Below are 57,671 nucleotides of genomic sequence, written 5' to 3'. Positions count from 1 at the left end.
CGGGCATTGGGTCTGTAGCGGCTGGTGTGGGTACGCAGGCATCGGGTGAAGGCGCGGTAGTAGTGGGGGCTGGTGCTATGGGCAGTGGAAAAGGCTCCGTGGCGATGGGTCGTAATGCGAGTGCCAGTGCTGATGGCAGCGTGGTGTTGGGTACTGGTGCGAAGGATGGCGGGCGTGGCGCGGAGAATTACATCGGGAAATATTCAGGTGTAGAGAACAAGACGGTGGGAACCGTTTCGCTGGGTGATGCTACCAAGGGGGAAACTCGCACGATCAGCAATGTCGCTGATGCTAAGGAAGCGACGGATGCGGTGAACTTGCGTCAGCTGGATTACGTGGCCCAGCAGGTCAATCATTACACGGATGACAAGATGCAAGGTCTCAGTGATATTCAGAATGTCTTTAAGATCAACAACAGCAAAAGTTCAAGTTCTAAAGGGATTGCGCTCAATGCAATGGCAATTGGCACCGATGCCACAGCTTCGGGTGTCGATGGTGTTGCGATGGGTAACAATGCCAACGTGTCTGCTAACAATGCGGTTGCAATTGGTGCCAATTCAGTGGCTGACCGTCCAAACACTGTTTCGATGGGATCGGCGGGTTCTCAGAGGCAGGTGACAAATGTGGCTCCGGCAACTACTGAAACTGATGCAGTCAATCTGGGCCAACTCAATCAGGGGGTCATCACCGCCAAACAGTACACTGATGGAATGGTGGGGAATCTTCGTAGGGATGGTAATGGGGGCGTGGCGGCAGCGATTGCGACGGCAAACCTCCCGCAGGCTTATGTTCCGGGACGAGGCATGGCTTCTCTGGGCGTTAGTAGTTACCAGGGACAGTCGGCCATTGCGGTGGGTGTTTCAGCGGTTTCTGATAGCGGGCATTGGGTGTTCAAGTTCAGTGGTACCACGAATACCCGTAGTCAAGCGGGCGTAGGTGCGGGGGTGGGTTATCAGTGGTGAGTGTAGCTCCTTGGGGTGTGGGGAGCGGTTCCCTCTACTACCTGTGGCCGTGCATACGGGAGTTTTAATCAATTGTATAGCACTGTGGTTTGGTGATATGGCCGCATCAATGCGATTGTTTAGGTTGCGCAATGTTTGCATCTTGGCAACTGGGTTTTTAGATGTGCACGAGGTCATTGCTAAGTAAGGGCAACAAAAGCCGAGATTTCATTAAGGAGGAATCTCGGCTTGTTACTCGGTGATTCGCTGTGCGATCAGGTTATTTGCCTAGGTATGGATCGATGCTTGTGTGTACCCGGGGAGTGGGTAACACAAGGCATTAAGGTGGTGTAGACGGTTAAATTTATTTTTTTAAATCTATCAATTTAATTTAATTAATTGATTTGATGAATCATTAAAGGATGCTTAAGCTACACGTCCTTCTGAGTTCTATGGCTTCCGCTTAGCAAGAGGAAACATTAAATGTCTGTTCTTAACACTGAAATACTTTCATTCAAGTCGACTGCTTACAAAAATGGCCAGTTCATTGAAGTCTCAGATGCTATCCTCAAGGGCAAGTGGTCTGTGCTTGTGTTTTATCCTGCGGACTTTACTTTTGTCTGTCCGACTGAACTGGAAGATTTGGCTGATCATTACGAGGAATTCCAGAAGCAGGGTGTTGAGATCTATTCGGTTTCGACAGATACCCATTTCTCGCATAAGGCTTGGCACGATATTTCGCCGGCGATTGGTAAGATCAAGTATCCGATGATTGGCGATCCGACGCATGAAATCAGCCGGAATTTTAATGTGTTGCGTCCAAGTGGTTTGGCTGACCGTGGTACCTTTATCATTGATCCGCAGGGCGTGATTCAGTCAGTGGAGATTACCGCTGAGGGTATCGGCCGTGATGCAAAGGAACTTTTGCGCAAGGTCAAAGCCGCGATCTATGTCGCCAACCATCCGGGTGAAGTCTGCCCAGCCAAGTGGCAAGAAGGCGAAAAAACCCTAGCGCCGTCGCTAGATCTGGTCGGTAAGATCTGAACCGATAGGCATCCTCGGCCCATAATCAGGCCGGGGGTGAATTAAAAAAGTTACTCCTGCTTGCTTGTTTCGTCACAGTCTTACGTCCAGGTACGTATTGGCTATTGCATTCCTTTTTTTACGCCGCTCGGCGATGTGCAGCGCAGCGATGCTGTTCGCTTTTAATCCTCCTCACCAGGAGATAGTTATGTTTGATGAAAGTTTAAAGACCCAGCTTAAAGCCTATTTGGATCGGGTGATTCGTCCCATCCATATTCATGCCTCTGTTGACGAGAGCCAGAAGTCACGTGAGATGCTCGAGCTACTCGAAAATATTGTACTGCTCTCGGACAAGGTCGTTTTGGAGGTGCAGCGTGACGATGATCAACGTAAGCCCTCCTTTGCGTTGGGTACGCCAGGTGAGGACATTTCGATGCGCTTTGCTGGTTTACCGATGGGGCACGAGTTTGCTTCATTGGTGCTTGGATTGCTGCAGGTTGGTGGGCATCCTCCTAAAGTCACGGACGATCTAATCGAGCGGGTGCGCAGCCTGGATGGTCATTATTGCTTTGAGACCTATTTTTCAGTGTCTTGTCAGAGTTGTCCGGATGTGGTGCAGGCACTGAATATGGCTGCGGTATTGAACCCGCGGATCGAGCATGTAGCTATTGACGGCGCACTGTTCCAGGACGAGGTCGAGGCACGCCAGATTATGTCGGTGCCAACGGTGTACTTGAATGGTGAGCTGTTTGATCAGGGGCGTATGACATTGGAACAGATTGTCGCCAAGCTTGATATTGGTGCGGCCAAGCGCGAAGCCGAGACTATCCAAGCTAAGGCTGCCTTCGACGTACTGGTGGTTGGTGGCGGCCCGGCTGGTGCGGCAGCGGCGGTGTATGCTGCGCGTAAGGGAATCCGGACTGGTTTGGTTGCTGAGCGCTTTGGTGGACAAGTGCTGGATACCATGACGATCGAGAACTTCATATCTGTGCCGGAAACCGATGGCCCGAGAATGGCCGTGGCCTTGGAGCAGCACGTGCGCCAGTATGAGGTCGATATCATGAACTTGCAGCATGCCGAGACATTGGTGCCGGCTGGAGAAAACGGCCTTATTGAGGTTGGATTGGCCAGTGGTGTTTCGCTGAGCAGCCGCACCGTGATTCTTTGCACGGGTGCACGCTGGCGGCAGATGAACGTGCCTGGTGAGGATGAATACCGCAACAAGGGAGTGGCTTATTGTCCGCATTGCGATGGACCGTTGTTTAAGGGTAAGCGAGTCGCGGTGATTGGTGGTGGTAATTCGGGAGTGGAGGCGGCGATCGATTTGGCTGGGATTGCCGCCTATGTCACGTTGCTTGAGTTCGATACCAAGCTGCGTGCCGACGAAGTATTGCAACGTAAGTTACGCAGCATGTCGAATGTGGAAATTATTACGGGTGCCCAGACCACCGCGGTGTCTGGTGATGGAAAGAAGGTCACTGGCTTGGTCTACGTTGATCGCAGCACTGGTGGGAGCTTTACATTGACATTGGAAGGCGTGTTTGTGCAGATCGGTTTGTTACCGAATACCGAGTGGTTGAAGGGTGCGGTGGAGTTGTCTCTCCGTGGCGAAATCGTGATTGATGAACGTGGTCAGACCAGCATGCCGGGTGTATTCGCTGCTGGTGACGCTACTACGGTGCCGTATAAGCAGATTGTCATTGCGATGGGCGAGGGATCCAAAGCCGCGTTGAGTGCTTTCGATTATCTGATCCGTACCAATGTGGTTGGGACTACGGGGATTGCTCAGGCAGCTTGAGCCAATGCAGTACAGCGGCTTAACTTTATTTTGCGTAGTCTTAAGTGTTGTTGAAATACCAAGTGTGGACTTAAATTCGCTCCCTTGCCGCGAGGTTTGGCTTTATGAACCTGCGTGACTTGAAATATCTGATTGCTCTGGCCGATTACAAGCACTTTGGCCGTGCTGCAACTGCATGTTTTGTCAGTCAGCCGACGTTATCTACCCAAATCAAGAAGTTGGAGGACGAGCTCGGCGTGTCGTTAGTCGAGCGTGCGCCACGTAAGGTCATGATGACTCCGGCTGGGCATGAAGCGGCGATCCGTGCGCGTAATATTGTTGCTGAGGTAGAGGAGATGAAGGAAGCGGCGCGGCGCAGCCGTGATCCGGAGGCCGGTGCTGTGCGTTTGGGTATTTTCCCAACGCTCGGTCCGTATTTGTTGCCACATGTAGTGCCGAGTATCAGGTATCGTTTTCCACAATTGGAACTGTTGCTGATCGAGGAGAAAAGTGACGAGTTGCTGATACGGTTGCGTGAGGGTAAGTTGGATGCAGCATTGCTAGCACTGCCGTTAAATGATGAGCAATTGCACACCGAGTTTTTGTTTGAGGAACCATTCGTGTTGGCAGTCCCGGAGGGGCATCCGCTGGCTACGCGTCGCTTGATGACCCTGGATGAGTTAGCCGATGAACGGTTGCTGCTGCTGCAAGATGGCCACTGTCTGCGTGAGCAGGCGTTAGATGTGTGCAATATGACTGGTGCATCGGAGAAGTCGGAGTTCCAGGCTACCAGCTTGGAGACTTTGCGACAGATGGTAGTTGCTAATGTTGGCATCACGCTGCTGCCATTGCTCTCAGTCAAACCACCTGTAGTATGTTCTGACAGTATGCGTCTGATTAATTTCCCCTTGGACAAACAGCCGAGCCGGCGAATCGCGATGGTGTGGCGACGTAGCTCGGCGATGACTACATTTTTGGAGAGGTTCGCGAGCATGTTCAAGGAGTTGCCGAAGGAGTTGTTTGATTTGCCTGAGACTGTAGTGCTGTATAAGGGGGGGTAACTTTTCTAGTTGTGCGGGTGGGGGAGCTAAAGAGTTGACTGTGGGAGAAGGCTAGCTGCCATTGCTGTGTGTGGGCGGCGGCGGCAGTCGTTACATCACCAGTTCCAGTGAATGATGACATTGTTGGGTTCGACTTGGGGGAGGGTGGTTCACTACTTAAAGTTAAAACAAGCCACTGATTGGAGTTTTTGACTTCTTGTGCTGTTCTGCTTTTAGACCCTGGGATACTTGGACGTTGATGTTAAGCTTACATGATTAGTTAAGGTGTCGTGTTTCTCATGAAGCTGCTTGCCTTCGAAACGTCCACTGAGGCATGTTCGGTGGCCGTGCAGGTTGATGGGTGTGTTCTGGAGCGCTTTGAGGTTGCACCTCGCCGCCACTCTGAACTCGTGTTGCCATGGGCTGAGCAACTCTTAGCTGAGGCGGGCATCAGCCGCCGACAGCTTGATGCGATTGCACTTGGATGTGGTCCCGGTGCCTTCACTGGGGTGCGTCTGGCAATCAGTCTGGCCCAGGGAATAGCGTTGGCTTTGGATCGTCCGTTATTGCCGGTCTCTACTCTGCAAGTGCTTGCCATGCGTGCCGCACCTGAGGCGCCGCGTGTGCTGGCGAGCATTGATGCTCGCATGGGTGAAGTGTATTCCGCAATTTTCGTGCGATGTGACGGCATATTAGTGCCGAGTGGTCCAGAGAGTGTTTGCGCACCGGATAGCATCGTATTGTTGGGGAACGATCATGATTGGCATGCAGTCGGCACTGGCCTTGGTGCTAGCCATGGCTTGCTAAAGCAGCGGCTGGCGTCGCGGTTGGCAGCTGCCGATGCGCTTGCTATGCCACACGCGGTTGATATCTTGGACTTGGCCATACCTGCGTTGATACGTGGCGAGGGTCTTGCTCCAGAAGCAGTGGAGCCAGTCTATTTGCGTAACAACGTTGCTCTTACCCTGAATCAGCAGCGTGCTACGCAGGTGTCTGGCTGAGTGAGACATAAACAATTTGGGGAAGGATGTCCGTATTGTCACAGCAGTGGCCTCTCCTCTCGTTGTTGATGATTACAGTAGTATTCCCGTTCAGTGTGTTCGGAGTCTGCTACTTCATGAAACAAATTGCTGTTCAAGCTGAGATTTTTAGCTGCAACTTTATCGTTCTTCCGCCTGTGTTTTCGTGATATCAGACTCTGTGACCAAACATAGGAAAACACGCGGATGAGTTAAGAATGCTTCACTTGGCTCGTGGTAGTGGCTTAACTATTTTCCGTGGGTGTGCTGTAGCAACGGAATTGGAACTATATGAGCTGATTGATTGCAGATGTTTGCTGCTTACCAAAACCACGGGGGTATTCTGTTGGTAGCTGTTTGTGGGGGGGGGGGCGTCTGTATTACGCTTCATCAGGTTGAGCGCATGGGGCGAGATCAGAAACTGCGTAATCGTGTTCAACCTCAGCGCGTTAAAGCCGTATTGGCCATATGGTGTGTTGCACTGTGAGGTACCACAGTGGCGAGTTGCGAGTACTGAGATTTGAAACCTCTTACTTTGTTCCTAAAACATAGTTAATAATTAAGGTGTTATCGTCAGCGCAAAGCTTCTCGCTGCTGCAAGTAGCGCTACTCTTACTTGCATTTCTGATGTTTGCATGCCTACACTTCCAAGCTTGTTCAGCAGCTCTATACGGTGTGAGCTATGAAGCCCGACATCCATCCAATTTATCGTGAAGTCGTCTTTCATGATGTGACTTCCAATTTCAAGTTTCTCACCCGTTCCACCATGAATACTAAGGAAACTATTTTGTGGGAAGACGGGCGGGAATACCCGTTGATCAAGGTTGAAATATCTTCGGCCTCGCATCCGTTTTATACAGGTAAGCATAAAATTGTCGATACAAGTGGTCGTATCGATAAGTTTAAAAAGCGTTACGCACGTTGAGTTAACCAGTTTTGGTCATGTCGTTTTTCGATTGTGCAGGTTGCGTAAACGTTTTAAGGATAAGCCAAGACGCAGATCTATAAGCGCTCAACTACTAAGGTGCTGTGTTTGCATCAATCTCCTTGATGGATGTTTCTCATAGCTCCAGTGAACTATTCTTGAATATCTAACAACCGCCCGTACGGTTTGCCGTGTGGGCGTCTTTCCATTGTAAGGAGCCCACTCTGTGTCCGATCTTGATAAGGTCACCCTCAATGCTGGTGAGACTTCTCTCGTTTTGCCGGTGTTGAAACCCACGTTAGGTAATGGTTGCGTCGATATTGCGAAGTTAACAAAGGAAACAGGACTGTTCACTTACGACTCCGGTTTTACAGCAACGGCAAGCTGTAAATCGGCCATCACTTACATCGATGGTGACAAAGGTGTGCTGTTGTACCGTGGTTATCCGATTGAGCAGTTGGCCGAGTACTCCGACTTTTTGGAGGTAGCCTATTTGCTGATGAACGGTGAGTTGCCGAGCAAAGACGAATTTGCCAAGTTTGACCATGAAATCACGCATCACACAATGATGCACGAGTCGTTGAAGAACTTTCTTGGCGGTTTTCATTATGATGCGCATCCAATGGCTATGTTGGCTGCTTCGGTTGCTTCGCTGTCGGCGTTCTACCACGATACCCTTGATTTGAACGATCTTGAGCAACGTCGCCAAGCTGCAGTTCGTCTGATCGCCAAAGTGCCAACCCTCGCAGCAGCAGCCCACCGCTACTCGATCGGCTGGCCGATCCGTTATCCACGAAACAATCTTGGTTATGTCGAGCGCTTTTTACATATGATGTTCGAAGTGCCGAGTGAACCGCTGCAGCTGAATCCAGTCGTGGCCAAAGCTCTGGAGTTGCTGTTCATTTTGCATGCCGACCATGAGCAGAACGCTTCGACATCAACGGTCCGCTTAGTGGGTTCGACTGGTGCTAATCCTTATGCCTCGGTTGCTGCGGGTATCGCCGCACTCTGGGGTCCAGCACACGGTGGTGCTAACGAGGCCGTGTTAAAGATGTTAGAGGAGATTGGAAATGCCAAGAACGTTGATTCTATTGTTGCCAAAGCAAAAACCAAGGACAAGAACTCTCCGTTCCGTTTGATGGGTTTCGGCCATCGTGTCTACAAACATTTTGATCCGCGTGCAAAAATCATTCGTGAGATGACTCACAAGGTCCTTAGTGAGCTGGGTGTTCACGATCCACTACTGGAAGTAGCATTGAAGTTGGAAGAGGCTGTGCTGAAAGACGATTACTTCGTGGAACGCAAGCTGTACCCCAACGTTGATTTTTATTCGGGCATCATCTACAAAGCTCTCAACATTCCGTTGGAAATGTTTACAGTGATGTTTGCCATTGCACGTACCGCAGGCTGGGTTTCGCATTGGCTAGAGCAGCAGGTTGACCCGGAGATGAAAATCAGCCGCCCACGCCAAATATATACAGGTTATGGGGAGCGTAACTACAAAGATCCCAGTCAAAGAAGTTCTTCAGCTGTGCTTCTCAGATGATAGAGGTTAAAACTAAGTCGCCTCAAAAGGCACCTCAAATAAGGTGAGGTGCCGCTTTTATTCTTCACCTGAATAAGCGTTGCAGAAAACAGAGAGCCGTTCAGATCGACTGTGGCGATGGCATCAACGCTTAGAAAACTGCGTGGCGCGGCGGGCTTTGTGGAGACCGACTTTCTTGCGTTCGACTTCACGGGCATCACGAGTCATGAAGCCAGCCTTGCGTAACTCAGGTTTTAGAGACGCATCATACTCGACTAATGCACGTGCAATACCAAGACGAATCGCACCTGCTTGGCCAGTGGTACCTCCCCCAGTGGCAGTGATTAAAATATCGAAGTTTCCGGTATTTTTGGTTAACTCAAGCGGCTGGCGGACTATCATGCGTGCGGTTTCCCGCCCGAAGAACTCATCCAGAGAACGACCATTGACGCTGATGCGCCCGGACCCTTTGCGTAGAAACACGCGTGCAGAGGAGGATTTACGGCGACCAGTACCGTAGCTTTGCGTGATAGGCATTATTTATATGTCCAGAACTTGCGGCTGCTGTGCGGCGTGTGGATGCTCCGAACCTGCGTAGACTTTAAGCTTGCGGTACATAGCGCGGCCCAGCGGTCCCTTCGGAAGCATACCTTTGACGGCAATCTCAATCACTCGCTCCGGATGGCGTTGAAGCGCCTGACCGAGGCTCTCACTTTTAAGATTGCCTATATAGCCAGTGAAACGGTGGTAATGCTTATCGGTGAGTTTCTTACCGGTAACAACGATTTTCTCGGCATTAATCACAACCAAGTAATCCCCAGTATCAACATGAGGAGTGTAGACAGGTTTGTTCTTGCCCAGTAGGCGGCGGGCCAATTGTGTCGCAAGACGCCCGAGCGTCTTGCCTTCGGCATCAACGAGATACCAGTCCCGCTGGATAGTCTCGTTCTTGGCAGTGAACGTAATCATTGAGAAAACTTTTTATTGGTTGTCGAGCGCATTCCATCTGATGGACTTGAGGGAACTCTGCCACGCGTTGTTAAAATTAGTGCACGAATCCTACTTGAGTCTTGGTGTATGTGCAAGTGCCTTTAACCGTGTTGGCAAGACAATAGTGATGCTGTGACAATGTTGGCCATGGACACTAATCTTTCGACACGCTGCCACATCCATCTGGACTCGTTGTTGATAGAGACTCAGCGTGTGTTGGAGGTTGTCTTCGGTCATCCGGTTGCGCAGCGTCCCAGTCCTGCCAATGCTCTCCCTAATCCGTTACTGTCCCCCAAGGATCGTCGACATGCTGCTGGACTAATGCGAATCAACCATGTCGGCGAGGTCTGTGCCCAGGGGCTGTACTTTGGTCAGGTTGCGGTGGCACGCAAGGAGGAATTGCGTCAGCACTTGCTGAAAGCGGCTCAGGAGGAAACGGATCATTTGGCTTGGTGCTCAGATCGATTGCAGGAATTGGAAAGCAGACCAAGCTTGTTCAATCCACTCTGGTACGCTGGCAGCTATGTGTTGGGTGTTTTTGCTGGATTGGTTGGTGATCCGTGGAGTTTGGGCTTTGTGGTCGAGACAGAGCGTCAAGTCGAGGCGCATTTGGATAAGCACTTGCAGACTTTCCCAGATGTCGATACTCGTAGTCGTGAGATCCTCCGGGTAATGAAGGCTGATGAGGCTCGCCATGCTGAACAAGCTGAACAAGCCGGTGCACGCTTGTTGCCGTCACCGATTCCAGTGGCAATGGCGTGGGCCGCACATTTTATGAGAATCGTCGCTTACCGAATTTGAGTTTGGATCGTGACTGGTATGCACATTAGTCTTTTTCCGCTTGATCATATATTGGTTAAAGCTCTTTCAGCTTAATGAAGCGACTTAATCTTGTTCCCCCTTATGTTCGATAGGTCTCGTAGATGGACGTAGGAGGGTACCGATGCGCTTCGCATTGACTCGATGATTTACCTCTTCCACAGGTTAAAAGCTTCTTTGTATAGCTTATATGCCGAGTAAGTTTCGTCACGGTTGTCACGAAGTCTTCAAACACTTATTCGACTAAATTGCGTCCGTGAAATAGTTCCTCAATCTCACGTTTGAGCAATGCTTCGATTTTCATGCGTTCCTTGAATGAAAGATTTCTGGCCTTTTCTTCAAACAGATATTGATCCAGATCGAAGTCTTTCAAATGCATTTTCGTGTGAAAGATATTCTCCTGGTAGACGTTCACATCGAACATTTCGTAGCGTGACTTGATGTTTTTGGAAAGAAAGTTTTGGATCGAATTGATCTTGTGGTCAATGAAATGCTTCTTTCCCTTCACGTCACGCGTGAAGCCACGCACACGGTAATCCATGATCACGATGTCCGATTCCAAGCTTTCGATCAAGTAGTTGAGGGCTTTGAGTGGGGAGATGACCCCGCAGGTTGCTACGTCGATATCCGCACGAAAAGTCGCGATTCCCTCCTGTGGATGGGTCTCGGGATAGGTATGAACCGTGATATGACTCTTATCCATGTGTGCGACCACTGCATCGGAGATCAACTCTTTGCCGGCTTGCTTTTTATCGATCACAGGCTCTTCGGAGATCAGAATGGTCACTGAGGCTCCCTGGGGGTCGTAGTCTTGTCGGGCGATATTGAGGATATTAGCCCCGATAATCTCGGCCACGTCGGTTAAGATCTGAGTCAGACGGTCAGCGTCATAGCGTTCGTCAATATAATCGATGTAACGCTGGCGCTCCTCTTCAGTGCGTGCATAGCACACGTCGTAGATGTTGAAGCTCAGCGCCTTGGTGAGGTTGTTGAATCCTTGCAACCTCAGACGAGGCAATGGCTTGACCACGGTGGTCTATCCCAGATGAGAGACTAGAGAATGAAGAAATTATGCGGCAAAGTTCTCAGCAGCGAAATGCCATTGCCAGCGATGGTTTACGCATGGCAAGAAAGACCGCTAAGCTTATCCGGATTGGAATGCGGACCTAATATGACTATAGGGAACACTACGAGTGTGACAACGGTACGTAACGCTACTCCGCCTTTAGCTCTCGACAATGCGGCGATCGAGCGCTTCTTGGCTCACAGTCATCGACGCCGCTACCCCAACCGAACGGATGTGTTCCGCCCGGGTGACCCTGCTGGAACGCTTTACTACGTCATCAGTGGGTCGATCAGTATCATTGCGGAGGAAGACAATCATCGAGAGTTGGTCCTTGGCTATTTCGGAGCAGGCGAGTTTGTGGGTGAGATGGGTTTGTTCATTGAATCGGATGCTCGTGAAGTCATCTTGCGTACCCGGACTCAGTGTGAATTGGCTGAGGTGAGTTATGAGCGTTTGCACCAACTGTTGCAGGGAAGCCTAGTGAGTGATGCGCCGCGGATTTTGTATGCGATAGGCATGCAATTGTCCAAGCGTTTATTGCTTACTACTCGCAAGGCCAGTCGTCTGGCCTTCTTGGATGTGGGCGATCGGATCTTGCGCACCTTACATGATCTGGCTCGCGATCCGGAGGCAATGAGTCATCCTCAGGGGACTCAGTTGCGGGTATCACGCCAGGAACTGGCGCGTCTGGTTGGGTGCTCGCGTGAGATGGCTGGACGTGTGCTGAAGAAGTTGCAAGCGGATGGGCTGTTGCATGCGCGTGGCAAAACCGTCGTTCTGTACGGAACGCGCTGACTCAAATCCCATTGTGTGCACAGTGCTGGGCGACACTCAGCACCGTGCAGGCAACCTATAGATGGTTCCCATTGATCGATCGGCCAACTTATCTGTCAGTAGTTGTATATGACTTCATCGATAAAAATCAGTCGGAATATACATTGAACTTTGTAGCGGGGATCAAGAACCATGCTTTTGCAACGGCAGGTAATAACCCTATGGCCTTTTCCAGCATTACTGTCTGTATCTTTAATCTTATTTTGCCGATCCCACTTATTTTGACTTAATTGCTTCAGTTAATGTCTTGCAACACGTACATGTGATGCTCAGATCGAGCATCATCCAAACGTATGGCTATCTCAGTAGCACATATAAATTGTGCGCATCGGCATTTGAGGACTGACTCATCCTTCTGTGGGGTTATTATGCTGCGCCGTTTGAACGTAGCTATTCCCTTGCCTTACAGGGGGATGCTTTACGTGACATAGATCCTCCTAGTACAAATCACTTGGCCAGTCGCTGCAGAAATTGGAATCATGCTGTTTTTATATCCAATAAACTGCATTTTTGGATGGATACGATAGGGGCATGGTCGTTTGTGAATGCTACAGCGCTTATCGAAGTGACCCAAAGGGAGAGCGGGATCATCAGATACAGACACCTTGGGGTTATTCTGACGCTGACTTTTATGGCGAAAATCGGATCATGAATGCGATGTCGTATTAGATGATGGCAAGAAGGCAGATGATTCCCGATGGGGGAAGTGGCAATATATATTTTGAAATTCGACACGAAAATTAATTGATATTTGTCACATAATTGACGCAAAGAGCTGATATTAATAAGTCTCTTGAAGAAGGAACTGCATTCAGCCAATGACTGCAGCATTGTGAGGAAACAAGAAGCCGGTGGTTGGATATCTCGGCCCTCGCACACGGGGGGTGTGCATTTCAATGTTTAAGGAGTGGAGAAATGAGAGAGTTAACGTTTGAAGAAGCTGTAGAAGTGGATGGTCAGGGCTGGACTTCGGCCTTCTTGACCGGTGCCTCAGCTGGTGGGTATGCCGGTGGTCTTATTGGCAATGTACCAGGCGCTGTTGTAGGTACAGTGGTTGGTGGCATCACCGGTGTTATTCTGAATTTGTTCTAATTTATCAGCTTACTGCTATTAATATTAAGGAGTTAAGTAATCCAATGCGTGAACTTGAAATCCACGAAATCGAATCTGTCGACGGTGCCGACATGGAGTTTGTTGAAAATGTTGCTGTTGGCGTTACTGCGGGTGCGACCGTTGGCTATATACTCTTTGGCCCGCTGGGTGCGGCTGTAGGTACGGCAAGTGCTCTTATGGGCAGCGCCTGGGTTGCGCTATTCAGATCGTAATTGTGCAATTCCTCAAAGGAGTCCAGCATGAATCCTGGGCTCCTTTATATTTCTGGATGCAAAGTAAAATGTTCATCAAGTTTCACCGTTTGGATGGCAAGGTGTACATCTGCTGCTACATGGCAGACTTGGTAAATATAAGTTTTCGCGTGCATTCTGAACTTGGATTTCAATCGCTTTGTGTAGTGCAGGCCAAATTAAAGTGTGAGTGAGAAAGGAACCACCAACCTTGGTCAGACCTTTGGTTTGCATAGTATGTTGCGTGTGGATGTATTGAGTGATTTGTATTGAAATGGGTATTGAAGTTGATCTGGCGGCCAAGCTTAAGCCGCAATAATGCCTTGCATTTCAGCGTTGCTTTCCAAAGAAGTTAGGACTGTCGGTAGTGCTGTAGTGCTGCCGACCTTTTTCGTTCTTGAGTTTTAGTGAGTCGATATCGGCTCATTGCAATGCGGTCGTGTTGCTGGCGGTGTATTTTGGCTTGATTGCACTTGTGTTTTGTTACCGATCCATCCAGAGAGCTTTTGAATCAAGGATAAATAAAGAGCTTGTATCTCTTGTTCTTACAGATCTCCGCATCCCATCCAGATGTGTCAAATCTAAGTGGCTCATTACCTATCAAAGTGGGGCATATTCAGGTGCTGGTTAACATTTGATCACTACTTATTTTGATCAGATTTTGTTCTCATCGTATTGTCATTTGGCAATGATTTGGAAGAACTGCAGTAGCAATATGAACCTGTATTCATTGAGGTATTGGTTGCGCCACTTGTTGTTGAAGTTTTCAATAACACCGTTTTTCCTGAGGCCCTGTGATTCATCGACGCATGCATGTTGTATTGAGGCAATGAAAGATTCGGCGTGTGAAGCCTGAGTTTTTATCGGGATGACCTGCTCTGTGATGAACTGATTGTGTTTTATGTTCGTCTTCATACATGGAGAGATTGAAGTTTTCGCTGGTGTGCCTCAGTAAATGTAGCGCAATGCATGGTTGTTTTCTTTTGTGGAGTGAGGTTGTATCACTCTTTAGTAGGCAATAATCTCCAAGAACCTGATGACTAAACTGAGTGGAATGTTTTGGCTACAGCCCGCATGTGAGCCTTGTTCAGCTTACGCATTTATTTTCTTTAGCTTGAGCAACATCTCAATTGCTTTGCCGGTTGCAGCGAAGGCAAATGCACCAGTGACGTGAGTCGCTGCGCCCAAGCTGGCGTTGCAGTCTAATTTCAGTGCTGCGTTGGCCCTTAATGGCGGACGCACTCCGCATACACTACCGTCAGCTTGCGGATACTTCACATTCTCCAGCGAATATACTGCAGGCACACCAAAATATCGTTTCGGATTCCTAGGGAAATTGAACTCACTACGCAACTTCTTGCGGATCAAAGCGAGCATCGTGTCGTGTTCCGTTCGAGAAATGTCGCGTACCCGCACTAAAGTCGGTTCAGTACGTCCTCCGGCGGCGCCAATGGTGATCAACGGTCGTTTATGGTGCCGACACCAAGCGATGGCCTCAACTTTGATCCGAAAGCTGTCGGAAGCATCAATAATCAGATTGAAATCTTGCCCTAGCAGTGTTTCCATGTTGGCCACTGTCAAAAATACCTCCGTTGCTGACACGTTGATCATTGGATTAATTGCACGGCAACGTTCAGCCATCGCATGCGCTTTGTTTCGGCCGTACTGGCCTATCAGTGCCGGTAGCTGGCGATTGGTATTGGAGATACAGATATCGTCCGCATCAATCAAATTCATGTGGCCAACAGCCGAGCGTGCGAGTGCCTCGACGATCCACGAACCGACTCCACCCATGCCGATTACTGCTACACGACACTTCGACAGCCTTGCAACCGTGCCAAGGCCATATAGCCGATCAATACCGGAGAAGCGCTCACCCCAGTGTTTATCCATTGCATCATTTATTTCCCTGTCCTGTATATCTACCACTCGGTTCCCCCTCTAAAGGGTGTTATGAATCCTGATATTAAATTTTTGCAAACCAACCCGTTAAATGTTTTTAATACATGTCTATTGAGATATTTCCTCATTTCAACGTTTTTTTATGACTTGCTTATTTGATCCCAGCGGGCGACATAGTATCGTTCGATACCGCTTTCCATGTTGGCTTTAGGTTTTTTTGGAGCTGAGCAATCTGGCCAGTTCAGTTGTTGGCATGAAGCGTCTTTGGAACTGCACAGGTCCTTTATTGCGGCAGCAGCACTCCATCCCTAAGTGGGTGCCTGTCACGACTTAGTGCTGAATGGAGAACTTTTATTCCGAGGTTGCTTGTGTTCGATCAGTGTCTTGAACAACATAGGACTCACATGTTGTATCCCAACGCCGTTGCTACAAAGCTTCACATCTCGGCGAATGTGTACAGAGCAATCCCAATTGCAGCCAATGTGTGCCGTTCACTTCATCTCTTGTTCGTTTGAAGTGTCCTGTATTGATGGCTCTGGCATGTGTCACCGCCTACGGATCAAGCGTTGGGGATAAATGGCGTACCTGCTTACCGGAGTGCGCTTTTGGTGATTACATATATTTGAATGATTTGATAGTCCTGTGAAATCCGAGCACTGCTCATCATGTCTCAGGACAGACAGCGTCCCGCAGCATATCCTGCTCACCGGACTGATGGTTCGTTAGCATGTGCTGAGCCACCAATTCGGTGTTTCTGACCTTGGATGTGCATACAGTCTCGCCACTGAGATTGGCATGGTAGTTGTTAAGGTGTCTGGCTGGTCTCCGCTCCACCAAGAGCTACACCCTCTGCGGAGCAGTCTCAATCGATTCCGCTACTCTGGAGAACATCTGTGTGTTCGGATATTGGTTTTAGCGGCCAATCTATCGATTCACCGCATGAGCTTGCTGCTTAATCCTGCAAAGACTGCTTGCTATATCTTCCTGCTCCATATTTCTGGAGAGATGACTATCTATGCGAAAAAAAGGTATTGAGGGTGTGCTGTATGGGACTAAAGAATGTTGTACCCGATGTAATCATACCGATATCACGTTCTGTTTCGCGTGTGGTGCTGGGCCAGTTATACTCGTTACACTACTGCTGATACAGGTAATGCACGAATCGCACGCTGCTTGACTGAACCGACCCACCGTGACAAATACACGTGCTCGAGATGCTTGCGCCACTTCACCTAACCGTCACCATCCACATTTGTTCTGATTTACATTCCGTTCATCTTTCTGTGGGGAGGATCGTTGGGCGGTTAGGCCGTTTTATTTGATATGGAGAACTGACAATGAACATACGTGTCCTGACCTTTGCTCTGATTGCCACTGTTACGGTGACTGGCTGCAGCACCGCTGGCTTTGGCTACGGCACTGGGTATCGCGGCGGCTACAACCAACAGCGTTGCAATGATTGTGGTGTTGTCACCCGAATCAGTGTGGTGCAGTCGAACCGCACTGCTCCGACGGGTATCGGTGCCATGATCGGTGGCGTTGTCGGCGCAGTAGCTGGGCGCCAGATTTCCAAGAAGACTGGGGGAAGTAAGGGCAACCAAAATCTGTCCACATTGGGCGGGGCTGCTGCCGGCGCCTTAGCGGGCAACACGATCCAGAACAACGTCACCGGAGACAGCTATGATATCCAAGTGCGCATGGACGATGGCCGCGTGATCGTGATCAACCAAGCCGATCTGGGTGGTGTCACTGAGAAGTCTTACGTGCGTGTATTCAACGGTCGCGTGGTGTTGCGTTAATGCACAAAGACTGCTCAGGCTCCTTCTTTCGCATGATTTATGGTGATGCTTGCAGATTGGGATCCCGGTGTTAAAACAATTCAAGGAAAGCCCTCTGCAGAGGGCTTTCTTTTTGGTGGAGTGAACGTACTTAAGGGAGCAGTTTTTAGGCCATGTATATAAATAGTGGATCATGGATGCCAGCATGTAGGCTGTTTGCATTTGGTTACGGCTTTGATTTTCTGGTAATTGGTGATCTAGATCATTTTAGATTAGTTCATTGTGCTATCTGATTTTCTTGAAAAAAGTGCTCATAAAAAATAATTAATTTCCATGAGTGTTATCGTTCACCAAATAAAGTCTGAAATAGATGGTTGATACATTTGGATATGGAATGTTTTAATGGGTTTTAGCTGTTGATGGCCTTGGTTATACCCATCGGGTATACGCATTACTGGACTGGGAAGTTTGTGTTCGAACAGATCTGAATATGCCAAAGCTGGCAGAGAAGCAGTCCCGAACGACGCACTGCTCAGTGGATAACATAGCACCGGAATCCCGAAGCCCGCAGAGTCTCTGGCTGGACAAGGAGGCCCGCATGGTTTACCGGGCGGTGGCAGCAAGCGTGCCCGGTCACCACTGCATAGCGATGGCAATCCAGTGTTGTCTTTACGCTACAGTGTTTATTTCGCCTGCCACGACATCGGAGCATTGGGTTGGCAGACAGTCTGTCGAGATTGCCAAGCGAGGATTGGCCGGCACCCGATTTCAACACGATCATGTGGTGACAAAAGCACTTGCAGCTTGCTATACCCTAGGTCGCAGGGCTGAAGGTCATTTCTTAGAGGATGTTGATGCAATGATTTGTTACTCTCACCGAAAATGTAACTAAAGTCCTAGGTATCACTGGATTACCCCACAGTTCAGGATTTGCGGAGTACAGAAGACATTTCAAATGACTTCCAGCTAAAACATTTAAAAGGATTAAACGTTGATGGAAGCTGATTGCAATGAAATCGAAGATGGACCCAATCATGGATCTACTACATCAGGTTGGACGATCCACGATGCTTTACCAAGCACAGCAATTTCAACGTGCTTAAAAAATCTGCCAATTAATAATCAGCGTATTACTGAGTAGCTATGAATCCACGTTTATTTAATTTTTGTGTGTCAATGTAATAGAGTTTACTGAGTAAATTTTCTGAGGCGTACAGTGCGTTTGTTTGAATATGAATATAAAACAGTTTTTTGAAATCTTGGTAGTGCTTCTTAAGTTAAGTTGTTTAAACTAGTAATCTCCTTTAATGATTGCGCTTTTTTTCTGAGGAACGCGAGTCGTTATCGGACTGTTGGAAATGCTGTCCAGTCATGGCGTGCATTTATTTTTTCGGGTACTGATTATTGCTTTACGGTGCCTGAGCAATTCGTATTTACTATCAGAGTAGCCGGGCAGATATTCTATTCATTAACACATTTCTTTTTTTAGTTCTTTTCTATCCTTCATAGCCATCTTGGGAATCTCTGTTGCGTTGCTTGTCATGGATGGTAAGTGTGATTGCTGCCGAGCTGAAATAGTATCCAGTGATAGCAGGGTGGCCATTGTTAGTAGCACTGAGAATGCTTGATTGTTGCAGTGCGCTGTAGTGCGTCAGTCGGATGGAGTGATTACTGATAAACAGCGGTTTGTTGTCTGAATTTAGTAACAGGAAAGGTCGCCCCACGCGTGCGCTGTCTTCAATGATCAGGGGCTCTTTAGCTATCTCGTTGCATGGCAGCTATCCCCGAGCACTAACAATCCATGACGTTTGTGCTTGCTCGTTCCCGTACAATTCCGTTGCCCAAATACCCGTCCAGCTCTGCTGAATGCAGTCAGTAGATCTCATTCTTGCTGAGCAGAGATGGCTATTTTTTGTTCGTGCAGTCCCAGCATTGCGTCTTAGTGGATCTATTGAGCGATCACTATTAATTTATATTTCTTCAGCTTCGCTCCGAAGGATGCGCTCCATCCTTACAGCTTAGGAGTATCGGAGGCTATGGGACACAGATGCACAGGGGTTAGATAAAAACAAAAAGGCATCGCTCGGGAGTCTGTAGAGCGATGCCTGATGAGGAGATACTTGGGGGAGATCAGTTTGCTTTATGGATTGCGCGTTTGCTGACCGCCATGGCCGCGTCGTGAATTGCTTCCGATAAGGTTGGATGGGCGTGGCAGATGCGGGCTAGATCGTCAGCCGAGCCGCTGAATTCCATAGTCAACACCCCTTCGTGTACTAATTCGGAGACGTTAACACCGATCAGATGTAAACCCAGCACGCGGTCGGTTTCAGCATGTGCCAGGACTTTCACAAAACCGGACGGTTCTCCCATTGCGACGGCTCGTCCGACCGCTGCGAACGGGAACGAGCCAGTTTTGTACGGAATGTTGTCTGCTTTGAGTTGCTGTTCAGTTTTACCGACCCAGGCAATTTCTGGTTCGGTATAGATCACCCATGGGATGGTCTCAAAGTTTACATGGCCTGGCAGGCCGGCGATCAATTCGGCGACTGCGATACCCTCATCGAAGCTCTTGTGAGCCAACATCGGGCCGCGTACGCAGTCGCCAATGGCCCAGATACCGTCAATACCGGTGTGACAGTGTTCGTCCACCACGATCTGGCCACGCTCGTTGAGCTGTATACCCGTGCCATCTGCAAGCAAGCCTTTGGTGGCGGCCTTGCGGCCTACAGCCACTAACAGTTTGTCTACAGTGAGTGTCTGCTCGCCGGAGGTATCGGTGTAGGTAACGATGACTTCCTTTTTGTTGTTTTTACTTGTGACTTCGGTTCGGGAGACCTTGGCGCCGAGCTTGATGTCCAACCCCTGTTGCTTGAATTCTTTGGCGGCGGTTTTGGCAACCTCGGCGTCAGCGGCGGCTAGAAAATTTGGCAGTGCTTCAAGAATGGTGACTTCTGCACCGAGGCGCTTCCATACGCTACCTAATTCCAGGCCGATCACACCGGCACCGATCACTGCCAAGCGCCTTGGGACTTTGGTGAAGTCCAGTGCACCGCTATTGTCCACAATCGTTTCACCGTCGAACTTTGCAAATGGCAGCTCAATTGAATCTGAGCCGGCTGCCAGGATCACGTTGGCGCCTTTCAGTTCGACTTCATGACCCTCATGTTGTTTCACTTTGACCAAGTTGCCAGGTTGCAATTGGGCAAATCCATAGTAGGGAGTGATCTTATTTGCTTTGAATAGCATTGCGATACCGCCCGTGAACTGTTTCACGATTTTGTCTTTGCGAGCAATCATCGTTGCGACATCGATTTTGGCATCTTTGAAACTGATGCCATGTTCGTTGAACAGATGTCCCATGTTCCAGTATTGGCGGGAGGAGTCGAGCAGTGCTTTGGACGGGATACATCCCACACGCAGACAGGTGCCGCCTAGGGCGGGTTTACCGTCCTTGCCGAGTGCTGCATCGACGCAAGCGACCTTCATACCCAGTTGGGCTGCGCGGATTGCAGCATGATAGCCAGCCGGACCGGCTCCGATAACGATGACGTCGTAGTGTTCACTCATTGGTTTTTTCCTGTTCTTGTGTGATCGCAACGTCAATGAGTAGACAGCTTTGACCGCTCTCTATGTTGTCTGCGTACTCTTTGCATTTTTTTCTACTCATTCGCGGATAAATGCCACATTGATCCTCTGCATCCTGGCGATAAAGAGATTTCTTTCTATCAGTCTCATTAGGATGGAGCCGCTTGAAATATATGTCTTCTAGCTGATGGTAGCCGGCACATTGACGCAGTGAGTACATCAGATTCTTTCACAGACATTCGTTTTCGGTCTTGAGTCGATCAAGGTCGTCTCTCAATTTTTCCTTTGCTTCGCTTTCACGTGAGACTTTGATTTGACCAAAGGTATTGATGAGTGCGGCGACGACGGTTGCTATTGCGATGACTGTAGTACTAATGAGTGCGATCGATGTTCCATCCATGTTTTAGTGCCTTCCTTATAAGTCGAATAGCATCCGTCCGGGTGTTTCCAACTGATTTTTGATGTCTACTAAGAACTGAACCGAATCCTTGCCATCAATGATGCGGTGGTCATATGACAGCGCCACATACATCATCGGTGCAATCACAATTTGGCCGTTTTCAGCGATTGGGCGCTCCTTGATCGCATGCATCCCCAAAATCGCGCTTTGTGGCGGGTTAACGATGGGGGTCGAGAGCAGCGAGCCGAAGGTGCCACCGTTGGTCACAGTGAAGGTGCCACCCTGCAATTCTTCTAGGCTTAGTTTGCCGTCGCGGGCTTTCTTGGCGTAATCAGCGATGCGATGCTCAATGTCGGCGAAAGACATCCGTTCGACGTTGCGCAGTACCGGCGTGACTAAGCCCTTGTCAGTGGATACCGCGATCGAAATATCGCTGTAGCCGTGGTAGATGATGTCTGTACCATCGATCGAGGCGTTGACCAACGGGAAGCGTTGCAGTGCATTGGCGGCCGCTTTCACGAAGAAGCTCATGAAGCCCAATTTGATACCGTGAGCTTTCTGGAATTCATCTTGCAACTCTTTGCGGGTGGCGGAGACCTTGGCTAGGTTGATTTCGTTGAATGTCGTCAACATTGCAGTGGAGTGCTTCGACTGCATGAGGCGTTCGGCGATGCGTTGCCGGATACGGGTCATTGGGACGCGCTCTTCTACACGTGTACCACTCGTGCGGGCGACTCCACTTTGCTTAGCAAAATTGATGATGTCTTCTTTGGTGACTGCACCACGGCGTCCACTCCCTTCGATCTGTGTTGGATCGATCCCTTCGGTCATTGCTGAGAAACGAGCGCCTGGAGGGAGACTGGTAACGCTGGATTGAGCCGCCGGAGCGGATGGGGTCACCGGTTTCTGATCGAGCATCGCAGGTGGTGCGGCAACGGTGTGACCTTCTTCAATGATGGCCAGAATCTGATTGCTGGTGACAGTGCTGCCGGTGTCGAACTTGATTTCCTTCAGCACGCCGTCGACGGGTGAAGGGACTTCCAGTACAACTTTGTCGGTTTCCAGATCGACTATATTCTCATCGCGTTTGACCATCTCACCGGCTTTCTTGTGCCAGCTGGCAATGGTGGCGTCTGAAACGGATTCAGGTAATACCGGGACTTTAACTTCGATGGTCATTCGGGATGTGTCCTAAGGATTCTTGTTCTCGGAAGAATGGTTATTCAGTGACGTGATCGTTTAATGGATTCAACAGTGCATCGGCCACCAGGTTTTGTTGTTCGAGCATATGTTCGGCCATGTGCCCGGCGGCTGGAGATGGGGAACGAGGACGACCGGCATAGTGCAGCGCCTGGCCATCAGCCAGTACGGCTTGCAGGTGATGCTTGATCTGATACCACGCGCCCTGGTTTTGCGGTTCTTCCTGGCACCACACTACGTCGGTAGCCTTGTTGAAGCGTTTCAGTTCGTTGGCCAGCAACACACGCGGGAACGGATACAACTGCTCGATACGTACGATCGCTACGTCGTTTTGGCTTCGTTTTTGCTGGTTTTCTAATAGGTCGTAATAGACCTTGCCGGCACATACGACGATGCGCTTGACGTGCTTGGGGTCAGCCGCATGGTCTGGGATCATGTGTTGGAACTCACCGTGAGCCAGCTCGTCCAAAGTGGATACCGCGAGCTTGTGGCGTAGCAGTGATTTAGGTGTCATGACAACCAACGGTTTCCGCGTGGACATGCGCATTTGCCGACGGATCATGTGAAATGCCTGTGCTGGAGTGGTGGGTACGCAGACCAGCATATTTTCCAGTGCACACAATTGTAGGAAACGTTCTAAACGTGCGGAACTGTGCTCCGGACCTTGGCCTTCATAACCGTGTGGTAAGAATAGCGACAGGCCGCTGATGCGCCCCCATTTGGCCTCACCGGCAGCAATGAATTGGTCAATGACGACTTGGGCACCGTTGGCGAAATCGCCGAACTGGGCTTCCCAGATACACAGCGCGTTGGGATCGGTGGTCGAGTAACCATACTCGAACCCCATGACGGCTTCTTCGCTGAGCAACGAGTCGATCACCGTGGCGTCGTCGGGGTTGTCGACTAATTGGCGCAGTGGCAGATAATAGCTGTCGGTTTTTTGATCGTGCAGGATTGCATGGCGGTGGAAGAAGGTGCCGCGCCCAGCGTCTTGGCCGACCAAGCGTAGCTTGTGGCCTTCAACCAGCAACGTGGCATAGGCCAAGTTTTCGGCGAAGCCCCAGTCGCACGGCTGCTCACCAACAGCCATTTTCATGCGGTCTTCATAGATCTTGGCGACCCGCGGGTGCAATTCCACATCGGTTGGGATGGTATTGATGAGCGCGGCTAACTGGTTCAGCGTCTGACGCTTGACATTTGTCTTGACGGTGTCGTCCAGCTTGCCGGACAAGTACTTGGACCAGTCGATCACGAATTCATCAGTGTGTTTGCTGGCAAGTTCAGTGGTGAATTCCCCTGAGTCCAGTTTGGCGCGGTAGTTGTCTACCATTGCCTTGGCCTCGTCTGCTGAAATGACTCCTTCGCTCTCCAGTTTGGTTGCGTAAAGCTCGCGGGTGGTTTGGTGCTTCCGGATGGCCTGGTACATCACTGGTTGCGTTGCGGCCGGCTCGTCTGCTTCATTGTGTCCCCAACGGCGGTAGCAAACTAGGTCAATGACGACGTCTTTCTTGAATTGCTGGCGGAACTCATAGGCTAATTGCGCGACGAAAACGACGGCGTCTGGATCGTCACCGTTGACGTGGAATACCGGCGCACCAATCATTTTGGCGACATCGGTGCAGTACAGGGTGGAGCGGGCATCATCGCGCGCACTGGTCGTGAAGCCGATTTGATTATTGATCACCACATGCAGAGTGCCGCCGACGGCGAAGCCACGTGCCTGCGACATCTGGAATAGTTCCATGACCACACCTTGGCCGGCGAATGCAGCGTCGCCATGGATCAAGATCGGTAGCACACTTTTGCGTTCGGTGTCGCCGAAGCGCTCCTGGCGCGAACGTACCGAACCGGCGACGACCGGATCAACGATTTCAAGGTGCGATGGATTGAAGGCGAGCGCCAAATGTATCTGCTTGCCATCGCCGACGGCGATGTCGGCCGAGAAGCCCATGTGGTATTTCACGTCCCCGGTGTGAGCGCGGTTGTCATGGACGTGCTCGAACTTGCCCTCAAATTCGTCGAACAGTTTGCGTGGATTCTTGCCTAAAGTATTGACCAGCACGTTCAACCGGCCGCGGTGGGCCATACCGATCACGATGTCTTTGACATCATTATGCCCAGCTTGACGTACGACCGCGTCCAGCAGCGGAATCAATGCATCGCCGCCTTCGAGTGAGAAGCGTTTCTGGCCGACATACTTAGTGTGCAGATAACGTTCCAGGCCCTCTGCGGCAGTCAGACGTTCTAGGGTACGTTTGCGGCTGGCTGCGTTACCAGCAATCTTGCCACCGAGATTTTCCAGGCGCCGATAGATCCACTGGCGCTGCTCGAATTCAGGGATATGCATGAATTCTGTGCCGATGGTGTCGGTGTAGGTTGCTTTTAAGTGTGCGAGCAGATCCCGCAGCTTCATCCGTGGTTGGCCACCGATGCCGCCAGTGCTGAATTCACTGTTGAGATCGGCTTGTGACAGATCATGAAATGGTAGATCCAGATCAGGCGGGTTGATTGGCAGAGTCAGAGCCAGTGGATCGATTCGAGCACCCAGATGGCCACGTGAGCGATAAGCGGTGATGAGACGACCGATGTTACGTTCACGCTCGTCATCCGGGCCCTGGCTGGTCCCGGTTTTGACAGCTTGCTTGGCTGTGTCGGCGATGTGAGCGATGACCGCTGAGTGTGGGATGTCACCAGCATCGCGCCCTTTGAAGCCGTCAAAGTAAGTTTTCCACTTGGGATCGACGCTATTGGGCGAGACGAGGTATTGCTCGTAAAGATCTTCAATGTAGGCGGCATTGCCGCCGGCGAGAGGGGAAGATTGGGTAAACTGCTTGATTAGATTGTCCACGATGGTCAGTCGGGTCGATGGGGTTGGCTACGTCCGCGATGCACGGATATGTCTGGGCGATGCCCTTGAGTCATTGTCGAAATTATAACCCTATGAATCCTTAAGGAGGTGTACTTACACGTTCCGCCAAGGCATTTTGTTCCTGACTTAATTTCTCAGGACACGTTCAACGTGTACGTACTCGGGTTTGTTGGGATATTTAGGTGTGATGAGCGGCAGTGCGTGACATTTTCGATACGATTGTGCCGTCTCTAGCGATGTTTTGGACAAAGTCCCTGTGTAGCAGTACGACGCTGCATGTGTGGCTGACTCATTGCTCAACAACAAATGGTTGTGGCGGCCTTTGGCACCGTATGCGTGCGGATTCCAACGCTGTTGCTGACACTATTTAAATGCGTTTCAGGTGCACATAGGCTTTGCTTCCCTGTCGTTAATGCTGTGTGTCAGCCGCTTATAGAGCAGCGCGCATCTAAAGGGTATTCAGCTGCGCAATGCTTTTTACTTGGTATCGGCTGTTTATTTTGACGTGCTAGAACTGGTGTTCGAGCAATCGAAATCGGATCTCTTCATCATGAAGTCAGGATACTGCCCTGGATACGTTTCAGTGGGTTGTCGAGGTTGTTGACTTACCTGTTTCTTGGCGGTTGCTTGTGTTTTCCGGAGCACAGTGGGACGTTCCAGCCTACAGATGCTTTTGGGGTCGGTCACTTACTGGCCCCATGTTGCTTGGGATCGTCGGAGGCTTAAGTGTTTTTCTGATGCAGCAGGTTGGTGCGTTGGACTGCATCTTTATGTTGCCGCTGAGACTGTGCATCGTATGTATCTTGCATATGCAATAGCGAGATCTCAGGGCATTGGCGGACGGATCATTGAGCTTGCAGTGTGAAGTCTACTGATGTGGGGCACCTTTCACGCCGTATTCTTTAAGCTTTCACAGTGGAGCAATATAGAGACGCAGGTAACATGACTTTAGGCCTAGCCAGGATCAAATCCGAATATATCCATCGAAAGAGCATCATGATTCGATCAATGGATACCAAGTTTGGACTGAGTTCGAGTACACAGCCATCTTCAATGTGACAGTGTCGTTACGTCGCCAGTGCCCTAATGACTTGGAAAAATCGAGAGTTTCAATGCGCCGCTATACCTTGGATGGTTTGAATTTGATCTGATTTTTTGAGAGCAACGGTTACCCCATTGGAGGGGTTTGCGATGATCTGCGCAGCATTGTTCCCCTGATGCAGAAGCAGTTGATGAAATGCGATATACAAACCAACGGATGGTGGAATGTATCAGGGAACGAAGATGCCAGCCTGTTTTAATAGCCAAGTATCAGATAAAGAGAGCCTGATGACGCATATAGCACATGATCCATTGCAGTGACGTTTGACCTGTGGTTAGAGCGCGATGCCCGGATATCGTGGACTGATTCTTAAGGTGAGGATCAGCCTTGCCGGCTTGCGCAAACCATATTGCGCTAATGCTACATGAGGTGTCTTGTGTGTGGATACATGACTCTAAATGTAGCGGGGTATGACCGTGCAACCATGCCAGTGGTTGCATCATGGCAATGGTCATCGCTGTGGTTCAGAGACAGGCTCAGCACAATGGGTGGCATGGGGATACAAACGATGGTTAGGGGCAGAGCGTTGAGGAGGATGCCTCCTGGTTGTTTGCGTCTTTGTCCGGGGTGTTGTCATCCATGTGGTAGTGACCCTGGGCCACTAGGTTGAGTAATGCTGTGCGGCCACGATCGGAGAGTTGTGTGTAGGTGTGGATGTCGACCCGTTCGGCTGCGGCTAAGCGTTGTGCATCCTGACATGTGAGTGTGAATTCCAGACCGCTGCAGAATAACTTGGCACCACGTGTGGCATGGCACCAGGCTGTACGCGACCACGGGTGGCGTATCAGATCGCCACCGGCGGCGAGGGCATGTTCTAACGTCTCGCGGTGTGGTGTCGTGGTGTAAGGTGCGATGGTGTTGGAGGTGCGGTAAGTGGTGATGAAACGACCGAACCAGCTGCCGAGCCGGTCCGGGTCGTCGTGCATCCTCAAGGCGTTCAGGGCCGTGATCGCACGATGCATAGCCGCTGCGTCGATTTCGTACGGGTCATTGGGTCGCTTGAGGTCTGCGTCGTGGTAACGCACCGTTTCGTCGGCATCGCTGATCAACGTGTCCAGCCAGTCGCTGACCAGCTCGGCCGAGGATGGCGCACGCATGCCTACCGAGTACGTCAAACATGGATCCTCAGCGATCCCGTGGTGTGGCACTAGTGGCGGCAGGTAGAGCATGTCACCTGGTGCCAGCACCCATTCGTGGGTTGGGTCAAAGTGGCGCAGTAGCTTGATATCTACATCGTTGCGAAAATCCAGCGGCGGTGCCTTGTGGCCCATGGTCACGCTGGCGTCGATTTGCCAGCGGCGGTGTCCCTGGCCCTGTAGCAGGAAGACGTCGTAGTGGTCGACATGGGCACCGACCGAGCCGTTGGTGGTGGCGAAACTGATCATGATGTCATCAATGCGCCAGCGTGGCAGAAAGCGGAAATGTTCCAGGAGCGCGTGCACATCCGGGTCCCACTTATCGACATCCTGGACCAGCAGGGTCCAGTCATGGTCGGGTAGCCCGGGAAATTCCTCTTCCTGGAAAGGTCCGTTACGCACCTCCCAGGCGCCGGTGTTGCGGTCGTGGCGGATCAGACGGGACAGGACATCTTCCTCACAGGCGAGGCCGGCGAGATCCTCGGGGGTCACTGGGTTGTGGAAGTCAGGAAACGCGTTGCGGATCAGGAGCGGGCGTTTGTGCCAATAGTTGTGCAGGAAATCCTCGGGCAGTATCCCTAACGGGTATTGATCGGTAGCTTGAATTTCAAAGGGAAATAAAGGTGCGGAACGTTTCATCTGTGTTGGATTTGAAATGGGACGGCGGAATGATGTGCCCCGTGAAGATGTCTATGTTGTTGTACAGAGATGCTCGTTCTGCTGTTGAGCATCTCCATCGTAGGAAGAGTGCACTCATCGTTGCGGTCGATGATCTGTTGTGGCTGTGACTGTGACTTGGAGCGGTGCAGTCGACCAGGTGCTTGGGGTGTGTCCGCCAATTTTTTGGGCAACCTGCTTAAAAATCAGAGTGTGTTGTGCATGTTGTGCGGTGTGTTCGGCGCATTGCAGCTTTCTAATCATTGATGGATGGGGCACATATGTGATGTGCGGCGAGAATACTCTGAAAAAATCCGTTTCACTTCATTGATCAATATGGGGCTCACTGTCTTTCAGGTGACGTCTCCAGAACATCCTCGATTGTGGTTGAGAAGGATTGACTCTATGTGACGACGTGGTTCCAGATGATGTTGCATACCAGATTTTCTCTGGTACAGACCAAGCTGACTTTGCAATGTGTCGGCGAAGGACGCATCAATGGGGCGGAAGCAGGGTTCACGTTCCTGGAGATGACTTAGATGTTAAGTGCCAGCTGCTTAGCCAGGCCGATATAAGCTTTAGGAGTTAAATCATGCAGGCGCTGCTTGGCTGCGGTGGGCAGATCCAGTGTTTCGATGAAAGCGCGCATCGAGTTGGCGGTGATGCCCTGACCACGAGTCAGGGCTTTAAGTTGCTCGTAAGGGTTGGATAGGCTGTGACGGCGCATCGTTGTCTGTACTGCTTCGGCCAGTACTTCCCATGCGGCGTCGAGGTCGGCGTCGATGCGTTCTGGATTCGCACTGAGCTTGTGCAGCCCTTTGTTTAAAGAATCTAAAGCAACCTGGGTATGGCCGAACGCGGTGCCGAGCGCGCGTAGTACGGTGGAGTCGGTGAGGTCACGCTGCCAGCGGCTGATCGGTAACTTGGCCGAGAAATGCTCGAATAGTGCGTTGGCCAGGCCAAAATTACCTTCGGCGTTTTCGAAGTCGATGGGGTTGACCTTGTGTGGCATGGTTGAGGAGCCGACTTCGCCTTCCTTCAGTTTTTGTTTGAAGTAACCCAATGAGATATAACCCCAGAGATCGCGTGCCAGGTCGATCAGAATGGTGTTAGCCCGGCGAGTAGCGTCGCTGATCTCGGCGATGGTGTCGTGCGGTTCGATCTGTGTGGTGTACGGGTTGAACACCAAGCCCAGATTCTCGACGAAACGCTGTGCGAATGCAGGCCAATGGATCTCCGGATAGCTAATCATGTGTGCGTTGTAGTTGCCGACGGCACCGTTGATCTTGCCGCTCAACGCAACCGCGGCGATCTGCTGGCGCTGGCGTTCCAAGCGGGCCACCACGTTGGCGATTTCCTTACCCAGTGTGGTGGGCGAGGCGGTTTGCCCGTGGGTACGTGAGAGCATCGGTTGTGCGGCCTGAGTGTGGGCCAACCTGCGCAGGTGTGCAGTGATACCGTCCAGCGTTGGGAGCAATACCTCATCTCTGGCCTGTTGCAGCATCAAGCTATAGGACAGGTTGTTGATGTCCTCACTGGTGCAGGCGAAATGTACGAATTCCAGTCCAGGGCGGAGCTCAGCATCGTCCTTAAGCTGCTCTTTGATGAAATATTCGACTGCTTTCACGTCGTGATTGGTGGTGTGCTCAATCTCTTTCACGCGTGCGGCGTGCTCAATCGTCAAACCGTCGGCTAACGCATGCAGACGTGTCTGTGCGGGAACGGAGAACGGTGCCAGCTCGACAATGTTTGGTTCTGCGGCCAGCGCCAGAAGCCATGCGATCTCGACCTTCACCCTGGCTTTGATCAAGCCGTATTCGGAGAAAATGGGCCGCAATACATCGACTTTAGACATATAGCGGCCATCAAGTGGCGACAAAGCAAGTAGGGATAAATGTGACATGGCAGTGGCTGAGGGAAGCGGGAGCACCTCTATTCTACGCTGCACCTGTCTTGGCGTTCTTGGTTGGAATATGCTCTATTTCTAGTTCTGTGATGCTGCTTAGGGGCCGCTGTGGCAGTGGCTACACACCATGCCAATCAGGGTGTTGTGAAAGTGCTCCAGCACGGTGAGGTTCACGGGATGGATGCTCCGCGCTATCAAGAATCCTTGAATGCACCAGTCCAGGGAGAGCACCCGGACTCCGGGACGAAGCGGCGTGTGGTGCACATGTTGGTTGCTGTGCGCGGTTTTGCCGATAGCGCTTGATGGGGCGCTGAAGGACGTGAGGATGCCGGGTTGGCTGCCTATGGGAGTAGAGACGTTGTCTAAAGGTATGAAGGGAGTATCTTGCGGGTGTGCCGTTAATTCTGGAGTGCAGTTTTTTGCCGCTTTTCGGTTCCGTATCAGGCGGAACACTGATCCCTGGAGATGCAGATGAGCAAAAGCAAGCGTTACAGAATCGAACACGACAGTATGGGTGATCTACAGGTGCCTACGGATGCGTTGTGGGGTGCGCAGACGCAGCGTGCGATCGAGAATTTTCCGATTTCCGGGCGGCCAATGCCCCGCGGTTTTATTCGCGCGCTGGGTTTGATCAAGGCGGCTGCGGCAAAGGTCAACGCTGAGCTGGGGTTGTTACCTAAGTCAGTGGCGCATGCGATCGAGCTGGCTGCATTGGATGTGGCCGAGGGCCGTTATGACGCGCATTTTCCAGTCGATGTTTACCAGACTGGCTCGGGAACCTCGTCGAACATGAATGCTAATGAGGTGATTGCCATGCTGGCCACACGTGCCATCAAGGAGCGCATACACCCTAACGATCATGTCAACCTTGGCCAAAGTTCCAACGATGTGGTTCCAACAGCGATTCGGATTTCGGCGACGATAGCGGTGCGGGAACGGTTATTGCCGGCGCTCAAGCATTTACGCAAAACGATTAACAAGCGTGCGCGTGGTTTGGAGAACGTGGTGAAGACCGGGCGTACCCACCTGATGGATGCGATGCCGCTGACGTTCGCTCAGGAGTTCAGTGCGTGGTCGGCACAGATTGTTTCGGCGGAGGCGCGTTTGGGTGACACGCTGAAACGGTTGCGTCGGCTGCCATTGGGAGGGACCGCAATCGGTACCGGCATCAATACCGATCCACACTTTGGTGGCAAGGCGGTGAAGGTGCTGTCAGCGTTGACGGACATTCGCTTTGAGCGCGCAACCAATAAGTTTGAGGGATTGGCAACGCAGGACGATTCGGTTGAATTATCTGGTCAGTTCAACGCGTTAGCCGTGGCATTAATAAAGATTGCTAACGATCTGCGCTGGATGAACGCTGGGCCGCTTGCCGGTCTGGGAGAGATCGAACTGCCGGCATTGCAACCGGGAAGTTCGATCATGCCAGGTAAGGTGAATCCGGTGATTCCAGAGGCCGTGGTGATGGTGGCCTCGCAAGTGATTGGCCATCATACCGCCGTGACCGTGGCTGGGCAGAGTGGCAACTTTCAGTTGAATGTGACTTTGCCGCTGATCGCTTACAACCTTTTGGAGTCGGCGACGTTGCTTGGCAACGTGGTGATGCTGTTGGCTGATAGAGCCATCGCTGGTCTGAAGGTGCGTCAGGATCGAGTGCAGGAGGTGCTGGAGCGCAATCCGATTTTGGTGACGGCGCTGAATCCAATCATTGGCTATGAGAAGGCGGCGGTGATCGCCAAGCGTGCTTACAAGGAAAATCGACCGGTGCTGGATGTGGCATGCGAGGAGAGCGGTCTGAATCCAGCGGAGTTGGCGCGCTTACTTGATCCGGCCGCTTTGACTCAGGGTGGGGTTCATGTCATCGGTGGAGGCGGCTGATAGACAGGTGATTCCGATGGATCAGGGGCTGTGTCATTGCGAGGATGTCTCGCTGTGGCTGCTGGGTGATTGCTGCCACTGTGCTTTTAACCTGGACGCATCCAATCTCATGTGTGGTGAATGGCGGTGTGTCCAGCAGATGTGATGGAGCATGGTTCGACGTGCAACGATGAAGGGCTACCTCTTACGATTGTTGTGATGATGCTCAGCGTTGCGATGCCTTCAGGGTACTGAAACTTTCCTGGTAGGGTTGCAGCGATGGAATATCGTGTAGCAGCTCGGTCTTCAGTGCGTCGATTTCTGGTGTGGTACTTAGTGTCAGTGCGTTCCGCATGGTTTCTGGCCTATTGTTTGGTGGCGTTATTTCCATCGCTTGCTGACGCAGCATTTGCAGGTGTCCAAACAGCTTCTGCAATTTGAGCCGTGTGGCGGGTGATTGTGGTAAGTCAATATCATCGATCTTCAGGGTGCCGTCTGGCAGGATGAGCGCGTTGGCGGCGGGTGCGCGGCGTAGCATGACGGCCTGGCTGGTGACTTCCACGCGTGGTTTGGAGCGTTCCGCGCGTGAGGTGGCTGGCTGGCCGCAGGCGGATAGTGCAAGCATTGCCAGTATCAGGAGCATTATCTTGTTCATGTGTACCTTGGCAGATAAGCGCACGCCATTGTAGACCGTCGTGTGAGTGGTTTTGGCGGCTTTAGTATTTGATACTGGCTTGGCTCAGTGTCACATACGTCTGATTTGCTGCTGAGTATCTGTTCGATTGTTTTTACTCTTTCCGCAAGGGGAGGATGAGCGAGCCGATAGACAGAACAGAGCACATGCTGGATGGTGCGCTGTAAGTCGGTGTTGGTCTCTGCATATGGTCCGGTGCAGGACGATGTACAGGCAGCGCTGGGTTCTACCTGATTTGGATTGAGACTGGGATCTGTGGCGTGAATGCACTGCTGGGTAGGAAGAATATCTTGTGGATGGGGAATGTACTTAAACAACGGCATGAAGCTTACGGCGAGGTCATGTTGTAAGAGCATCTCCAAACAGAATGTTCTCCTCTGGAGACAGTCTCAAATGCGATACCGGTATGGGTGGAAACGCTTAAGGGAATGATGGCATTCCTTTCCCCTCCAAAACCGCTTGCACCATGTCGCCTGAGGTTTTCAGGGATATAAACTTTTCTACTTGATCACTCCTGCGTCGGTCATTTGCACGTATTGACTTAGCAGTTCTCTGCAAGGTGCTTGCTGGTGTAGTGTCTGGCAGGATCATGCGAGCGGCGCGCTGCGTATCGGGATTAACTTCACCAAGTGCCCGCCGTATGTTTATTGTCAGGTTGTATTGCAGCCATCGCATCAACTTTTAAAGTAGTGCTTAACAGCCTCTGTTCCTGATGGTCGATAGTTACACCGGACCGTGGTCGGTGATGTTGTCTATCCTGAAACAGCCAAGGTCAGCCGGTGGTTGCATGCTGATCGCGTTGCAGTCTGCCCTGCAAGCCATCCACCGTTACATGCTCGAACGCCGGAATGATGTGCTGTGCCTGTTTGGGTGACTCGATGGGGTTTTACAGTTATAAGCAACGGCATTAATGCATCAAGGATTGAGAAGAGAATAGACATCCGATCATGCCGAGCGCTGCCTTGTCTTTTTCCAGGTCGATCCTCTTACATGTGGCCGAGGTACAGCCGCCGCTCGGGGTGAGGCCGCTTATGCGATCCGAATGCAACTAAGACAGAAGTTCAGAGCTCGTTGTTGCGGTGGCGTAGATAGATAGCGGCGATGATGAGGGCTATACCTACGGATGCGCCGATCCATAGGTCGGAGCTGTTGTAAATGTGAACGTTGTGGCCTGGTTGCAGTTGCAGTAGCAAGTTAACGAAGTTATCTGGGTCCTGCTTGGGATAAGCGTTGTATTCACTCACTTTCTGTGGCCACCAGCTGAGGGGAACGATGCTGAGTAGCCCACGGTAGACGAGCATGTACCAAATATTAAACAAAGGCAGGCGGACACCCGGCATTGCTTCCAGGATGGTGATCATTATGCAGCTCAGTATCGGTAGCAGGAATGCCCACAAGAACGGTTTTGTTCTGGCCCATGCTGAGCAGAACATCAGCCAACCTATTGTCGGCAGCGACCACAGCAGCTGTATCGGGATGATGTTCAGCAGCGACGACAAAATCTGAAATGGATGCGAGTGAGTGATCATCGCCCATGGATACGTTTCCCCTACGGCCAGCAGGCCGCCGGTCGCCACCAGGAGTAGCGCCAGCCCGATCACCAGTCCAATGGCCACGGAGATCAGTGGCCCTGGCAGCAGAGCCCATGCGGCTTTAGACAGCACTGTTTGGGTGTCGGAGATCGGCAGCGACTTCCAGAACAGTATGGTGCGGTCATGGCGGTCGCTGTGCAGGCTGCCCAGTGCATAGAAAAGCATGGAGAAGGTGAGTACCAAACTGGTTAAACCGATGCTGCTCAGTATTAGGATGTCGCCCGTGATGCCGAGGAACTGCTGGTAACTCTCCGGATGACTGATGTTTGTGAGGCCGCGGGTATTAACCACACCGATCACTGTACCGAGTATGGCGAAAAATACGGCAATCGCTCCAGTGATGACTGGCGCCCAGAAGAAGCCGCCGCGATGTTCCCAATATTCCCGCTTGAGCAGCCATACGAAGGTTTTTAATTGAGTCAGGATAAGAGCGTTCATGTGTAGGTTCCATTCATGACGGCCACAAACAAGTCAGCCAAGCTGGGGGTACTAGCCGTACCGAGACCTACGAGCTGATCTTTGGGGATGCCGTCAAACAGCATCACTGTCTTCTCCAATGACCGGTGATGTTCGTCGATGGGACCCAGTGCGCGTGCGTTGTCGAGCTTGTCGCTATCCACTAAAACTTCGGTGTAGCGCTTGGCTACGTTTTTTACGTCCGCATTGAGTACGATTTGGCCGTCGCGGATGAACATCACATCGGTGAGGATGTGCTCGATCTCTTCGATTTGGTGGGTGGTGATCAGGATGGTTCTTCGTTCGTCGAAGTAGTATTCCTGCAAATGCCGGTAGAACTGTTTACGGTAAAGGATGTCCAGGCCCAAGGTCGGTTCGTCCAGCACCAGCAGGCGTGCGTCGATGGCCATCACCAGCGCCAGATGCAATTGCACAATCATGCCTTTGGACAGCTCACGCACCCGTGCTCGGCGGGGCAGTTGGGTGCGTTCCAGGAGACGCTCACACTTAGTACGGTCAAAGCGTGGATGTACCCCGGACACGAAGTCGATTGCTTCATTGACCCGTAGCCAGCGTGGCAGCACCGCCACATCGGCGATGAAGCAGACTTCGTTCATCAGTGTGTTGCGTTGCCGGTATGGGTCCATGCCTAGCACTTGTAACTGACCTTGGTAGCTGGTCAGGCCCAGGATTGCTTTCAGTGCAGTGGTTTTACCGGCGCCATTGGGGCCAATCAAGCCAACGATGCGACCAGGCCCAATGCGAAACGAGAGACCGGCAAGAGCTACGGTATTTTTATAGGTCTTAAGCAAGCCCTTGGCGACGATCACAGTATCGTCTGCTGTGGCGTTCATGAGATTCGGTTCCTTTCGGGTAGCAGGTATTCCAGGTGCAGCTCCAGGCACTGGAGGTGTTCTAGTACGGCAAGCCATCCCTTTTTGAGGAAGTATTCGCGATTACTACTGCTTAGCTTGAGTGTTGCTTTCTTAGTCATCAACAGGTCAAACCTGGGGCGTTTCCCGATCATGTTGCCGTCAGATATTCTTGGCAGGTGCGCAAGACTGTGATGGGGTTGAGCGGGGATTCGTCCGCTACTTGGGGTATCGCGGGCAGAGTATCGTCCGGTTTGGTCAGTGTCTCTGACAGTATGGTGATCACAGGTTCTTTCAATTGCCTGTGGATTTGAGCACCCTCGCCCCATGTGATATTGGCTATGGATCAACGCTGTGAAAGCAGAAGCTGTGTAATGAATGAAATAGAGCATTGACAGTGACGTGCTTCGGTGTTCCGCTGATCTCGGCGCTTGGTATGGGCGCTTGACTTTCCTTGTGCCATTCCTGAAGCCTCATAATCGATGGTTCATGCCCATGATTTGACAGGAGGAAATTTTAAAGCTGATGACTGCGAAGGTCAGGCGATGCAGGAGAAATAACAGTGTGAACGGTCGGATGAGTGACTTGCAGTTCGCCCTTTATACACTAGGTTCTATGTGATTTGTGATGAAAGTAGGAAATGGTCGCATTACCTGCGCGCAAGTGCCTGTTATGTCCAACCAGTGGCGATGCAATTTCGTAATTTATGTTGCCTGCTCTGAAGGAGAATAGATGAACGTGCTCAAGAAGTTGAGGTTTCTTGTGTTGGCTTTGGCTTTGATTTCGAGTGTTGTATTGGCGGACGGGAAGAGTCTGCTGGATTTGGATTACCGTCCACTGGCTGGTAGAGACTCTATCAATCTGCAGCGTCGTTATAGTGGCAAGGTGTTGTTGGTCGTCAATACTGCCAGCAAATGCGGTTTTACCCCCCAGTACGAAGGATTAGAGGCATTGCACCAGAGATTTTCGCCACTTGGCTTTGCTGTACTTGGTTTTCCATCCAACGACTTCAAGGGGCAGGAGCCCGGTGATGAACAGCAAATTCAGAAATTCTGCACGCTGACTTATGGAGTTAAGTTTCCAATGTTTCAGAAGGTTCACGTAACAGGCGATGAGGTCACGCCACTGTACCAGCGCCTGACGGAGATGACTGGTGTGGCGCCGGGCTGGAACTTCCATAAGTACCTCATCGCGCGTGACGGCCAGGTTGTGGCTCAGTTTGATAGCCGCACGCGACCTGATGATCCAATACTTCTGGAAGCGATTAAGCGTGAGTTGGCTAAGCCGGTGCCGGTAGCCCACTGAGTAGGCACACGTGCAGTAACGGTTTGTATCCCTGTGGCAGTCTTTGCGGCATCAGTGTTGTCTTTCGCTGAATTGTTTGCTTGGCCTGCCACGACACAAAGCAGTTGGGCGGCCAAACCGTCTGCTGAGATTGCCAAGCCTGAATTGAGCGCAGCGGGATTTCAACACGATCTTTCGGTGACAGAAGCACTTACAGCCTGCCAATCCTATCGTGGCAGAAGTGATGTTTGGGAACTGTTGTGGGTGTCAAGAGGATCAGTGAAGAATCATGGAAAACGGAGCAGCGCGGTGCTGACTACTGTTGTCAGTAAAGCACAGTGCGTCTGGGGCTTGACCCCCACATCATAGGAGATACGAGCCATCAAGGCCGCCAGTAACCGTGTGGGGTGATGCTCCGATGCGGTCGAAACTTTCAGACCAGAGGGTTTCGGCCATCAACCATTGCCACGGCGGCCATCGCTGCTATTGGAGTCTCCGTCATTAGAACCAAGCCTGTAAGAAATCCCGGGCGATGGAAGACATATTCTCTTGGGGACCATGCAGGCCATCAACTATCAGGAATCATCCGGGCAACCCATTGTCTGGGTCTGGCGATGAGGGGCGACTACCAGTGATGCCCCGTTGCAACCAAAATGCGGTATTTGAAACTGCTCGACAATTATATAAAGTCTGGTAATTTCGGCCGTTTCGACCAACTCCGAATTTCTGTTACCGTCACGACGGTATCAATCGGTCTTGAGATTGAGAATGCCTGAGCTGCTTATTCATTATGTGCATGAGACACTACGCAGTAGTGCTGCAGTCGCGGCTTACCTCATGATTTTATCCTTCCAGGAATAGCACTGAATGAAGATGGAAATGCGCAATGCTGTCGTGTCACTACTGGTCGCAGTAATGTCGGCCTCCTTGCCCGCTATGTCGCAACAGTTGGCCGCGGTTGTGAACAATCAGGAAAAAACGGTGTTGAAGACCGAGAAGGAGAAAGTGAGTTATGCCATCGGTTTGGACATCGCGAGAGCGCATTTGTTCGAGCTGATTGCCCAAGATATTGATGTTTCTGCACTACAGCGTGCCATCGAGAATGCGTTCAAAGGAGGGCCGCCTTTGATCTCGGAAGAAGTGGCTCAGGCGACCGATACGGCGCTCCGTGCTGTGTTGGCTGTTCGTTCCGGGCAACAGCAGACGCCGGGTAGTACAGTGCCTGCTGTATCTAAAGAGAACGTTGGTCTATTGCTGGGTGGCTATATGATCGGTCCGTCACTGCTTGCGATCAAAGACGATATTGATCTTCCCGTCCTTCTGCAGGCACTGCGTACTCGCTTCGCAAAGCGTGTACCGTTGATGAATGAACAGGAAATGGCGACAACGATGCAATCGTTCGCAGCTTCTAAACAGGCCGTGATTGCCGGAAAAAATCGCGATGATGGCAAGGCTTTTCTATCTAAGAACAAGAACGAGAAGGGCGTGGTCACCACCACTTCGGGTCTCCAGTACATGGTATTGCGGCAAGGTAGCGGCGCACGCCCGACCCCAAGTAGCAAGGTGCGTGTCAACTATGAGGGCAAGCTACTCAACGGCCAGGTGTTTGATAGCTCTTACCAGCGTGGTCAGCCGGTTGAGTTCAACCTGGACCAAGTGATTAAAGGCTGGTCCGAAGGTGTATCGTTAATGGCTGTCGGTTCCAAGTACCGTTTTTGGATTGCTCCTCATCTGGCCTATGGCGAGCAAGGGACTCCGGGTGGTCCGATTGGTCCTGATACAACGTTGACCTTTGATGTAGAGCTCCTAGGTATCCTTCCTTAATCCCCGCCTAAGGAGTCATCTCTATGCATGTTGCGATTTTCGGTACTGGTTATGTTGGTCTCGTCACAGGAACTTGCCTTGCTGAAGTCGGAAATGAGGTGTTTTGTGTTGATATCAACCAAGTGAAGGTTGATGGTCTCAATCGTGGAGTTATCCCTATTTATGAGCCTGGCTTGGAGCCGATGGTCAAGGCCAACCATGCAACTGGCCGACTGCGCTTTACTACCGATGCAGCCGCTGCCATTGCCCATGGTGAGATTATTTTTATCGCTGTTGGTACACCGCCGGATGAGGATGGTGCTGCTGACTTGCAGTACGTGTTAGCGGTGGCACGTACTATCGGCCAGTGCATCGACGGGCCGGTGATTGTGGTCAATAAGTCGACGGTGCCGGTGGGTACTGCCGATCAGGTGCGTGCTGCAATCCAGCATGAGATGGATAGACGTGGCGTGGACTTTGAGTTTGAGGTGATGTCCAATCCGGAGTTCCTGAAGGAAGGTGATGCGGTTGCCGACTGTATGCGTCCGGATCGTATTGTCATTGGCGCCAGAAATCCGGATGCAGTGGCTCGAATACGTCGCCTGTATGCGCCTTTCAACCGTAACCATGATCGTATTGTCGAGATGGACGTACGGTCGGCCGAACTGACCAAATATGCGGCCAATGCAATGTTGGCGACTAAGATCAGTTTTATGAACGAGATGGCCAATATTGCTGAGCGTGTCGGGGCTGATATTGAATATGTGCGTAATGGCATCGGTTCTGATCCACGCATCGGTTGGCACTTTATCTATCCCGGAGTTGGCTATGGTGGTTCGTGTTTCCCCAAGGATGTAAGGGCGTTGGCCCGTACTGCACGGCAATACGGTGTGGAGCCGAAACTGCTTGACGCGGTGGAAGAGGTCAATCATGCACAGAAGGGGCATCTGTTTGAACTCATCCTGCGCCACTATGGATCTAGCGGTGAGAGCATGGTCTTGGCTGGAAAAACCTTCGCAGTGTGGGGACTGGCGTTCAAACCTAATACGGATGATATGCGTGAGGCTTCCAGCCGCCGATTGTTGATGCAGTTGTGGGAGGCTGGCGCCCAAGTGCGCGCTTATGATCCGGAGGCTATGCAGGAGGCGCGTAGGATATTCGGTGAACGTGATGATTTGGTATTTTGTGAAACCGCGTATGCGGCGTTGCAACGAGCCGATGCGTTGGTTGTAGTGACTGAGTGGACACAATTCCGCAGTCCGGATTTTTTTGGCATTCGAGATGCTTTGAGAGATGCTGTCGTGTTTGATGGCCGCAACCTTTATGATCCGCAGGAGATTGAAGCAGCTGGGTTGGCCTACTATGGGATTGGGCGAGGTCGTTCGTTGTATGCATGAAGAAGCACCGGGACCGTGTGACTGTGCGTTTGAAGCGCGCTTGATCGAGCTGGAAACGCGTCTCTCTTTCCAAGAACAGGCGTTGGCTGAAATAAGCGAAGTGTTGGCGGAGACTTGCTTGAAGGGGACCCGTAATGCTGAGTTGATTCGTCATCTGCTCGAGGAGTTGGGCAAGGTACGCAATACACTGTACGTGCATCCGATCGACGAACCACCGCCGCACTATTAATCGTCGGTTTTTCTTAAATTCCCTTTGTCTTGCCATCATGAGCGATAGTTTTCGAGACCAGTTGGTGGGTTTGGGTTTCAAGCCATCTCCCAAACCAGAAAGTAAATCCAGTCCCGGGGGAAAGGGACGTCCTGTGCATGCCAAGTCGCGCAACTCAGGGAGTGTGTATGGTGCGCGTCCACAACCAAGTTCCAGCGACAGGCCAAGTTTCGGTGAGCGGACGCAAGGACGTTTGCTGCGTTCTCAGGAGGACATCGACTTGGCCAAGGCTTACGCGATCCGAGCCCAGCGTGAGAAGGCAGAGCAGATGGAGATCGAACGCTTGAAGCAGGATGCTGCGCGCCAACGGTGGGAGGCCAAGACGAGGTTTGAAGCGTTGGTCAAGGATAAGGTGCTTAATCACCCTGAGGCTGATATTGCCCGTTATTTTTCTTATGGAGGCAAGATCAAGCGCATCTACGTGACTGCTGATCAACTCAAAGCGCTTAATGCGGGTGAGTTGGGCGTGGTTCAACTTAAAGGCCGCTATTTGCTGGTGACTGCGGAGTTGCTGGCGCAGGTTGAGGTGGTGTTTGCGCCTGCGATTGCATTGAAAATCGATCCGAATGTGCCGGAACAGGGAGATTCCTATGCCGATCCGAAATACCAAGTGCCTGACGACTTGGTGTGGTAAGTATTACGTTTAACGTTTTGGATACCCCGTTTCTTTATCCAGGCAAGCAACGGATGCGGAAGATGCCGTGAAGGATAATGCTTCAGATCCTTGATGGCTTCACAGGTGTTCAGGCGTGTTTTTCGTCGTTTCTGACTTCACAATGAGTATTGTCTGTCGGTCATGTCTTATGACTTGGCAAGTCAGTCTTGGTGGTCTGATGGCGGACACTGTTTCGCAGCGTTGTATATTTTTGAATTCCTTATTCAGTGGAATCGGTGTTAAGACCGAATGCGCTGCTTTGCCCACTTTGACTAACTCATATTGTCTTGTTTAGATAATGACGATTTCACATTTCATTGGATGTCTTCGCTTTGTTCGTCAGGACGTTGTGTTGTATCTCGTTCAATTTTAGTAACAGCAGTCATTGAACCTTTGTCCATATTGTATATGTATGAGTCGCTCAGCCTCTTCGTATGGAGAGTTGATGAGACGCATCAATACTCAATGCTCAGTTTCTCATGTGGTGTATCCAGCATATTGGCTGGCACGCCATGCGGGATCCTAGTCATTGTTATGGTGATTCGTGGGCATTGATATATACGGAGATGTTGAAGTGCTTCTCGCCAAAGTAAGTTGGTTTGGAGGTGCCTCTGTATGCGGTGGGCAGTTGTATGCATGCCAAGATACGGGGTCACTGGGATCGCGTCATTACTGCGTGTGGTATTGAGAAGCTTGTCTAGTGCGCGCGGCCAAGCGATGTGTTGTCCCTGCTGGGACGATGGAGGCTTTGTATTGTCAGGCGGCAGTGTTTGTTAGATAGGCAGCAACATATACAGCGATACAGCGTTGTGTTGTTTTGACGCTGCTCTTGCTGTGTCTGCTTGATGCACGTGATGTGCATATTGTGATGCCTGTTGGGAAAAAGATGTTGTAAGTACCGTTGCTTAGAAGCGAGACGGTATGTAAGTTCCTTAAGTCCTTGGGAGGCGCCCATCTGTGTAACCATTCTCCTCATGTACCGCATGGGATCGGTGATCTCGAATGAGCGATAGACACATGGCTGTGTTGAGGTTTCAGAGAAAACGGTGCGAATGTCTCCATCGGGTGTTGTTTCGGTGTCAATACATCTTAATGGTGGAGATAGTGCAGTGTGTCATATAAAGCAGATGGGTGATCGGCCTGATGAGAGTGATGACATGCTGATAGCGCCGGATGTGATGATGTGGTGTCCCGATTCCTTTATGTTTTCTGGTTGGGTAACGAACCTATGATGTGCCAGCCATCTTCCAGGTCGTGTTATGTGTCGAATGACAGTGTGTGGTTCTTGCTGTGTGGCTGTTTGCGGGTCGTTGTTTTCGTATCGGCTTGGGGGCAATGCCAAGGTGAGTTATTAGCGTGACGTTTACACCATCATCTCCTATCTGCCCTGCCGTATCTTTTTCGATATCGATGTCGATTTTCTTGCCTATTACCAACGTCGTGTCGGTGATATCCGTGTGCTGGCTGAGATTCAGTTGGTATTGTGTCTGCATTCGTCGGCACCGGTCATCCGGAGATAATGGGATGCATATCACGGCATGTCTCGATTGCGATAGAGCTGCATTGATATGCAGACCGGAAGACGCAGTGACTATAGGTGTTGGCTGTTGTACTGGAAGTGGCGTTTGCCGCTGTTTTATCGTGTGCGAGCCGAATGTTCTACAGAGCAACGTGTATTTCGGTTGCCGGTCGTTGTCGATTGACTTCCTAAGCAGTGTGTCCACTCTGTTTGTAGCGCATGAGTGCTTTTTCTCTCTTTCTCCCCAGCTTACTTTCACTCAATGACTTCCAATAAGACTGTCAATAACAATGTTGCCATGGTGGTGGCTACTACGATTTTTTTTATGTGGGGATTTTTGACATGCCTCAACGATATTTTGATCCCACACCTGAAGGCGGTGTTCGAGCTTAATTTTGCGCAAGCAATGTTAGTGCAGTTCACTTTCTTTGGTGCTTATTTTTTGATGTCATTACCGGCTGAGTACCTAGTGGCGCGGCTGGGTTACAAGAATGGCATCGTTGCTGGTTTGCTGATCGCTGCGATCGGTACGTTCGGTTTTTGGCCGGCAGCAGAAATGCGTGTGTATGGGGCATTCCTCAGTGCGTTGTTTGTACTGGCCACTGGTATCACTGTGTTGCAAGTCGCTGCTAATCCGTTCGTTTCTTTGCTGGGTTCGCAGCGTACGGCGTCTGCCAGGTTGACATTAGCTCAGGCGTTTAATTCGTTAGGGACTGCAATCGCTCCGCTGTTCGGTGGCTGGCTGATTCTGTCTAGTAAGGTGAAGAGTGCAGATCAATTGAATACGTTGTCTCCGGTTGAGCAATTGGCCTATCGGGCTCAGGAAGCGCAATCAGTGCAAGGGCCTTACCTCGCGCTGACTTTGGTGCTGGCACTGTTGGCTGTGATGGTATTTCTGTTCCGGTTGCCCACCTTAAAGGAATCTATCGAACAAAACGATCAGGGGCATCACTACACTTTTGCTGAGGCATTGCGTTATCCACACGTGATGTTTGGTGTATTGGCGATCTTTTGTTATGTCGGTGCAGAGGTGGCCATTGGTAGCTTGATGGTCAGTTACTTCTCGATGCCGCACATTGGTGGTTTTAGCGAACAGCAGGCTACGCACTACGTCAGTGTTTACTGGACATTGGCGATGGTTGGCCGCTTCGCTGGTTCTGCCTTGCTGGCGTTGTTCCAGCCACGTAGGTTGTTGGCGTTGTTTGCGTTGATCAATGCAGGGATTCTTGGTGCCAGCGTAGCGATGAGCGGCATGACGGTGGTATATACGCTGGTCGCTATCGGTTTATTCAACTCGATCATGTTTCCAACCATTTTTACTTTGGGCATTGAGCGTCTTGGGTCGCTGACGGGACGTGCCTCGAGTTTGATGATTATGGCTATCGTTGGTGGTGCGGTGGTGCCGTACTTGCAGGGCATGTTGGCCGATCATGTTGGTTTGCAGGTGTCGTTCTTGCTGCCGCTGTTTTGCTATCTCTACATCGTGTTCTACGGGATATGGGGTTCGCGTATCCGTGGTGTGCTGGCTGAGAGTCGGTCGTGAGTGTCGTCGGGTCTACTCCTATGTCCAAAAAGAACACCATTCTTTGTTTCGGTGAAGCATTGATCGATATGTTGGCGCAGTCCCCGGAAATTGCGGATGTGCCGTGTGCTTTTCTGCAATTCGCCGGTGGTGCACCGGCTAACGTTGCGGTTGCGGTTGCTAAGTTAGGAGGAGCGGTACAGTTTCTTGGCATGCTTGGCACCGACATGTTTGGTGACTTTTTATTTGATAGCTTGGCGAAGGCAGGTGTGGCGACTGATGGCATTGTCCGTACTGGCGCGGCGAAGACTGCGTTGGCCTTCGTGGCGCTGGATACGCATGGCGAACGTAGCTTCAGTTTTTATAGGCCGCCAGCGGCTGACTTATTATTCCGCGCTGAGCATTTTCAAGATGCGAGTTTTTCTGCTGCACTGATATTCCATGTGTGTTCCAACAGCATGACTGATACAGACATTGCCGAGGTTACTTTCGAAGGGATGCGGCGTGCACAGGTCGCCGGAGCAATCGTCAGCTTTGACCTTAACTTGCGTCCGATGCTATGGCCGGATGGGGAGAATCCGGCATCGCGGCTGTGGGAAGGTTTGTCTTTAGCTGATGTGGTCAAGCTCTCGCGTGAAGAACTAGATTACTTAGCAAGTACGCTCGTTGCTGATGCCAATGCGGTCATTCAGCGATTGTGGCAGGGCAGGGCACAGTTACTGTTGGTGACTGATGCAGGTGGTCCGGTGCATTGGTACACGCGTACCCGAGTCGGTCAGGTACCGACATTCCGTGTCCAGGTACAGGACAGTAATGCGGCTGGCGATGCTTTCGTTGGAGGCCTGTTGTACAAGTTTGCACAGCAGCTTGATGGTGCTGCCGCGCTGGCTGATTTCTGCGACGCTCCCGAGTTGATTACGAGCACGCTGCGTTTTGCTGCTGCAGTGGGTGCACTTGCTGTGACACGTCACGGGGCTTTCACCGCGATGCCGATGCTTTCTGAGGTTCTTTCCTTGATTCAAGAGCAACCATGACTCCATTACCTGCAACTCCTGTTCCAGATTTCCGTTCAGCGAATTTCCTACGCACCCACATCAGCGACACGATGGCGTTTTATCACCCCCGTTGTATCGATCCGGCCGGGGGCTTTTTCCACTATTTTCGCGACGATGGCAGTGTCTATAACGCTGGTCATCGTCACTTGGTCAGTAGTACACGTTTCGTTTTTAATTACGCGATGGCTTATCTGGAATTTGGCACCGCTGAGTATCTGGATGTGGTCCATCATGGCTTGATTTACTTGCGCGATGTGCATCGCAATGCAGTGACTGGTGGTTATGTTTGGACGCTTTGCGACGGTCGGGTTGAAGACGACACGAACCATTGCTACGGTCTGGCGTTCGTGATGCTGGCGTATTCTTGCGGACTGAAGGTGGGTATCGAGCAGGCGCGGGGATGGATGGATGAAACGTGGCGCCTGTTGGAACAGCATTTTTGGGATGCAGAGTATGGCCTGTACAAGGATGAGGCTGATGCGCAGTGGCATTTCACCGGTTATCGTGGACAGAATGCCAACATGCATATGTGCGAGGCGATGCTGGCGGCTTATGAGGCCAGTGGTGAGCAGCGTTATCTGGAGCGTGCGCTAGGGCTTGCTGATCGTATGACGCGCCGTCAGGCGGCTAAAGCGGATGGCTTGGTGTGGGAGCATTACAATATGCGCTGGGAAGTGGATTGGGATTATAACCGTGACAATCCCAAGCATTTATTCCGTCCATGGGGATTCCAGCCAGGACACCAGACCGAATGGGCTAAGTTGCTGGTGATCTTGGATCGCTATACCCAGGTTGAGTGGTTGGTTTCGATGGCGCGGCACTTATTTGATGTTGCGGTGGCGCGTTCGTGGGATGCTGTACGTGGGGGCTTGTGTTATGGGTTTGCTCCGGACGGTACGATCTGCGATGACGATAAGTATTTCTGGGTGCAGGCTGAGTCGTTAGCTGCTGCTGCGTTGTTGGCCACGCGTACCGGTGAAGCGCGTTACTGGCAGTGGTACGACAGATTGTGGGCGTATGCTTGGCAGCACATGATTGATCATCGCTATGGTGCTTGGTATCGCATCCTTGATGCCGACAATCGCAAGTACAGCGACGAGAAGAGCCCGGCTGGCAAGACCGATTATCACACGATGGGGGCTTGTCATGAGGTGCTCAACGTCGTCTTGGCGAAGTGAGGTTAACACTGTCATTTTAAGAGCAGAGCAACATTTGTCAGGTGTAGTTGTTGGCTTGTTTGCGCTCCTTTTTTGGATGTCTCTTCTATGCAGGAATATCTGTGCAAGGACGGGGGGCTTGGTTCCACTTGTTGGATCGGTGTGTCAATGACTTTCAATGAAAATCTCCGTAGGTTCTTGAGGCGCTGTTGTCCAGTGTTCCTCGTGCCATTCTGGTGACTATGACGTTGTCAGGAACACAGTTCTGGTCACAATGGTGGTTGGTAAGCAGTCATATGGACGCGATTTTACTGATGGGCGACAGAAACCATTTCCGCATTCGCAGGCATACCTTGAGCGATTCTGCATCTATGTTGGGAGAGTGGTGAAAATGCTTGTTGGTGTCATTGATCAGCATTGGATTCGTAACGCCGGTACCCGTGAGTCGGAAGCCATGTTGTTTTTGAGCACTAGGTGTGTGGCGGTGTCAGGTAGCTAAAGTGGGTTCTCAAGCTGTTGGAAATGAGTCAATGTATTGAGTATCCGAATTGCACGAAAAACAGAACGATAGATTGTTTACGTTCCGCAATATTCTCAACGTATCCAATTATTTTGGTGCCGTGTTGTGCGTGGTAGTTTGGACACTGTTTATAGCATTCGATCAGCAGCGTTTCTGGTATCGATGGATATGATGACAACCACAGCAGGGATGATGCTTGGATATTTTTCAAGGGCGGTGGGCGATCAGAGAGATCACCTCGAAGTGCGGTGGACGTTTTTCACGGGTGACAGTCTCCAGGCTGGAGACTGTTAACCCGGCTTTCTTAACGAACTTCCGCAGTGCCTTGGCATTGAAACCCAGATTGACATGACCATAGGCATTGACCACTGAATGATGTTCGTGGCTGGCCAGTGAGCAAAGCAGCATCCGTCCGCCACTCCGTAGTACGCGGGCACCTTCAGCTACTGCCTGTGCTGGCTGAGTCGTGTAGGTGAGGGCATGCATTAGTACGACCAGGTCGAAGCTGGCGTCAGAAAATGGCAGGGCGTGCATGTCACCTTCGCGTACCTCGACGTTATCGAGCTTACGCAGCCGCTCACTTGTGGTGGCAACCACTCGCGCGCTGGTATCGATGCAGACGTAACGGCGTGAGTGCGGTGCCATTAATTTGGCCAATACGCCGTCACCGGAAGCAATGTCCAGTACATCGCCGGTTTCTAGCAGCGGCAGTGCAGTACGTGCCAGCGCTTCCCAGGTGCGGCCTGGAGAATAGTGGCGCTCCATGTCGCCAGCGACAGAATCGGCCCAGTTTTGTTCTGCGGCGCGCATTGCCAACACGTTCGCGACTCCTTCAGCGTCTTGGCGTAACAGTGGATCATTGCTGCCTGTGCTTAAGGCATACCAAAGTGCGCGTTGGGCTGCATCCAACGTAGACTCTTCAAAGCGGTAGTAAGCGGATACACCCGCGCGGCGGTCACGGACCAAACCGGCCTCTTTAAGTTTGGCCAAGTGAGTAGAGACACGTGGTTGTGCCAGTCGCGTGATTGCTGACAATTCGGCGACAGTCAATTCTTCTTGTTCCAGGAGCGTCAGCAGGCGGACGCGGGTGGCGTCGGCGAAGACCTTGATGCGTGACGACCAGTCTTCCAAGTCCATAAATGTGTCTATATCGCGATACATAGATATTTTCGTTTCACGGTCCGTCTGGGTCAATCGTATCGCTCTATTGAATCGTTGCTCATTTCTCATTGCTCATTGCCGTTTGACCGTTGGTCCATTGCTGCAGTGTGACTGGATGTCAATGTTGTCTCAGAGCAAGAGATGATCCATGATGCGTTGTCACGGATGACTCAGGAGATGATCACGCTAGATACCGAAGTATTGTTGACCTTATCAGTCGGATTTTTATGTAAGTCGCTTTTTTCATGGCTATCTGTTCATCCGCTCACTGGATGGTGTGATGAACTTCGTTCGAGCGCACGTCTTATCGGATATGCCAAGTGTCTTCACGCTTTCATTTGTTATTTCTGTATTCAATTGCTCGGTCAGTTCCAAGCTAAAGTCTGATGTGATTCGTACATTGATTACGATGAAATCCACGTTGTGTTTACATTTTCATTCATAGGTTTAAAACCACAAGAAAGTGAAGCGAATATAAGATCGCTGTTAACGCGGTTGCCGTCATTCATGAAGATTTTAAGAAAATGCTTGATGTGGTTTCATAAATGTTCGATCACATGGTGCGTGTGATATATCCCCCGACGGTGGAGCCTTGACTCTTGTTGGCAATGAGGGTTTTTCAGGTGGTGGGTCGCGAGATTCTGTGCATACCAAATGTCCTGAGGACGGTACTGCGGTGAGCAAATCACAATGACTTATCCGAAATGTCGATGACCAGAAGCACGTTAATGCTCAGTCGGTTTTGATATCCCAGTTGTATGCTGGCCTGCTTCCACAATTGTTCAGTTGATCGTGACGTGTTGAATGTCCGTTTGGTTTGCCGTGGCAAGTCGGAGGTGCGTCTCGACGACGTTTTGCCATTATTGGGAAACGTGACGTGTACATGGTGTGCTAAGGACGATATTTTCTATGAAAATCGACCTACTTAAGATGTATACGTACATTGCATTGTCTGGAGAAGTCAGTGGTGGTTAACTGCTTTATTATGCATCTCCCCTTCGACCTGCTTTCACACTTCATTACTTATTATTGTGTAGACCATAATTGTTTGCCTAATAAGACATGCGTCAACATCTTTGGTGGAATATCAATCGAAAATGAAAATCTTGTTTTACTAAAAAATGCTTTGTCGAGTTTCTGTCATTCCAATATCATTCAAGTCAAGATACTTGCAATTAATTGTATGGAGATCCAATTTTCCAGGATTGAGGGATGTAAGAGCCTTTAAAAAAGTGGAAATATTCCAAGCTGGTATCACCAAGAGGATATCTTGCTATCTTTATATTGCTGTTCGGAAGATTGTATCGGCTGTTTTATAAGCACAGATGCTAACGCTATAAATCACATCTTTTTTTATCAATCAATTAGCCAATATTGTAGGGGATCAATGTCTGGATGATGTGTTCAACATACGCTTCGAATTCTTCGCGTGCTTCTTTGGGTTGTTGTAGTGGCAGCGACAGTTGTAGGAATCCGACATAGGCTGTGTAGGCTAAGCGTGCGCGGTGTTGTGCATGGGTATAGCTCATGCCGACTTGGCGGAACGAGGTAACCAGATAGTCCAGACAACGCCGTGAGACGCGATCGACCACTGGACGTACTGATGGGTGGTCCAATGTTTTGAGGAGTTTATTATAGATGGCATGAGGCTTGATCTGATGGGCGACCAGTTGGAACAATGCGCGTAGTCGTGCAGTGGGATCTGTTACGTCTTTAAGGCTGTTGAACACCTGTTCTTGTTCGATTGTTTCCCAGCGTTCCAGTGCTGCTTGCAGTAGGGCGTCACGTGATGGGAAATGCCAGTAAAAACTACCCTTGGTCACTCCGAGGTGGCGTGCAAGTGGCTCGACTGCGACGGCGTCGATGCCCTGTTCGGCTATCAGATCTAGTGCAGCTTGGATCCAGTTGTCAGCGGTGAGTCGGTTGCTGCGGGTCCCTGTGGTACGGTTTGGGACAGGGGATTGAGAGGTATCGTGGGTCATCGTGAGATTTAACCATACGCTTGTATCAGCTGCTGATTCGAATGATTGAATGATCATGTTTATAAGTATTGGAAGCGGTCAACTGTATTCGACACCATCACACATTTGACAGTATTTCCGTTGTCCTGGGCCTCTCTCCAGTGTTGATCAACTTGCGGGGCGGAATAGTGGGATATCTTTTAAAGTGATTGCCAGAACGGCCAGTATCATTCCAAGTTTTTGGTTGAGTATCGTGTCATTCAAACCGAGGACATCGTTGGAGTGATCCGATGAGCATCGTCGTAGGGTTCCTTCTCATTGTGCTGGCGGTTGGGCGTTTAGCAATTCGTTTGATTACTTCATCGGGATCAGTATCACTCTGTTGGTAACGTGTTGACTGACATTCATGAGTTCATCCAATAGCGAACATTATTTGTGCATTGCGTTTGATCTTGGCAATCGTGCTTTGACTGCTGATTCACCAATGTGATGGAACGTTTTCATAAGGTGATGCAACGGTTGTCACAGTACCGGACGCATTAGTATTGGAGACCCGCTCATTTGGCTTCTAGGGAAATTGTTTGCCGATGATCTTCAATGGTAGAAATGCTGAGGTAGTTGCTTAACCATTGTGATACAGGTATTCCTCGACAGATTGGGCGAGGAGTTGTCCCGGGTGGTTGGTCAGTTGGAAGATCATCTACATCGATATTGATTTGTCAGCAGCGTTGTGGGATTTCATTTAGTAAGTAAAAGTTCTTTTTGCATGATAATTGTGTGTCTTGGATCATGTTTTGAAATGACCTGCAACAGCTTTCCGCGATTCAACATACTGTCATGAAGCATCTGTAGATATCAATCGAAACAGCTTTTAATGTAATGAATTTTCAGCGTTGTTGTTGTCCATATATCAGACATAATTGATGATGATCGTGTAGATCAGGCTCCCAAACAGAATGAGCAGGTACAGCCTGGAATCCAAGGGGAATTGCCAGGTGGAATGGTCACTTGTGCGGTCTCTCAGCAGCAAGGCGATCACTTGAGATGGAGCCTCCCTGCAGCGTGGAGTCGCGCGAGATCGGAGACATGATGATTAAAGTGTGAGATTTGTTTTTTTCTCGGAATTTTATGTGGACATCGTTGATCCAACTGCATGAATATTTGTATTGCGGTTTGTCCTGAGGTTTCGTGCAGCTACGAGCAATCGGTACGGTTTAGCGTTCGATGATGGCAATTACGCCTATACCACCGGCAGTACAGATCGAGATGTATGTGTGATCGTTGCCGCGCTCTTACAGTGCTTTTGCCGCAGTGGCAACGATTGCGCACCAGTGCCAGTGAAGGGGTGCCTGGTGGTCCGAGAGGAGCCAAGCAGATTGATTTTTTTCAGGATTGATCTGTCCCAATGGTGGATCAAGCCCTAAACGGTTACAGCAGTCATCGCTGCTCTCCTAAGTGCGGTGTGCTATGGCTGTGGGCGCTGGTACGCGCATCGCTGCGCAATCACTGGAGCGACGCCATCGGTGAGTGGACTTAAATTGACGGCAGTCAAGGTGCTGCGACCAAAAGTTTTATCGAAGACGCATTTTAGCGTGATAAGTTTCTCAATCGAGGTATTAAGGAGCAGGGTGTTATCGTGGCCAACACCACGGGGAAGAAACCGCGCGCGTAAGCAATGGCCAGCTTATGGTGTGATGTGACCGTCCATGTGTCCTGTGTTTCGCGTGCGGTGTGCCATTGTTTGTCCATGTTTCCGCAGTGATCCCACATGCTTTTGACCGGTTGTGATTCGACTATGTTCGGGAACTCGGGCTTGAGTGCGAAGAATTTGAAGCTCTGTGTGAGTACCATCGCTTTTTCGCCTGTGTGTTTAAGTCGATGGGTTGCCAGAAGACGTGTACCCATTTTCTTGCTATAGCTGATAGGCACAACGGAGGTAGTGTTCGAGTGACCGTCGATCCTCGATTCGACTGCCTCAGGGTGATCTTAGTTGGCAATAGTAATGATTGAATCCAGGCTGGTACTGCATGCTCGTTGCAGAGTGATGCGAGGGGACAGTGACGACAAGCCAGAGGACAGTGTGGCTTCCTATGCTAAGTGCCAGTCCGAGGAGTGTGTGATTGCTGCTCCCATTGTTACTTCACCCAACGTTTGACCATTGACCATCCAGCTAGAAGCGTTCAACTGTCCGTGTAAGCCGTGTTTTGACGGCAGATATGGAGTGCGTACACCACCGAGGATGGCAACGGCGCGTGCTGCTGTGGGTATCGGGGGACTCTGGGGACGTACAGGCATCAGGCATAATCCCCGCGGTGTAGCTTCCACTCATGGGTAGACCAACCGTGCATGATAAGCAGAACTGAACCCGTAGCTTCCGCAATGGGGGTATTGGTGCTGGAACTGGCCGGGGATACTGTGCCCGCTCACGCGGCGTTGCGACCCGATCAGGCTGGGGTGCTGGCTGAGCATGTCGGCTGCGACCTTGCGCAGTGGGTGCCGCAGGTAAGTGCTCTAGAACTGAGTTTCGCTGCGGCGCATTTTGACCCGGCTGAGGTATTGCGTCCGGGGTGGCCGCTGCATCGGTATCTTGAAGAGTTACAGACGCAAGTACCCCGATGTCATCAAGGACCGCGTGTGTTGGCCTTCGGCGCTAACGTAAACGGAGAAGTACCGTTGCCGTTCAGAGCCGACTCTACTTTGAATGGCGGGCGGCTGCGTGTGCTGCCGTTTTTGCTCAGCGGTGTGCCCGAGCAGGTTGATGCAGTGGCTGAAGTTTTGGAAGAGGTGCTGCTGACCCAGGGAATGGTCCAGGCTAATACCGCTTTGTTGGCGCAGGCTGTGTTTAGTGCACAGATCGAACATGCACGTTATATGACGGTCCATGATTTGGTTGCGATGATGTCAATACAGTATGACAACCAGGGCCTTGGGATACTGTGGCCGCTTTTAGAGGCGGCATTACTGGCCCCGCGAACTGAGGAGTGGTTAGACGCACCGCCACAGCCCTTGTTGCGTTATATCAGCGGTGAGGTGCGAATGGCATTGTTCGATCTGGTCAGCTGGTGTGCGTATTACCAGCAAGATTGCAGTGAATGTGAGCGGTTATCCGTGCTTTACCAGCAGTTCCTGGCGCGACAGCGGCAGTTCTGTGCAGTGCTAGATGCACACGGTGTCATTGTGTCGTATGTCCGCGTCGGACCTGGGCAAGACGCGCGCTTGGCACTGGTAGCTTGAGTACAGCCGCTCTTTAAATAACGAAGCGAATGGCCTTCTGCATCAATGATTCTGAAGAGCTGAGAGCTAAATCTGGGGGTAGGTTTGTTGTGGTTCCCTCAGATTGCAAGTTTTGCTGAATCTATCGATATGGTTGCTGACAGTGAAATGATGTCCCTGTGATTCAGGGCCAGCTCCTAATCGTTTTGAAGGCGTGTTGGCAGCATGTTTTTAGCTGATCCTGCAACAGTGGTGCTATACATGCGAAGGTCAGACATCGACAATCAAGGGCGGATTTATGATGTGGTGATGGTAACAGGGATTAGGTGCAGAGCCGCCCAATAGCTGCTGGCCGCATGGCAAATCTTGGTGTCGTCAGCCTCTCAATCAGCTACGTGGCAATGGTGATGGCCGAGGCCATCTGGCCTGGCCAGCTTCGACCGAATCGGTGGATCACCCACACCTTTGCTGGTGACCTTAATGGCCCGTATTTCCATGATACGGGCGTCAAATCCCAGACCTACCTTGTGCCACTGACGACAGTAGTCAGCATCATGCTTCTTCATTTTCCATTCCTGCTCACCGGGCATCTTGACACTCGTGCTATCCAGCATATGTTCCAAAACACCGCTCTTGCCACGATATAGGAGATGGTAACTTGCAAGCACTTCTGGTGCTGAGAAATCGTGACGAAATCACGCTCCGACCAGCCCAGATCTGACACTCTTGGCATACTGTCTACCAGCAAAACGCTCTGATGTAGATGTAACTAAAGGAGGGGGAACTAACGCGGTGGTGGCTTGTTTTCCAAAGCGTTGTGGGGATTCGATTCGTCCGTTTTCTTGGCTAGCATGTTTTCGCTGCTGAAGTCGCTATCGGCTTCGATGTCCAGGCGGTGTTGTCCCCGCAATCCGAGTGCGCGGTCTAGGATGGTGAGTAGTAGTCCGGAAGGTAGTCCGGTTTCACCATTCCATAAAATGGCTACCCCAAAATCGCGTTCTGGTACTAATGCGACTAAACCACGATAGCCTTGTACCGCACCAGCGTGGAACACGATTTGGTGTTTATCGTAGTTGAACACGCGCCAGCCCAATGCGTAGCTTGCTGACAATAAACGTTCTCGGCGCCAGCCTGGGCGGACTTCACTTGGTGTGCTGATAAGTGGTGTGTGTAGTGTGACTAGCAATGGTGCGGGTAGCACCTCCGGTCGATGCCCTGTTTGTGCCAGTAGCCATTGAGCCATATCGCTAGCACTGGCGTTAACGCCTGCTGCCGGTGCCAAGTGGTAGTAAGTCTGTTTGACCATGACGGGGTTCCATCCCCTTTTGCCGTGTGTGTGTGGTCGTGCCCAACTTTGACTGGACTGAATTCCAGCCAATCCAAGGCTGGCGTCATTCATGCCCAGTGGCTTAAAGATACGGCGTTCCACCGCTTGCTCATAAAAATTGCCTGAGGCAGCAAACACCACGTCGCCGATAAGGCTGAAGGCCACGTTTTGGTAGGAATAGCAATCACCTGGGGCGCAGATCAGCGGTGCATAAGCCAGCTTGCGATTCAGTGAATAATAGTCGGCATTTGATTCGATTTCGCCGTCATAGGCATTGCGACTTAGGCCGACGCGATGGCTGAGCACATCGGCGACAGTCAACTTGCGGGTGGCGGTTGGGTTGCTGAGGTGGAAGCCGGGGACGTAATCCACAACCTTGCTATCCCAGCTTAGGATGCCGTCGTTGACAAGCAAACCGGCCATGGCGCTGGCAAAGGCTTTGGAAAGTGAAGCAAGACGGAAAACGGTGTGTGCATTCACAGGCTGTGGGTTGCTGACATCGTTGATTCCATAGCCGCGCATACTAAGGATATGTCCACCTTGGACAATTGCCATTGCCAACCCTGGGACTTTTTGCCCATAGGTAAGTTGCTCGGCTATCGATTCGATTGCTTTGATATCGAAACGGTGCGTTGGCAGTGCCACTTTCTCTTGTGCATCGTCTACAGTAGCGATTGGCGGCAAGGACTGCGGCTCGACGACTGGAGTCTGATCTGTGGAACTGAGGGTGAAGGGCATTAAGCTGCCCAGTAATCCAGTTGCAACGAGACGCAAACCCCGGTACCAGCCCTGTTGCTTCATTATGGCCATCCCGAGTAATCAATAACTTGTGACTGGCTGGATTCTACAGCCGCTTTTTCCTGTTCCACAAATCAGACTTAGATAAATTTCATATCCCGTTGATCTTGGAGTCAATTTTTTGTTCTATCGGCATTGCACGGTTGTTTATTGAGATCGCTAAAGGGATTTTTTACGAAATGTGGTGAACACTGAACAACTGGAACTGACATCAATTGCTAGCCCTATAAGGCTACTGAGATAACCGAATGGTCAGATACCATCGACGATTGTTTATGAATGGTCCGCTGCACCACTACAGTTATGTCTCGTTATTGCAAAACAGCTTGATATGCCGTCTCTGCTACAACCGTCGTTATGAATGATGAACATCGATCTTGCTGCTGCTCATTGGTTGAGCCAGACATTTTTAATGAAAATAAAATCGTTGTTTCCGTTATCGGCTTAAGGAGTCTCTGTATTGGTTTCCGTATGCTGTGTTGAGCAAGACCATTGAGTGCCAATACAACACAGCGTATGGGGTCATTCAGCTTTAACGCTTGATAGATGAATATGGCTAAAGAAATCGACGATCTTGTCATGTTATGTAGTTTAAGCAATGTCGCTTCGTGTATCTGTGTCTGGGATGCCGATCCATGGGGACAGGGCACCGATGCAGGGATAAAGATCGCACGTTTCTACGTGGAGGTTGGCCAGACAAGGCAGAGTGTCGTCAGGTAGATGTACAGAGTGCTTGAAGGTCTGGCATGCGTTACGCTGAACAGATAACTGGTTTCATGTTTGACTTGTACGAACGTGCTACTCGATATGCCGGGATATGCGCTGCACATCTGCAAGTACGCCATAATGCTGATCCACTCTGATGATAGAGTGGACCGATTGAGCGACTGTAGGATTCGCCTTCCAAACCACACATTTGGTAAAAGAGCGGCAAATACAATTCCATGCTAGCTTTTTGAGTCTTCCTGCTTTTGATTGTTTGGTGACAGTATCGAAGAAGTATGATTGTGATTAAATGATTCTATGTATTGACCACACTTGGCTATGACCTTGGGTCATAGACGTATCATACGAAGAGAAGTCACACGGATGTCGAAGAAATATTGGATGATTCTAGTGCTTGCTGTGGGTAGTGTTTTTGTCTATTGCCCAAGGAGTGTAGCTACTTCGTTGTTTGAAGCGTCATCATCTGCAGATATCCAACCTCTGGTCCGCTACTACGGAAGTTTGCGTTTTGAGCCATGCACACTGAGTGCACGCGGTGCTGGACACATCCAGGTGTTGTGCGCGCAACTACCGGTGCTGGAGAATCCGTCTTTACCTGAAGGACGTAGGATTACGCTGAAGATTGCTTGGCTGGAGCGTGACAACGGTAGTCATCCTGCGCCAGACCCGGTGTTTTTCATTGCTGGAGGTCCGGGTCAAGCAGCGACTGGAGTGGTTGCTGCGATGGCGCCAAGTCTGAACGAGGTACGTAAAAAGCGCGACATCTTCTTCGTTGATCAGCGTGGCACCGGTGGTTCGCATCCACTCGCATGTGTAGATGCGCAGGGTAGGGTGCTTGAGTCGGAAGCAGAGAACGCCACAATACCAGTGCAATACGCCGCGTTTGCACAGCGTTGTGCTGTTTCGTTACAGGGTCGTGCTGATCCTCGCTATTACACCACTACCGAAGCGGTCACCGATTTGGACATGGTACGTACCGCACTCAGTGTGGATAAAATCAACCTGATCGGCACCTCTTACGGCACCCGTGTGGTGCAGCAATATGCGCGCCGTTATCGTGCCCACACCCGTACCTTGACTATGGACGGAGTGGTTCCGAATGAGTTGGTGATCGGTGGTGAATTCTCCACCACATTCGAGAATGCAATCGCGTTGCAGGATACACAGTGCCGTAAGAATCCATCCTGCAGCAAGCGTTTTCCGATCGACAATCGGCAGCAGCTGCGTACCTTGATGAAGCGTCTGCGTCAGGGGAGCGAGGTGGAATATCGTGATCCTGGCACTGGTGAGATGCGCCGTGGTCGTATCACTGCCGACACCGTGGTTAGCTTGGCCTTTGGTCTCTCATATGTACCAGAGTTGGCTGCATTGTTGCCATTGATCCTGAACGAGGCCGCTTCAGGGCATTACACACCGCTAATGTCGCTGTTTCAGCTTGTTAAGCGTGACATGGATGATCAGGTGAACCGTGCGTTGCAGTGGTCTGTGATTTGTGCTGAGGATGCGGACCGCTACGTAACCACTGCCAATGTTGGAGGCACCCTGCTTGGATCAAAGGTTGCACAGATGTTTTTTGCCCCCTGCAAGGTTTGGCCCACTGGTATCCGTCCGGCTGACTTCATGATGCCGTTCGTTTCCGACCTCCCGACGTTGCTACTATCAGGTGAGCGTGATCCTGTGACGCCACCAAATTACGCCGAAAAGTTGCTTAAAGGCTTGCGTTACGGTCGTCACATCGTTGCACCTGGCCAGGGCCATGGCACCATCCGCTTGGGATGTGTCTCCAAGTTGATTGGCCAGTTTATCGATCGTGCTGATGCTGCTTCGCTTGATGCAGGCTGTGTGCAGCATCTCGGTAACGTGCCAGTATTCACCTCGTTCAACGGGTGGGAACCATGATTACCGCTGAACATCTTTATAAGTCTTTCAAGACCAAGGGAGGGCTGGTCAAGGCGGTAAAGGACGTCAGTTTCCACGCCCCAGATGGTCGAATCATG

The 57,671-nt window shown here is 50.9% G+C and carries 42 protein-coding genes and 1 pseudogene (2 of these 43 running past the window's edge); 26 read left to right on the top strand and 17 right to left on the bottom strand.

The features are described from left to right. The 7 genes from PLS229_RS07825 to PLS229_RS07795 all read left to right on the top strand — a co-directional run. Positions 1-962, top strand: partial view of a YadA-like family protein gene (locus tag PLS229_RS07825; protein ID WP_171898087.1) — the final stretch only. The gene continues 6,925 nt to the left of window position 1, outside the view; only the last 962 of its 7,887 coding nucleotides appear in the window; its start codon lies off the left edge, out of view; it ends in the stop codon at positions 960-962. A gap of 462 nt (positions 963-1,424) precedes the next feature. Beyond that, on the top strand, positions 1,425-1,985 hold the full coding sequence (gene ahpC, locus PLS229_RS07820) for an alkyl hydroperoxide reductase subunit C (RefSeq protein ID WP_038272620.1): 561 nt from the start codon (positions 1,425-1,427) through the stop codon (positions 1,983-1,985). Positions 1,986-2,172: 187 nt separating this feature from the next. Beyond that, on the top strand, positions 2,173-3,762 hold the full coding sequence (gene ahpF / locus PLS229_RS07815; protein ID WP_038272622.1) for an alkyl hydroperoxide reductase subunit F: 1,590 nt from the start codon (positions 2,173-2,175) through the stop codon (positions 3,760-3,762). A gap of 104 nt (positions 3,763-3,866) precedes the next feature. Further along, complete coding sequence (locus PLS229_RS07810; RefSeq protein ID WP_038272625.1) at positions 3,867-4,802, top strand: LysR substrate-binding domain-containing protein; 936 nt, start codon at positions 3,867-3,869, stop codon at positions 4,800-4,802. A gap of 278 nt (positions 4,803-5,080) precedes the next feature. After that, entirely contained in the window at positions 5,081-5,782 is a 702-nt protein-coding gene (gene tsaB, locus PLS229_RS07805) for a tRNA (adenosine(37)-N6)-threonylcarbamoyltransferase complex dimerization subunit type 1 TsaB (protein WP_038272628.1), read from the top strand. 700 nt (positions 5,783-6,482) lie between these two features. Then, positions 6,483-6,725 carry a type B 50S ribosomal protein L31 gene (locus PLS229_RS07800; RefSeq protein WP_038272630.1) on the top strand — a complete coding sequence of 81 codons (243 nt, stop codon included), beginning with the start codon at positions 6,483-6,485 and terminating at the stop codon, positions 6,723-6,725. A gap of 226 nt (positions 6,726-6,951) precedes the next feature. Beyond that, entirely contained in the window at positions 6,952-8,271 is a 1,320-nt protein-coding gene (locus tag PLS229_RS07795) for a citrate synthase (RefSeq protein ID WP_038272633.1), read from the top strand. A gap of 123 nt (positions 8,272-8,394) precedes the next feature. Here the strand turns inward: PLS229_RS07795 and rpsI are convergent, their stop codons facing one another. Both rpsI and rplM read right to left on the bottom strand, forming a co-directional pair. Further along, complete coding sequence (gene rpsI / locus PLS229_RS07790; RefSeq protein WP_038272635.1) at positions 8,395-8,787, bottom strand: 30S ribosomal protein S9; 393 nt, start codon at positions 8,785-8,787, stop codon at positions 8,395-8,397. Positions 8,788-8,790: 3 nt separating this feature from the next. Continuing rightward, positions 8,791-9,219, bottom strand: a complete 429-nt coding sequence (gene rplM / locus PLS229_RS07785; protein ID WP_038272637.1) for a 50S ribosomal protein L13 — start codon at positions 9,217-9,219, stop codon at positions 8,791-8,793. Between the two features lie 168 nt (positions 9,220-9,387). Between rplM and coq7 the strand changes: the two genes are divergently transcribed. After that, a complete protein-coding gene (gene coq7 / locus PLS229_RS07780; RefSeq protein ID WP_038272659.1) occupies positions 9,388-10,041 on the top strand; it encodes a 2-polyprenyl-3-methyl-6-methoxy-1,4-benzoquinone monooxygenase in 654 nt (217 codons plus the stop codon). 253 nt (positions 10,042-10,294) lie between these two features. Here coq7 and speD read toward each other — a convergent pair whose 3' ends face one another. Next, positions 10,295-11,089 (bottom strand): adenosylmethionine decarboxylase, encoded by a 795-nt coding sequence (gene speD, locus PLS229_RS07775; protein ID WP_038272638.1) that lies wholly within the window; start codon positions 11,087-11,089, stop codon positions 10,295-10,297. Between the two features lie 141 nt (positions 11,090-11,230). On the opposite strand from speD, the gene crp reads away from it, so the two are divergent. The 3 genes from crp to PLS229_RS07760 all read left to right on the top strand — a co-directional run bounded on the left by crp (position 11,231) and on the right by PLS229_RS07760 (position 13,284). Further along, a complete protein-coding gene (crp, locus tag PLS229_RS07770) occupies positions 11,231-11,920 on the top strand; it encodes a cAMP-activated global transcriptional regulator CRP (RefSeq protein WP_038272640.1) in 690 nt (229 codons plus the stop codon). A gap of 954 nt (positions 11,921-12,874) precedes the next feature. Then, on the top strand, positions 12,875-13,051 hold the full coding sequence (locus PLS229_RS12300) for a Blp family class II bacteriocin (protein ID WP_230428225.1): 177 nt from the start codon (positions 12,875-12,877) through the stop codon (positions 13,049-13,051). Positions 13,052-13,095: 44 nt separating this feature from the next. Then, positions 13,096-13,284, top strand: coding sequence for a hypothetical protein (locus PLS229_RS07760; RefSeq protein WP_038272642.1), 189 nt, complete (start codon positions 13,096-13,098; stop codon positions 13,282-13,284). 1,110 nt (positions 13,285-14,394) lie between these two features. Here the strand turns inward: PLS229_RS07760 and PLS229_RS07755 are convergent. After that, positions 14,395-15,195 (bottom strand): tRNA threonylcarbamoyladenosine dehydratase, encoded by an 801-nt coding sequence (locus PLS229_RS07755; protein WP_038272649.1) that lies wholly within the window; start codon positions 15,193-15,195, stop codon positions 14,395-14,397. A 1,346-nt stretch (positions 15,196-16,541) separates the two neighbouring features. Between PLS229_RS07755 and PLS229_RS07750 the strand changes: the two genes are divergently transcribed. Then, positions 16,542-17,003 (top strand): glycine zipper 2TM domain-containing protein, encoded by a 462-nt coding sequence (locus tag PLS229_RS07750; RefSeq protein WP_038272652.1) that lies wholly within the window; start codon positions 16,542-16,544, stop codon positions 17,001-17,003. 2,109 nt (positions 17,004-19,112) lie between these two features. Here the strand turns inward: PLS229_RS07750 and lpdA are convergent. The 5 genes from lpdA to purB all read right to left on the bottom strand — a co-directional run bounded on the left by lpdA (position 19,113) and on the right by purB (position 29,834). Then, positions 19,113-20,549, bottom strand: coding sequence for a dihydrolipoyl dehydrogenase (lpdA, locus tag PLS229_RS07745; protein ID WP_038272654.1), 1,437 nt, complete (start codon positions 20,547-20,549; stop codon positions 19,113-19,115). 433 nt (positions 20,550-20,982) lie between these two features. Next, on the bottom strand, positions 20,983-22,146 hold the full coding sequence (gene sucB / locus PLS229_RS07740) for a dihydrolipoyllysine-residue succinyltransferase (protein WP_038272655.1): 1,164 nt from the start codon (positions 22,144-22,146) through the stop codon (positions 20,983-20,985). 40 nt (positions 22,147-22,186) lie between these two features. Beyond that, positions 22,187-25,015, bottom strand: a complete 2,829-nt coding sequence (locus PLS229_RS07735; RefSeq protein ID WP_114867160.1) for a 2-oxoglutarate dehydrogenase E1 component — start codon at positions 25,013-25,015, stop codon at positions 22,187-22,189. A 1,635-nt stretch (positions 25,016-26,650) separates the two neighbouring features. Continuing rightward, entirely contained in the window at positions 26,651-27,913 is a 1,263-nt protein-coding gene (locus PLS229_RS07730; protein ID WP_038272522.1) for a ribosomal protein uL16 3-hydroxylase, read from the bottom strand. Positions 27,914-28,466: 553 nt separating this feature from the next. Further along, complete coding sequence (purB, locus tag PLS229_RS07725) at positions 28,467-29,834, bottom strand: adenylosuccinate lyase (protein WP_038272523.1); 1,368 nt, start codon at positions 29,832-29,834, stop codon at positions 28,467-28,469. A 474-nt stretch (positions 29,835-30,308) separates the two neighbouring features. Between purB and PLS229_RS07720 the strand changes: the two genes are divergently transcribed. Continuing rightward, on the top strand, positions 30,309-31,715 hold the full coding sequence (locus PLS229_RS07720) for a class II fumarate hydratase (RefSeq protein WP_038272527.1): 1,407 nt from the start codon (positions 30,309-30,311) through the stop codon (positions 31,713-31,715). A gap of 205 nt (positions 31,716-31,920) precedes the next feature. Here the strand turns inward: PLS229_RS07720 and PLS229_RS07715 are convergent, their stop codons facing one another. Beyond that, a complete protein-coding gene (locus PLS229_RS07715) occupies positions 31,921-32,349 on the bottom strand; it encodes a hypothetical protein (RefSeq protein WP_038272529.1) in 429 nt (142 codons plus the stop codon). Positions 32,350-33,130: 781 nt separating this feature from the next. On the opposite strand from PLS229_RS07715, the gene PLS229_RS12475 reads away from it, so the two are divergent. After that, positions 33,131-33,262 carry a hypothetical protein gene (locus PLS229_RS12475; protein ID WP_267903155.1) on the top strand — a complete coding sequence of 44 codons (132 nt, stop codon included), beginning with the start codon at positions 33,131-33,133 and terminating at the stop codon, positions 33,260-33,262. A 187-nt stretch (positions 33,263-33,449) separates the two neighbouring features. Here the strand turns inward: PLS229_RS12475 and PLS229_RS07710 are convergent, their stop codons facing one another. From PLS229_RS07710 to PLS229_RS07700, 3 genes are read right to left on the bottom strand one after another with little or no spacing between them, the layout of a single operon-like run. Beyond that, entirely contained in the window at positions 33,450-34,418 is a 969-nt protein-coding gene (locus tag PLS229_RS07710; protein WP_038272533.1) for a hypothetical protein, read from the bottom strand. Beyond that, entirely contained in the window at positions 34,415-35,290 is an 876-nt protein-coding gene (locus PLS229_RS07705; protein ID WP_038272536.1) for an ABC transporter ATP-binding protein, read from the bottom strand. Before PLS229_RS07705 ends, PLS229_RS07710 begins: the two co-directional genes overlap by 4 nt. After that, the gene (locus PLS229_RS07700) at positions 35,287-35,430 is read right to left on the bottom strand and encodes a hypothetical protein (RefSeq protein ID WP_160199330.1); all 144 of its coding nucleotides are present in this window, start codon (positions 35,428-35,430) and stop codon (positions 35,287-35,289) included. The genes PLS229_RS07705 and PLS229_RS07700 overlap by 4 nt, the downstream gene beginning before the upstream one ends. A 610-nt stretch (positions 35,431-36,040) precedes the next feature. Between PLS229_RS07700 and PLS229_RS07695 the strand changes: the two genes are divergently transcribed. The 8 genes from PLS229_RS07695 (at position 36,041) to PLS229_RS07660 (ending at position 45,989) form a co-directional block, all read left to right on the top strand. Further along, the gene (locus tag PLS229_RS07695; protein ID WP_038272538.1) at positions 36,041-36,613 is read left to right on the top strand and encodes a glutathione peroxidase; all 573 of its coding nucleotides are present in this window, start codon (positions 36,041-36,043) and stop codon (positions 36,611-36,613) included. 846 nt (positions 36,614-37,459) lie between these two features. Next, a complete protein-coding gene (locus PLS229_RS07690; RefSeq protein WP_038272539.1) occupies positions 37,460-38,416 on the top strand; it encodes an FKBP-type peptidyl-prolyl cis-trans isomerase in 957 nt (318 codons plus the stop codon). A 23-nt stretch (positions 38,417-38,439) separates the two neighbouring features. After that, complete coding sequence (locus PLS229_RS07685) at positions 38,440-39,792, top strand: UDP-glucose dehydrogenase family protein (RefSeq protein ID WP_038272542.1); 1,353 nt, start codon at positions 38,440-38,442, stop codon at positions 39,790-39,792. Then, complete coding sequence (locus PLS229_RS07680; protein ID WP_038272561.1) at positions 39,785-40,021, top strand: SlyX family protein; 237 nt, start codon at positions 39,785-39,787, stop codon at positions 40,019-40,021. Before PLS229_RS07685 ends, PLS229_RS07680 begins: the two co-directional genes overlap by 8 nt. Positions 40,022-40,058: 37 nt before the next feature. Beyond that, positions 40,059-40,694, top strand: coding sequence for a DUF2058 domain-containing protein (locus PLS229_RS07675; RefSeq protein WP_038272544.1), 636 nt, complete (start codon positions 40,059-40,061; stop codon positions 40,692-40,694). A gap of 1,802 nt (positions 40,695-42,496) precedes the next feature. Beyond that, the gene (fucP, locus tag PLS229_RS07670; protein ID WP_038272549.1) at positions 42,497-43,777 is read left to right on the top strand and encodes an L-fucose:H+ symporter permease; all 1,281 of its coding nucleotides are present in this window, start codon (positions 42,497-42,499) and stop codon (positions 43,775-43,777) included. Between the two features lie 20 nt (positions 43,778-43,797). Next, positions 43,798-44,790 (top strand): carbohydrate kinase family protein, encoded by a 993-nt coding sequence (locus tag PLS229_RS07665; protein ID WP_038272551.1) that lies wholly within the window; start codon positions 43,798-43,800, stop codon positions 44,788-44,790. Beyond that, entirely contained in the window at positions 44,787-45,989 is a 1,203-nt protein-coding gene (locus PLS229_RS07660; RefSeq protein ID WP_038272553.1) for an AGE family epimerase/isomerase, read from the top strand. Before PLS229_RS07665 ends, PLS229_RS07660 begins: the two co-directional genes overlap by 4 nt. Positions 45,990-46,695: 706 nt before the next feature. Here PLS229_RS07660 and PLS229_RS07655 read toward each other — a convergent pair. The 3 genes and pseudogenes from PLS229_RS07655 to PLS229_RS07645 all read right to left on the bottom strand — a co-directional run bounded on the left by PLS229_RS07655 (position 46,696) and on the right by PLS229_RS07645 (position 51,905). Further along, complete coding sequence (locus tag PLS229_RS07655; protein WP_038272563.1) at positions 46,696-47,625, bottom strand: ArsR/SmtB family transcription factor; 930 nt, start codon at positions 47,623-47,625, stop codon at positions 46,696-46,698. A gap of 1,388 nt (positions 47,626-49,013) precedes the next feature. Then, positions 49,014-49,631, bottom strand: a complete 618-nt coding sequence (locus PLS229_RS07650; RefSeq protein ID WP_038272558.1) for a TetR/AcrR family transcriptional regulator — start codon at positions 49,629-49,631, stop codon at positions 49,014-49,016. 1,193 nt (positions 49,632-50,824) lie between these two features. Further along, positions 50,825-51,905 (bottom strand): annotated as a pseudogene (locus PLS229_RS07645) (thiolase family protein). A gap of 54 nt (positions 51,906-51,959) precedes the next feature. Between PLS229_RS07645 and PLS229_RS07640 the strand changes: the two are divergent. Both PLS229_RS07640 and PLS229_RS07635 read left to right on the top strand, forming a co-directional pair. Then, positions 51,960-52,844, top strand: a complete 885-nt coding sequence (locus PLS229_RS07640; RefSeq protein ID WP_171898086.1) for a hypothetical protein — start codon at positions 51,960-51,962, stop codon at positions 52,842-52,844. Positions 52,845-53,179: 335 nt separating this feature from the next. Further along, on the top strand, positions 53,180-53,470 hold the full coding sequence (locus PLS229_RS07635) for a hypothetical protein (RefSeq protein ID WP_114867158.1): 291 nt from the start codon (positions 53,180-53,182) through the stop codon (positions 53,468-53,470). A gap of 137 nt (positions 53,471-53,607) precedes the next feature. Here the strand turns inward: PLS229_RS07635 and PLS229_RS07630 are convergent, their stop codons facing one another. After that, complete coding sequence (locus PLS229_RS07630) at positions 53,608-54,951, bottom strand: serine hydrolase domain-containing protein (RefSeq protein ID WP_038271131.1); 1,344 nt, start codon at positions 54,949-54,951, stop codon at positions 53,608-53,610. A gap of 1,086 nt (positions 54,952-56,037) precedes the next feature. Here PLS229_RS07630 and PLS229_RS07625 point away from each other — a divergent pair. Both PLS229_RS07625 and PLS229_RS07620 read left to right on the top strand, forming a co-directional pair. Continuing rightward, positions 56,038-57,573, top strand: a complete 1,536-nt coding sequence (locus tag PLS229_RS07625) for an alpha/beta hydrolase (RefSeq protein WP_038271132.1) — start codon at positions 56,038-56,040, stop codon at positions 57,571-57,573. Further along, positions 57,570-57,671, top strand: partial view of an ABC transporter ATP-binding protein gene (locus PLS229_RS07620; protein WP_038271133.1) — the beginning only. It continues 645 nt past the right edge of the window; 102 of the gene's 747 nt are visible here — the first part of the coding sequence; its start codon is at positions 57,570-57,572; its stop codon lies off the right edge, out of view. The genes PLS229_RS07625 and PLS229_RS07620 overlap by 4 nt, the downstream gene beginning before the upstream one ends.

Origin of the sequence: Xylella taiwanensis (assembly GCF_013177435.1) — a bacterium.
Lineage (GTDB): Bacteria > Pseudomonadota > Gammaproteobacteria > Xanthomonadales > Xanthomonadaceae > Xylella > Xylella taiwanensis.
The sequence above is the reverse complement of the archived record's forward strand: the minus strand, read 5'-3'. Positions and strand labels throughout refer to the sequence as shown.

Coding starts and splice junctions, on each gene's coding strand:
- PLS229_RS12300 (WP_230428225.1), top strand. CDS start 12,875: ATGAGAGAGTTAACGTTTGAAGAAGCTGTAGAAGTGGATGGTCAGGGC.
- lpdA (WP_038272654.1), bottom strand. CDS start 20,549: ATGAGTGAACACTACGACGTCATCGTTATCGGAGCCGGTCCGGCTGGC.
- rpsI (WP_038272635.1), bottom strand. CDS start 8,787: ATGCCTATCACGCAAAGCTACGGTACTGGTCGCCGTAAATCCTCCTCT.
- PLS229_RS07730 (WP_038272522.1), bottom strand. CDS start 27,913: ATGAAACGTTCCGCACCTTTATTTCCCTTTGAAATTCAAGCTACCGAT.
- ahpC (WP_038272620.1), top strand. CDS start 1,425: ATGTCTGTTCTTAACACTGAAATACTTTCATTCAAGTCGACTGCTTAC.
- PLS229_RS07675 (WP_038272544.1), top strand. CDS start 40,059: ATGAGCGATAGTTTTCGAGACCAGTTGGTGGGTTTGGGTTTCAAGCCA.
- purB (WP_038272523.1), bottom strand. CDS start 29,834: ATGTCACATTTATCCCTACTTGCTTTGTCGCCACTTGATGGCCGCTAT.
- PLS229_RS07630 (WP_038271131.1), bottom strand. CDS start 54,951: ATGAAGCAACAGGGCTGGTACCGGGGTTTGCGTCTCGTTGCAACTGGA.
- PLS229_RS07715 (WP_038272529.1), bottom strand. CDS start 32,349: ATGAACAAGATAATGCTCCTGATACTGGCAATGCTTGCACTATCCGCC.
- PLS229_RS07760 (WP_038272642.1), top strand. CDS start 13,096: ATGCGTGAACTTGAAATCCACGAAATCGAATCTGTCGACGGTGCCGAC.
- PLS229_RS07710 (WP_038272533.1), bottom strand. CDS start 34,418: ATGAACGCTCTTATCCTGACTCAATTAAAAACCTTCGTATGGCTGCTC.
- PLS229_RS07655 (WP_038272563.1), bottom strand. CDS start 47,625: ATGGACTTGGAAGACTGGTCGTCACGCATCAAGGTCTTCGCCGACGCC.
- PLS229_RS07700 (WP_160199330.1), bottom strand. CDS start 35,430: ATGACTAAGAAAGCAACACTCAAGCTAAGCAGTAGTAATCGCGAATAC.
- PLS229_RS07690 (WP_038272539.1), top strand. CDS start 37,460: ATGAAGATGGAAATGCGCAATGCTGTCGTGTCACTACTGGTCGCAGTA.
- crp (WP_038272640.1), top strand. CDS start 11,231: ATGACTATAGGGAACACTACGAGTGTGACAACGGTACGTAACGCTACT.
- PLS229_RS07635 (WP_114867158.1), top strand. CDS start 53,180: ATGGCAAATCTTGGTGTCGTCAGCCTCTCAATCAGCTACGTGGCAATG.
- PLS229_RS07685 (WP_038272542.1), top strand. CDS start 38,440: ATGCATGTTGCGATTTTCGGTACTGGTTATGTTGGTCTCGTCACAGGA.
- PLS229_RS07705 (WP_038272536.1), bottom strand. CDS start 35,290: ATGAACGCCACAGCAGACGATACTGTGATCGTCGCCAAGGGCTTGCTT.
- PLS229_RS07660 (WP_038272553.1), top strand. CDS start 44,787: ATGACTCCATTACCTGCAACTCCTGTTCCAGATTTCCGTTCAGCGAAT.
- PLS229_RS07800 (WP_038272630.1), top strand. CDS start 6,483: ATGAAGCCCGACATCCATCCAATTTATCGTGAAGTCGTCTTTCATGAT.
- PLS229_RS07750 (WP_038272652.1), top strand. CDS start 16,542: ATGAACATACGTGTCCTGACCTTTGCTCTGATTGCCACTGTTACGGTG.
- PLS229_RS07720 (WP_038272527.1), top strand. CDS start 30,309: ATGAGCAAAAGCAAGCGTTACAGAATCGAACACGACAGTATGGGTGAT.
- PLS229_RS07650 (WP_038272558.1), bottom strand. CDS start 49,631: ATGACCCACGATACCTCTCAATCCCCTGTCCCAAACCGTACCACAGGG.
- fucP (WP_038272549.1), top strand. CDS start 42,497: ATGACTTCCAATAAGACTGTCAATAACAATGTTGCCATGGTGGTGGCT.
- ahpF (WP_038272622.1), top strand. CDS start 2,173: ATGTTTGATGAAAGTTTAAAGACCCAGCTTAAAGCCTATTTGGATCGG.
- PLS229_RS07755 (WP_038272649.1), bottom strand. CDS start 15,195: ATGGATAAACACTGGGGTGAGCGCTTCTCCGGTATTGATCGGCTATAT.
- PLS229_RS07695 (WP_038272538.1), top strand. CDS start 36,041: ATGAACGTGCTCAAGAAGTTGAGGTTTCTTGTGTTGGCTTTGGCTTTG.
- PLS229_RS07665 (WP_038272551.1), top strand. CDS start 43,798: ATGTCCAAAAAGAACACCATTCTTTGTTTCGGTGAAGCATTGATCGAT.
- sucB (WP_038272655.1), bottom strand. CDS start 22,146: ATGACCATCGAAGTTAAAGTCCCGGTATTACCTGAATCCGTTTCAGAC.
- tsaB (WP_038272628.1), top strand. CDS start 5,081: ATGAAGCTGCTTGCCTTCGAAACGTCCACTGAGGCATGTTCGGTGGCC.
- PLS229_RS07810 (WP_038272625.1), top strand. CDS start 3,867: ATGAACCTGCGTGACTTGAAATATCTGATTGCTCTGGCCGATTACAAG.
- PLS229_RS07680 (WP_038272561.1), top strand. CDS start 39,785: ATGCATGAAGAAGCACCGGGACCGTGTGACTGTGCGTTTGAAGCGCGC.
- rplM (WP_038272637.1), bottom strand. CDS start 9,219: ATGATTACGTTCACTGCCAAGAACGAGACTATCCAGCGGGACTGGTAT.
- PLS229_RS07625 (WP_038271132.1), top strand. CDS start 56,038: ATGTCGAAGAAATATTGGATGATTCTAGTGCTTGCTGTGGGTAGTGTT.
- coq7 (WP_038272659.1), top strand. CDS start 9,388: ATGGACACTAATCTTTCGACACGCTGCCACATCCATCTGGACTCGTTG.